Raw genomic sequence first — 55,605 nt, 5'->3', positions numbered from 1 at the left:
CCGGTGACGGGGCCAGGGTAGCGGGTGGCCGCTGTGCCATCCCGGGGACGACCCCGGGGCCCCCGGCGGAAAAGCAGGGGGCGGGCGTCAGGACAAAGCGGGCCCTCGGTGATACTGGGACACATGGCTTACGACGATCTTCGTTCCCTGCTCAGGGCACTGGAACGCGAAGGCGACCTCAAGCGCGTCAAGGCCGAGGTCGATCCGTATCTGGAGGTCGGGGAGATCGTCGACCGGGTCCAGAAGTCCGGTGGCCCGGCGCTGCTCTTCGAGAACGTGAAGGGGTCGTCGATGCCCCTCGCGATGAACGTCTTCGGGACCGACCGGCGACTGCTCAAGTCCCTCGGGCTGAAGTCGTACGAGGACATCTCCGACAAGATCGGCGGGCTGCTGCGCCCGGAGCTGCCCCAGGGATTCGTCGGCGTGCGCGAGGCGTTCGGCAAGCTCGGCGCGATGACGCACGTACCGCCGAAGAAGGTGAAGGGCGGGGACGCTCCCGTCCAGGAGGTCGTCCTGTTCGGCGACGACGTCGACCTCGACGCCCTGCCCGCCCTGTTCACCTGGCCGCAGGACGGCGGCTCCTTCTTCAACCTGGGCCTCACCCACACCAAGGACCCGGAGTCGGGGATCCGCAACCTCGGCCTGTACCGCCTCCAGCGCCACGACAAGCGCACGATCGGCATGCACTGGCAGATCCACAAGGACAGCCGCAACCACTACCAGGTCGCCGCGCGCAAGGGCGAGAAGCTCCCCGTCGCGATCGCCTTCGGCTGCCCGCCCGCCGTCACCTACGCCTCCACCGCCCCGCTCCCCGGTGACATCGACGAGTACCTCTTCGCCGGGTTCATCGCGGGCAAGCGGATCGAGATGGTCGACTGCAAGACCGTCCCGCTCCAGGTTCCGGCGCAGGCGGAGGTCGTGATCGAGGGCTGGCTGGAGCCGGGCGAGATGCTCCCGGAGGGCCCCTTCGGCGACCACACCGGCTTCTACACCCCGCAGGAGCCGTTCCCGGCCCTGAAGATCGACTGCGTGACGATGCGGAAGCGGCCGCTGCTCCAGTCGATCGTCGTCGGCCGGCCCCCGACGGAGGACGGACCGCTGGGCCGAGCCACGGAGCGTTTCTTCCTGCCGCTCCTGAAGATCATCGTCCCGGACATCGTGGACTACCACCTGCCCGAGTCCGGCGGCTTCCACAACTGCGCGATCGTCTCGATCGACAAGAAGTACCCCAAGCACGCGCAGAAGGTCATGCACGCGGTCTGGGGCGCTCACATGATGTCGCTGACCAAGCTGATCGTGGTCGTCGACTCCGACTGTGACGTCCACGACCTGCACGAGGTCGCCTGGCGGGCGCTCGGCAACACGGACTACGCCCGCGACCTGTCGATCGTCGAAGGCCCCGTCGATCACCTGGACCACGCCTCCTACCAGCAGTTCTGGGGCGGCAAGGCGGGCATCGACGCCACGAAGAAGTGGCCTGAGGAGGGCTACACCCGCGACGGCGGCTGGCCGGAGATGGTGCTGTCCGACCCGGAGACAGCCGAACGGGTGACGCGACGCTGGAAGGAATACGGACTGTGAGAGTCACGGTGAGGACGGAGCGCGGCAGCGCGGCGGCGGGGCTTCTCCGCCGCCGTGGAGACGATCCGGTCGGCCGCCGCCGTGGAGACGATCCGGTCGGCCGCCGCCGTGGAGACGATCCGGTCGGCCGCCGCCGGACGGACCGGACGGGGTCGGGCCTGTGAGCGCCTCCGCCGCCGCGATTCCCCAGCCCGGCAGGGCCCGTGCCTTTCTGCGCCTGGTGATGATCGAGCACTCGATCTTCGCGCTGCCCTTCGCCTACATCGCCGCGCTGACCGCGATGTTCCAGAAGGACGGCAACATCCACTGGGGCAGGCTGCTGCTGGTCACCGTCTGCATGGTGGGCCTGCGCACCTTCGCCATGGCGGTCAACCGGATCATCGACCGCGAGATCGACGCCCGCAACCCGCGCACGGCCCACCGTGAGCTGGTGACCGGCGCGATGTCGGTCAGGCACGCCTGGACGGGCGCGTTGATCGCCGTCGCCGTGTTCCTCGGCTCGGCGGCCATGCTCAACCCCCTCTGTCTGGCCCTCGCCCCCGTCGCGGTCATCCCGATGGTGGTGTACCCGTACGGCAAGCGGTTCACGAACTTCCCGCAGGCCATCCTGGGCCTCGCCCAGGCCATGGGCCCGATCGGCGGCTGGCTGGCGATCACCGGCGAGTGGTCGTGGGACGCGGTGATCCTCGGCCTGGCGGTCGGCGTCTGGATCGGCGGCTTCGACCTGATCTACGCCTGCCAGGACGTCGAGACCGACCGCGAGATCGGCGTCATGTCGGTTCCGGCCCGCTTCGGCATCCCGGCGGCGGTCTGGGGGGCGCGCGCCTGCCACGCGATCACGACGGCCCTGTTCGTCTGGTACGCCCTCGCCACCGACGCCGGCGCGTTCTTCTGGCTCGGACTGCTGATCGTGGCGGGCGCGTTCGGCTACGAGCACACCATCGTGCGGCCCCACGACCTGTCCCGCTTGAACAGGGCGTTCTTCAGCGTCAACGGTTTCATCGGCATTGCCCTGTTCGTGTGTGCGTTGCTGGATCTCCTGGTTCGGGGTCTGAGCGTCTGAATACGGTGCGGCCTACCATCGGGAGCAGGACCCCAGGGAGGCCGCCGTGACCGTCTCGGACCTTGACCGCCTGCACTCACAGCTCAGCAAGCTGGAGGACATGTTCCCCGGCTATCTGACGGAGATTGTCGAGGGCAGCATCGTGATGAATCCGGTCAGGCCGGCACACGGGAAGACCATCCAGCGGGTCTGGACGATCGTGGAGGGCCAGTTGCCGCCCGGGTGGGCGCTGGTGAGCGACGTGGCCTTCCCCTTCGACGACGACAACGAGTTCTGTCCGGACCTGGCGGTCATTCCGGCCGAGGCCGAGGCCGAGAACCGCAGCGAGTACTCGCCCGACCTGATCGAGTTCGTCGCCGAAGTGGTGTCCCCCAGCAGCATCCGCCGGGACTACGAGGTCAAGCCCCGCTGGTACGCCTCCCGGGGGATCGCCAACTACCTGGTCCTGGACCCGCTCGAAGGCCACGTCGTCACGATGTGGAACCCCGGTCCCGACGGCTACCTGGGGCGTGACACCCTCCCGTACGGACGCGAACTGACCGTTGACTCCTCCCTGGGCAAGCTGATGATCCCCACCAAGGCGCTGCCCGTCGCTCCGAACACGGTCGGCCGGTCCTGAAGACCTTTCCGCCCACCGGTACGCTCAAGGTGTGAACGCAGGAGAAACGCAGCGCGTGCCTTGGATCGTGGGGGTGTCCGGGGCGTCCGGTACGCCCTATGCCGCCGCCGTGCTGCGTGCGCTGCTCGCCGCGGGGGAGAGCGTGGACCTGGTGGTCAGCCGGGCCTCGCGGCTCACGCTGCTCGACGAGACCGGGATCTCCTTCCGGGACGCGCACTGGCGGGACGACCTGCGGGAATGGCTGACGCGGGGGGCCGACGGCAAGCCGGGCACGTTCGAGGTCGACGTCGAGGCCGGCGTCGAGACCGGCGTCGAGGCCGTGCGGTACTGGAGTGCGGGGGACCTCGCGGCGGGGCCTTCGTCGGGGTCGTATCCCGCGAAGGGGATGCTGATCGTGCCCGCCTCCACCGCCTGCGTCGCCGGTGTCGCCCTCGGCCTGTCGAAGGATCTCCTCCAGCGCGCGGCGAGCGTCACGCTCAAGGAGCGCCGGGCGCTCGTCGTCGCCGTGCGGGAGACCCCGTTGAACGGGCAGACGCTGCGGCATCTGGTCGCTCTCGACGACGCCGGCGCGAGCGTCGTGCCGGCCTCGCCCGCCTTCTACGCGGGCGCCACCCACATCCAGGACCTGGTCGACTTCGTCGCCGGGCGGGTCCTCGACGCGGCGGGGGTCGCGCACGGGCTGTACCGCCGGTGGGACGGCGAGCTGGGCGCGGTCCGGGACACCTGAGCACGCCGTACGTCGTGGCACCTCTCATCTCTTCAGGAACTTTGACCGGAAGGCTTCGATTCGCATGGACGCGGTGGACAGGCAGCTCATCCAGGCCCTGAGGGAGAACGGCCGGGCCTCTTACGCGGAGTTGGGGCGCCTCGTCGGACTGTCGGGACCCAGTGTCACCGACCGCATCAACCGGCTGGAGGCGGCCGGCGTCATCACCGGCTACCGCGCCACGGTGAACGCCGCGCAGCTCGGTCTCGGCGTCACCGCCCTCATCGGCATCTCCCTTTCCGACGCCGCCGACCACGAGGACGTGGCGAACCGGATGAAGGACCTCGGCGAGATCGAGGACTGCTGGTTCATCGCCGGCGACGACTCGTTCATGCTCAAGGTGCGGGCGAACGACGTGGACGGCCTGGAGAAGATCATCCGACGGCTGTCGGGAACGAAGGGCGTCTCCCGGACCCGTACGACCATCGTGCTCTCCACGAAGTGGGAGAACCGGGTCGGAGAGCTGCCGGAAGAGGTCTGAGGCAGCGGTCGAAGTCCGAAGGCGTACGGTTTAACAGGTCTGTCTGCGGATCTGTCTGCGGATCTGTCAAGGAGAGGGTTGATCATGGACGTCGGGCTCAAGCGCGAGCTGGAGGAGAAGGTCAGGGCCGGTGAGCGGCTGACCCGTGAGGACGGCATCGCGCTGTACGAGTCGGACGACCTGGCCTGGCTGGGCGGTCTCGCGCACGAGGTGCGGACGCGGAAGAACGGCGACGTCGTCCACTTCAACGTCAACCGGCACCTCAACATGACCAACGTGTGCACGGCGTCCTGCGCCTACTGCTCGTTCCAGCGCAAGCCGGGCGAGAAGGACGCGTACACGATGCGCATCGAGGAGGCGGTGAAGCTCGCCAAGGCGATGGAGGGCGAGAACCTCACCGAGCTGCACATCGTCAACGGCCTGCACCCGAACCTGCCGTGGCGCTACTACCCGCGCTCGCTGCGGGAGTTGAAGGCGGCCCTCCCGAACGTCTCGCTGAAGGCCTTCACGGCGACGGAGATCCACCACTTCGAGACGATCTCCGGTCTGTCGGCGTCCGAGATCCTCGACGAGCTCATCGACGCGGGCCTTGAGTCCCTCACCGGCGGCGGCGCGGAGATCTTCGACTGGGAGGTCCGTCAGCGCATCGTGGACCACCGCACGCACTGGGAGGACTGGTCGCGGATCCACCGCCTGGCGCACGAGAAGGGTCTGAAGACCCCGTGCACCATGCTGTACGGCCACATCGAGGAGCCGCGGCACCGGGTCGACCACGTCCTGCGCCTGCGTGAGCTGCAGGACGAGACGAACGGCTTCCAGGTCTTCATCCCGCTCCGCTACCAGCACGACTTCGTGGACATGAAGGACGGGAAGGTCCGCAACCGCCTTCAGTCGCGGACGCAGATGGCCACGGGCGCGGAGGCGCTCAAGACCTTCGCGGTCTCCCGGCTGCTGTTCGACAACGTCCCGCACGTCAAGGTCTTCTGGGTCATGCACGGCGTGCAGACCGCGCAGCTCGCGCTCCAGCACGGCGCCGACGACATGGACGGCTCGGTCGTCGAGTACAAGATCACGCACGACGCCGACAACTACGGCACCCCGAACAAGCTCACCCGCGAGGACCTCCTCGACCTCATCCGCGACGCGGGCTTCCGCCCGGTGGAGCGGAACACGCGCTACGAGATCATCCGCGAGTACGACGGCCCGGACCCGCTGCGGCGGGAGTCTCCTCAGCCGATGCGGGTGTGAGGTCGCCTGACGTTGCTGTGGGCGTGACGAGCCCCCACCGACCCGCAGACGACATGGGTCCGAGGCCATACGGCGGGTACTCGGGCCCCATGGCGACCACCCGAGCTCCTGAGGACGCCTACACCGCAGAACCCTTCCTCCCGGACGGGCCCCGCGGCCTTCCCGCCCTGCGCCGGGCCGCCGCGCAATGCCGGGGCTGTCCCCTGCACAGGGACGCCACCCAGACGGTCTTCGGCGCGGGCAACGTGCACGCGCGCGTGATGCTCGTGGGTGAGCAACCCGGCGACCAGGAGGACCGCCAGGGCAAGCCCTTCGTGGGCCCCGCGGGGAAGCTGCTCGACCGAGCCCTCGAAGAAGCCGGTATCGACCCGGCGGACGCGTACGTCACCAACGCGGTCAAGCACTTCAAGTTCACGCAGGCCGAACCCCGTAAACGCCGTATCCACAAGGCGCCGAACCTCCGGGAGACGACGGCGTGCGCGCCCTGGCTCGCCGCCGAGCTCGCCGCCGTCGAGCCCGAGCTGATCGTGGTGCTGGGCGCGACGGCCGGGAAGGCGCTGCTGGGGTCGTCGTTCCGGGTGGGGCAGGTGCGCGGGACGGTCCTGGAGGAGGAGATCCACGGCCGCCGCGAGCGGCTGGTGCCCACGGTCCACCCCTCGTCCGTGCTGCGCGCCGACGACCGCGAGGCGGCCTTCCAGGGTCTGGTCCAGGATCTGAGAGCGGCGGCCCGCATCTTGTCGTAAGGGCTACGATCCCAGGGTGTCGCTTACCTTCACCCTCGACCCCGCCCTCACCCCTGCCCTGCGCGACGGCGTCCTCGACCTGTGGACGGACGTCTCCAACGCGGGCGGAGCCGTCGGCTTCGTGCCGCCGGTCGAGCGCGAGACGGTGCGGCCGGAGCTGGTCCGGCACCTCGTGTCCATGGTCGAGGGGCGGATGCGGCTGCTCGTCGGGCGCGACGAGGCCGGCGAGGTGGCCGCGACCGCGTTCTTCTCCTTCAACTCGCACCGGCTGAAGACCCACTGGGTCTGGCTGTACACGGTGATGGTCCACCCCAGGCACCAGGGCAAGGGCTACGGACGTGACCTCCTGGAGGCCGCCGAGGACGCCGCCCGCGGCTTCGAGGGCGTCGAGGCGATCCAGCTCACCTGCCGCGGCGGGCTGGGCCTGGAGCGCTTCTACGGCTCCTGCGGCTACAAGGAGGTCGGCCGGGTGCCCGGCGCCATCAGGGTCGCGCCGGGGGACGACCGGGACGACGTCACCATGCTGCTGCCGCTGACGTGAGGCCGCGCCTCTGACGCCGCGGGGGCGGCTGCAAGATCCGGAGTCCGGCGTGCTTCACTGGACGCTGGCCCCTTTTGGAAACGGAAGAGTGGATTGACATGCTCCGCTACACACTGATGCGCCTCGGTGTCTTCGCCGGCTGCCTCGTGGTCGTCTGGGGTCTCGTCTACTCGGGCGTCATCCCGCGCGGCCTCGGCGACTCCAACATCATGTGGGTCGTCCTGCTCTCGCTGGTGATCTCCGCGCCGATCAGCTTCGTGGTGCTGCGCAAGGAGCGCGACCGCGCCTCGGTGACGGTCGTGGAGCGCGTCGACCGCATGAAGGCCAACCTGGAGGCCAACCGGTCCCAGGAGGACGCCACGGTCGACGAGGCCACTCGCCCCCAGGGCCAGACGCAGGGACAGACGCAGGGCCAGACGCAGGGCCAGGCGCAGACCTCCTAGCGGCTTGACTGCCGGCCGCTCGTCCGGGGTCGGGTCCGGCCTGGCCCAACTACTCTGTGCTCATGGGTGCCGTGAAGACCAAGCGGATGCCGCGTGCGGTCCGTGAGCAGCAGATGCTGGACGCCGCCGTGGAGACCTTCGGCCGCCGGGGGTACATGGCCGCGTCGATGGACGAGATCGCCGAACTCGCGGGCGTGTCCAAGCCGTTGGTGTACCTGTACCTCAACTCCAAGGAAGACCTCTTCACCGCGTGCATCCGCCGCGAGGCCAAGGCGCTCGTCGAGGCGGTCCGCACCGGCGTCCGCACCGACGTGCCCGCCGATCGCCAACTCTGGGACGGACTGCGGGCGTTCTTCGCGCACACCGCGCAGCACCCGCACGCCTGGTCCGTGCTGCACCTCCAGGCCCGCACGCACGGCGAGCCGTTCGCGGGCGAGGTCGCGGCGATGCGCGAGGAGATCGTCGCGTTCGTGACGCAGCTGATCCTGGTCGCGGCCCGGGACGCCCACCGCGACCCCGACCTGCCGGAACGCGAGGTCGCCGGCCTGGCCGAGGCCCTGGTCGGCGCCGCGGAGTCCCTCGCCGCCTGGGCCAACACCACCGACGGCACCTCGGCCCGCCAGGCAGCGGCGACGCTGATGAACTTCGCGTGGGCGGGCCTGGGCAACCTGATGGAAGGCCGCTCGTGGACGCCGCCGGAGGCCGCGGTCGGCGCATGACATCTGTCATGCTCACCGCTGGACGCGAGGCACTGGGACGCCCCTGCCCGCCACCCCTAGCGTCTTCCCCATGACGAAGCCCGGCAAGGACCAGACGCAGAAGACCGACATCCAGATCAGCCTCATCGGCGGTCACCGGCTGGACGGCGCCACCCTCCACGAGCGGACCCTCACCGTCTCCCTCGTCGGCGGCGCCGACGTCGACCTGACCGACGTGGAGATCCCGGACGGCGCCGAGCTGCGGATCACCAAGCTGAGCCTGATCGGCGGCGTCAGCCTGAAGGTCCGCCCCGACGTCCAGGTAGACGTCCGAGGCATACGCCTCGGCGGCGTCAAGGACCCGGGCCCCACCGAGCCCGACGGCCCCACAGTCCGCATCGACGCCTGGGGCCTCCTGGGGGGCGTCACGGTCGTCCGGGGTTAGGACCTGTCGCACCGGACGTCCGGCGTCACAGGACGAGCGAGGCCGTCTCGGCGACTTCACGGCCGTCGTACCTGGTGAGCAGGGACCGGAGGTTCGCGAGCGCCCGCGCCTGCCGGGCGGCGTCCACGCCGCACTGCCGGACAGCCTCCGCCCATTCCTCGTCGGAGCCCGTCGCGGCAGCGAGACGCTGGAGGCCGGAACATCCGGCGGTGCGGCGGTGAAGAGCGGAGTGCAGCGCCGGCCAGCGGGTGACGATCTCGGCCAGTATCACCAGCCGACATCCGTGTTCGATACGGTCGGCTTCCACCGACGCGGCATGCACGTTCATGGTCATGCGCACGTACAGCTGCCAGACGTTGATCAGTCGCTTGGCATCGCGTATCGAGCGGTCCGGCTGCTCGGCGAGACGCTGCCTCAGGAACGCACGGATCCTCGGGTGCTGCTCGAAAGTGCGCCACGCGATGACGTCGACCGGAGAAGGCGCCGCGCCTCGGCGCGTGCGGGCAGCCGTCGGCTGTGCGGATCCGGGTGCAGGCGGCGCCCCAGGCGCGACGGGTCCAGGAGACCGGCCGGGGGACAACGCGGTAGAGGGGGCTACGAGTGCGGGAGCCGGCGCTGCGGGCACGGCGGCCGCCCCGGTGACTACGTCGATGAACCGCTCCAGCCCCTGGTCACCGATATACGGGAGCGGCACGGGAAGCTGGCTCAGCTTGCGGAGAAAGGCCCAGCCGATGCTGGGGTCGTCCGCCAGCGAGCCCGCACTCGGGTTTTCCGGGTCTCCGTACAGTTGGTCCAGATGCGTCGCTATGACGTTGGGATCCATGCCGACGACGAAGCGAACCTGTACACGACTGCCGGCCAGTCCGGAGAGGAAGAGGTTGACCGCCTCGATCACCTCTGCCGTCGTCGCTGCCTGGCAACGGTCCAAGTCGTCGATGAAGACCACGAATTCGTATCCGGATTCGGCGATGTCCGAGAGGACCCGCATCACGTCGTGTTGCCACAGATAGAGCGATCCCTTGTCGGCCTGGCTCAGAGGGTCTGCGGACGCCTCCGCCGAGCCCGACACACTGCGGTCGGGCTCGTATCGGCTCATCGCCTGGATCGGTCCCCGGAATATCGCTTCGGGCATGAAGGTCACGGCCCAGCCGCGCCAGTAACGCACCCAGGTGTGCACGATGCCCGCCACCAGGAAGGCCAGGGGCAGCGTGAGGGCCAGGACCGAACTGTTGATCTTCTGACCCAGGAGCGAGACAGAGCCGTTGAACTGCAGCAACGCGATGGCCAGGGGAAGGGCGACTGCCAGAAGGGAGGCGCCCAGAAGGGGTGAGGCTGTCGACTTACGGACGGCGCGCAGGACCCTGTAGTTGTCCATGCGCTTCAGATTGAGCTTCAGCCAGTAACGCTCGCGGTGTGCGTCCGTAGGATAGAGAACGGGAGCAGCCGCTTCGATGACGGTCTGAGCGAGGCCGGCCCATACCTGTTCACCGGATTGGTGCGCCCACGGGTTGAACCAGGCGGTCGCGTACCTTCGTTGACCAGTGCCGGGTTCCCGTGTGATGCGGCCCTCATCGGTGTCCGATTCGGGATTGCGCCGCAGCATGCGCACGACTTCGCGAACCGTGAGCCGTTGGGGTGTTCGTCCCGTACGGTCGTTCCGTCCGTCGGTCTGTGTCTCCAGGGAGTTGCGGACCAGATGCATCATCGTGCTTTTCCCGGACCCCCACGGGCCCTCCAGGGTGATGACTGCCGGACCGGCGAGCCCCCCGTCCGCAGACTGCCCTTGAGAAGAAGCCGCGTGGTCGGCGGACTTGATCTGACCGACGATCGCCGACGCCAGGGCTGCTCGGTCCAGCAGGTCGGTGCCGGCTGGTGCATCAGACACACCCCAGATGGAGATGGCGCCTACTTCGACCGTCCGCAGGGAGATCCCTTGCTCCGGATCCCAAAGGCGGATGGTGCCGTCATCGCCTCCGGAGGCCAGGCGTATCGAGCCGTCCGCTCTATGCCACGCGACCATGGTCCGGATCCCCGAGGTGTGGCCCGACAGCGGACGCCCGACAGCCCGCCGCGACAGCGCGTCCCATACATGGATGCCGCCGGCGCCGCCGGAGGCGATCCGGATCCGACCGTCACTGTTCGTCCAGCAGGCCAGGCCGCGTATCGCGGAGTCCTCTGCCTGGAACGGCTCCCCGACGCGGGTACCTCCTACTGGATCCCACACCGTGACCAGGCCGTCGAAGCTGCCGGCGGCCACTCTGGGCCCGTGTTCCGCGTCGACCCAGCTGCACAGGGACCAGATTCCCTGTGTGGCCGTCTCGATGGCGCCGACCAGTTCCCCGGTCTCACCGTCCCAGATCCGAATGACGTGGTCGGTGCCGGCGGAGGCGACTCGCCGTTTTCCCTCGGGATCGACCCAATGGGTGATGGCGAGCAGTCCGCCGTTGTGAACGACGCGCCTTACACCGACTTCGTCTCCAGGCGTGCTCAGCAGCCGAAATGCCGAGTCGTCGCCCACTGAGGCCACGCGTAGCCGACCGTCCGCTCCGGACCAGCACGTCATGGCGGAGACCGAGGCCGTGTGCGCCTGCAGGGCCTCCGAGAGCGGAGTGCAGTCCGCCGGGTTCCAGACCTTGATCGTCCCGTCCAGGCTGCCGGAGAGCAAACGGTAGCCACCCTCGGCACGTCCGGCGGTCAGGGCCCAGACTCCTGGGCCATGCCGGGTGTCGGACGCGGAGACGAGTGTCCCTGAGTCCGGATTCCACACCCGGACCAGACCGTCGAGACCCGCCGACGCGAGGCGGGTTTCCTCATCGGATTCCTGCCAGCTGGCCAACGCCCAGATAGCGGCGACATGCCCCGAGTTGATTTCTCTGACCAGCGAACCGTCTGAACGGTTCCAGATCCTGATGAACCCGTCCGTGCTTGCCGAGGCGATTCGTGAGATGTCGCTGCCTGGGACCTGCCATTGTTGCAGATCCGAGATCGGACTCAGGCCCGAGGGAATCACTTGCCGTCGTGTGCGGGTCGCTACATCCCAAATCTGTATTTCGCCGTTCGTGTTCCCGGAAGCTACTTGCCTTTCCCCGTTTATCTCCGAGAGGCGGCACAGAGACCAGATGGGCGAGTCGGTGATTCCGGGATTCCAGTCGAGTGTTTGAAACTCGGGAGGGTCCCATTGCTTGATCCTGCCGTCCTCGCCGCCCGACAGGAGGGCGAGGTCGTCGTCGTTCGCGATCCAGAGCAGGCATTCGGTCGGTGCGGAATGGCCCTGGAACGCGCGTGTCACCGGGGACATGGTCCCGACGTCCCACACCCCCACGGTCCCTGCGTCCGTCCCCGCCGCCAGATACCTCTTTCCATCCGCCTGGCGGGCGGACGCCAGGGATATGACCGACGGACCGGAGTCCGGCCAGGGAGCCCAGAGCACGACCTTTCGGACTGGGTCCCAGACGTGGACGCTTCCGTCGTAACTTCCCGTGGCCAGTCGCAGAGCCCCGGACTCACTCCAGAGAGTCATCGACATGACCCCGCCCGCGTGCTGGGACGGGAAGGAGTCGACCTGCTCCCCCGACTTCGGATCCCACACGCACACGAGTCCGTCGCTGCCGGAGGAGAAGATGAGCGTTCCGTTGTCGTCCGTCCAGCTGGCCAGTTTCCGAACCGCCGCGCTGTGACCTATCAGCGGCTCGCACAAAGGCGCACCGCTTTCTGCGTCCCAAATCCTGACGTCACCGTCCGACCCGCCCGAGGCGAGAAATGTCTGTCCCTCGCTGTCCTGCCAGGAAGTCAGTGCATAGATTCCGCCGGTCTGCGTCGGAAGCCATGAATCCGAGTCGGGTGTTCCATTACTGGTCATGCCCCCGCCTGTGCCAGAAATGTGGATAGCGCCGAGATGCGTGAGACTGCTCTACCCTCGGTATGAGATCTCTAATCAGCGGGCAGTTTGCAGGGGAGCCGGCAGCGAGTTCACGGGCGGGTCACTAGGTGAGCGGGTCGACCCTGCCGCTCACATGCACCCGGGCCGCCTCCCCCGCCCCGTCTCCCGTGCCGCGGAGTTCGAAGCGGGCGCCGTCTGCCATGAAGGTGACCGTGCTGGGGAGTGGTACCGGGGCCCGGAACTGTGCGCGTACGTGTACCGCCTGGGGGGTGCCGTGGGCGGCGAGGCAGCGGGCGACGGTCCACATGCCGTGGGCTATGGCGCGGCGGAAGCCGAAGAGGCGGGCGGTGAGGGCGTGCAGGTGGATGGGGTTGCGGTCACCGGAGGCGGCGCCGTAGCGCCGGCCGACGTCGGCGGCGAGCCGCCACTCGTCGAGCACGGGGAGCGAGCCGGGTTCCGGCTCCCTCGCAGCGGGCGCGGCCTCGGTTTCCCGCGGGGCGGGCGCGGCCTCGGTTTCCCGCGGGGCGGGCGCGGCCTCGGTGCGGTGCCGGGCCAGATAGGTGCTCGTGGACTCCCACACGACCCGGCCGGCGTTCCGCAGCTCGGTGACGACGACCGCCTCCGTGCCCCGTCGGTGCGGGGCCAACCGGTCGACGTACACGGTGAGTTCGTACGTCCCCGTGGCCGGCAGGGCCGTGTGGCGGGTGATGCCGATCGAGGTGTGGACGAGGCCGAGCAGCGGGAGGGGGAAGTCCCGGCGGCTCATGAGGCTCATGGCCAGGGGGAAGCCCAGGACGTGGGGATAGGTGAGCGGCAGCGAGTCCTCGCCGGTCGGGAAGGCGCAGACCCGTTCGTACGCGGCGAGGCGGGACAGGTCGACGCGCAGGCCCGGCAGGACCAGGCGGTCGCCGAGGCCCGGGAACGCAACGCCCGGCCGGGGCCGCTTGAAGGGCGAGCGCAGGGCGCCGAGGGCGAGCAGCGGGCCCAGGGAGGGCGCGCCGGACAGGACGGTGGTCACCGTGGCCACTACGCCCCCAGGAGGCTCTGGCCGCACACCCGCACGACCTGCCCGTTCACCGCGCCGGAGGCGGGCTGCGCGAGCCACGCCGTCGTCTCGGCGACGTCGACGGGCAGCCCGCCTTGCGCGAGGGAGTTCATCCGGCGGCCCGCCTCGCGGATGAACAGCGGCACCGCGGCCGTCATCTTCGTCTCGATGAACCCCGGCGCCACCGCGTTCACCGTGACCCCGTGCCCGGCGAGCGCGCGCGGTGCGAGGGCCCGGACCAGACCGGCGACGCCCGCCTTGCTCGCGCCGTAGTTCGTCTGCCCCGCGTTGCCCGCGAGTCCGGCGATGGAGGCGGTCGCCACGATCCGCCCGCCCGGCCGCAGGGCGCCCTTGGCGAGCAGCGCGTCCGTCGTGCGCAGCACGCTCGCCAGATTGACGTCCAGGACGGAACTCCACCGCTCCGCAGGCATGTTGACCAGCCGCCGGTCCCGGGTGATCCCCGCGTTGTGGACCAACACGTCCAGCCCGTCGGGGAGTTCGGCGGCGATCCGCTCGCCCGCGTCGGCGGCCGTGATGTCGAGCGCGAGGGCGGTGCCGCCCAGCCGCGCGGCGACCCGACGGGCGTCCTCCTCGGCCTGCGGCACGTCCAGGACGACGACATGGGCGCCGTCCCGGGCGAGGGTCTCGGCGACCGCCTCGCCGATGCCGCGGGCGGCGCCGGTGACGAGCGCGGTACGGCCGGCGAGGGGGCGCGACCAGTCGTCGGACCCCTCGGACCCGTCGGACCTCTCGGACCTCTCGGGCCCCTCGGAGGTCACCGCGATCACCTGGCCGCTGACGTACGCGGACTTGGGGGAGAGGAGGAAGCGCAGGGTGGACTCGGCGGCGGCCGCGTCGCCGCCCAGCCGGACGAGGTTCACGGTCCGCCCGCGCCCGATCTCCTTGCCGAGCGACCGCACGAACCCCTCCAGGGCCTGCTGTACGGCCGCCTGATGGTGGTCCTCGGGGTCGAGAGGCGCGCCGAGCACCACCACCCGCCCGCTCGCCGCGACCGACCGCACCACCGGGTGCAGGGCCGCGTGCACCTCGGCGAGCGAGTCGACGTCCCGGACGCCGGTCGCGTCGAGCACGACGGCGGCGGGGTCGGCGGCGGGGTCGGCGGCGGCGAGCGGCAGACCGGTGCGGGAAAGGACGGCCGCAAGATCGCCGACGATGGTCTTGCCCGCCGTAAGGTGAGCCAAGCCGCCGGTGAGAGAGGGACGTTCGGGCGAGAAGCGGCTGAGCGCCGCCGGCTGCGGGAGCCCGAGTCGCCGGGTGAGGAAGCGGCCGGGTGCGGTGGCGGTGAAGCTCAGATAGCGGTCGGCCATGTGCGTCTCGTCTCCCACGGGCTCGGCACGGCGGAAATATGCTTACTCCGGAGTAAGGTTACCGGGGGTAAGTCTAGGTCAAGGGTGAGGAGCAGGTCGAGAATGAGTCCCCTGGAGCTGGTGCGCGAAGACGCCCCGAAGCCCCCGGTCGAGCCCCCGCGCGCCCGTCGCGTCGCGATCGTCGGCGGCGCCCGCATCCCCTTCGCCCGCTCCGACGGCCCCTACGCCACCGCCTCCAACCAGGAGATGCTGACGGCGGCCGTGAACGGGCTGGCGAACCGGTACGCGCTCGACGTCCCGGGCGTGGTGGGCGAGTTGGTCGCCGGCGCCGTCCTCAAGCACAGCCGTGACTTCAACCTGGCCCGTGAGACAGTCCTCGGCTCGAAGCTCGACGCCCGCACCCCCGCCTACGACATCCAGCAGGCCTGCGGCACCGGACTCCAGGCCGTGATCGCCGCCGCCAACAAGATCGCCCTCGGTCAGACCGAGTCCGCGATCGCGGGCGGCGCCGACACCGCCAGCGACGCCCCCCTCGGCGTCAACGACCGCCTGCGCCGCATCCTGCTGGAGGCGCGCCGGGCGAAGTCGACGGGGGCCCGCCTCAAGGCGCTCGCGCAGATCCGCCCCTCCCATCTGATCCCCGACATCCCGCGCAACGCCGAACCGCGCACCGGCCTGTCCATGGGCGAGCACGCGGCGGTCACCGCCCGCGCCTGGGGCATCGAGCGCGAGGCCCAGGACGAACTGGCGGCCACCAGTCACCAGCGGCTCGCCGCCGCGTACGAGCGGGGCTTCTTCGGCGACCTGGTCGTCCCGTTCCGCGACCTGGCCCGCGACCAGAACCTGCGCCCGGACTCGACGGCCGAGCAACTCGCCCGCCTGAAGCCGGTGTTCGGCACGGACGGTCCCGATCCGACCATGACGGCGGGCAATTCGACCCCGCTGACGGACGGCGCGGCCGTGGTCCTCCTCGCCTCCGAGGAGTGGGCCGAGGCGCGGGGCCTGGAGCCGCTCGCCTATCTGACCGCGTACGAGACGGCGGCCGTCGACTTCGTGCACGGCGACGTCGCCGACGGTCAGGACCGGACAGGCGGGAACGGATCCGGCGGGAACGGATCCGGCGGGAACGGATCCGGCGGGAACGGATCCGGCGGGGACGGGTTGCTGATGGCCCCCGCGTACGCCGTCCCCCGCATGCTGCAGCGAACCGGGCTGGGCATCGAGGACTTCGACCTCTTCGAGGTCCACGAGGCCTTCGCCTCCCAGGTGTTGGCGACCCTCGCGGCCTGGGAGAAGCAGGGTCTCGCACCCGTCGACCGCGACCGGCTGAACGTCGTCGGCTCCTCCCTCGCGACCGGCCACCCCTTCGCGGCGACCGGGGCCCGTATCGTCGCGACGCTGGCCAAGCTGCTCGCCGAACGGGACGGCCCGGCACGGGGATTGATCTCGATCTGCGCGGCGGGCGGACAGGGAGTGACCGCGATCCTGGAACGAACGTGAAGATTCCTCATATAACCGCCGAGATTGCACATCCCTAGCCCTGGAACATCCCGGAACACGCACAAGCCCCACACGTGCACGCCGTACGATCCCCTACCTAACCGGTGGTAACCCCTGCCTTAAACGGCCTTAGGAGCTCTTAGGGCCTCTTAAAGTCCGTTAGGGGGCATGCCGGTTGAACGCCTCGGTGCGCGAAGCACGTACGTCATGCAGCAAGCAGTTTTTGTCGCTGCACGCTCAGGGAGCCGCCCGTGTCCACCCCGTACTCAGCCGCCGGCTCGGCATACGTCTCCGCCGAATTCGACGCTCCCCCCGCCCTCGTGGAACCCGAGACGCGACGACTGGACGGCGCCGTACGGGAAGCCTCCGTGCCCGCGTTCGCCCGCCCGGTGACCTACGGCTCGCTCGCCGACCTGCCCTACGACAACGCGGCCGCCGCTCCCCGCACGGTGGTCGTCAGCCGCAAGGACAAGGACGGAGAGTGGACGGACATCACGGCCGAGCGCTTCGCCGCCCAGGTCCACGCGGTGGCCAAGGGGCTGATAGCGGAGGGGCTGGTGCCCGGCGACCGGCTCGCCATCATGGCCCGCACGACGTACGAGTGGACGCTGCTCGACTTCGCGGCCTGGGCGGCGGGCCTGGTCACCGTGCCCATCTACCCGACGTCCTCCGTCTTCCAGACCCGCTGGATCCTTCAGGACTCCGGCGCGGCCGCCCTCGTCACCGAGACCGTCGGCCAGGCGGCCGCCCTGGGCCCCGAACTCGACCGGCTGCCCGACCTCCATCACCTCTGGGTCATGGAGAAGGGGCACGTGGACCGGCTGATCGAGGCGGGCGAGCACGTCCCGGACGCCGAGGTCGAGATCCGCCGGGGGATGCTCGTCCCCGACACCCTCTGCACCCTCATCTACACCTCCGGCACCACCGGCCGCCCCAAAGGCTGCGCGCTCACCCACGGCAACTTCTTCGCCGAGGTCGACAACGCGATCGAACTCCTCTACCCGGTCTTCAAATCGAAGGGCGACGACGTCTCCGTCCTTCTTTTCCTCCCCATGTCCCACGTCTTCGGCCGGATGGTCGCCATCGCCTGCATCCGCGCCCGCGTCCGCCTCGGCCACGCGCCCAGCCTGAAGTCCGACGATCTCCTGCCGGACCTGGCGGCCTTCAGACCCACCTGTCTCCTCGCCATCCCGTACATGCTGGAGAAGGTCTTCAACACCGCCCGCGCGAAGGCGGAGGCCGGCGGCCGGGTCTCCTCCTTCGACCGGGCGGTCGGCGTGGCCCGCCGCTACGGCGAGGCGGTCGAGGCGCAGAAGACCGGCTCCGGCTCCGGCCCGGCGGCCACCCTCCGCGCGGCCCGCACCTTCTACGACCCGCTCGTCTACCGTCGCATCCGCAACGCCATGGGCGGCCGGGTCCGGCACGCCATCTGCGGCGGCTCCCCGCTCGGCCGCCGCCTCTCCTCGTTCTACCTCGGCGCGGGCATCGAGATCTACGAGGGCTACGGCCTGACGGAGACGACGGCCGCGACGACGGTGACCCCGCCCCTGAAACCCCGCCTGGGAACGGTGGGTTGGCCCCTCCCGGGGACGAAGATCCGCATAGCGGCGGACGGCGAGATCCTCGTCGCGGGCGAGCACGTCCTGCGCGGCTACTGGGACCCGGCGGCCGGGGGAGTGGTCCCCGCCGCGCCCGACGGCTGGCTCGCGACCGGCGACATCGGCGAGCTCGACGACGAGGGCTATCTGACGATCACCGGCCGCAAGAAGGAGATGATCATCACGGCGGGCGGCAAGAGCGTCGCCCCCGCGCCCCTGGAGAACTGGCTGCGCTCCCACCCGCTGATCTCCCAGGCCATGGTTCTCGGCGACGACCGCCCCTACGTCTCCGCCCTCCTCACCCTCGACCCCGACGGCCTCACCCACTGGCGTCACATGAACGGCAAGCACCCCGTCCCGGCGGAGCTGCTGATCGACGACGAGGAGTTGAACGCCGTCCTTCAGCGCGCGGTCGACGAGGCCAACAAGCTGGTGTCCCGCCCGGAGTCGATCCGCCGCTTCGTCATCCTCCCCTCGGACTTCTCCGAGACGGCCGGCCACCTCACCCCCTCGATGAAACTCCGCCGCGAGACGATCATGCGGGACTTCGCGGACCAGGTGGAGGGCCTGTACGCGCGTCACTAAAGGGTTCGCGGACGGCCCCCGGACCAGGGAGTATGCCGCTCGTGAACGGCATGAGCGGCCTGAGCGGCATGAGCGGCATCGAGTTCTTCCACTATCCCTGGGACGACCACCCGACCGCCCTCGTCTGGGGCGTCCGGGTCGACGGCACGGACCTGCGCGCGCTGGCGGCCCGGGCGACCCGCGAACTGTGGCGGCCGGAACTGGAGGACCAGTTCGAGGAGGAGGAACAGGAGCGGGAGTCGGCCGAGCTGATCTGGCGTCAGCACGACGGTCTGGGCGTCCTCGACTTCACCGGGAACCACTTCCTGGACGCGGCCGACCGGACTCCCCTCCTCGGCTGCCCCTGCGGCATCTGGCAGTGCTGGGCGCTGCTGGCCCGTATCGGGACGACCTCCACGACGGTCACCTGGTCCGCCTTCCACCAGCCCGAACGCGAGGAGTGGGGCGAGCTGCCGATCGGCCCGTTCGCCTTCGAGCGGACGGCGTACGAGACGGCGCTGAGGAACCCTCCGGTACTGCGGGAGGACCCGTTGGGACCGCCTTCATTCTGAGGTTCTAGGCGGTAGCGGTGAGCGCTTAAAGATCAAGAATTGTTACTTCCGGTTAGCCGTTGACGGAATCATGACAGGTACTTTAATGTTCATGCTCAACCCCCCATAAGGAGGCGGCCTGACCGTTCGCCTCCTTTTTTGTGCAAGGAGTTCCGCAATGAGCGACCTTGTTACGTTCGACATTCCCGAGCATGTGACCGGCTTAGCCGAGGACATAGAACTCGGGCGGCGAATGGTGAAATCCTGGCAACGGGACGGCATCTACCAGGTGGCCATGAAACCCGCCCAGGAAACCGTCGTGGCCAACGCCTACGCGGCAAGCAGGAAGTTCTTCACTCTTCCGCTCGCCGAGAAATCCGGATTCGTCAGCGATCTCTCCTACAGTGGCTATGTCGCCTCCGGCGAGGAGGTGACCGACGGCGTCCAGGACGGCTCGGAGATCTTCACGGTCACCAAGGACGTCCCCCTCGACGATCCCCGGGTCGCCGAGAACTGGCCCTGCCACGGACCGGTGCCCTGGCCGAGCCAGCACTACCGGCACGCCGTCAACGCCTACATGGACCAGTCCGGCAGCCTCGGCCACCGGATCCTCCAGCTCACGGCCCTTGGTCTGGGCCAGGACATCGACGCGCTGACCCGTCTCACCGACGACGGCTGGCACCACATGCGGGTGCTCCGCTTCCCGTCCGCGTCCGACACGAGCGACCGGGGCATCGGCGCGCACACCGACTACGGACTCCTCGTCATCGCCACGCAGGACGAGGTCGGCCAGGCCCTGTACATCCGGCCCCCGATCGAGGGTGAGAGCCGCAACCGCAACTGGCTGCCCGAGGAGAGCGCGGCCGGCGTCTTCCAGGACGACGACCGCTGGACCTACGTGAAACCGGTGCCGAGCACATTCACCGTGTTCCCGGGCGACCTGCTCCAGTTCATCACCGGAGGGGAACTCCTCTCCACTCCGCATAAGGTGAAACTCGCCGACAAGGAACGGTACGCGTTCGCGTACTTCCACGAGCCGAGTTTCCAGGCGGTGGCGCGTCCGCTGGGTTCAGCGGATGCGGGGGACGAGGAATCCCTCCACTACGGCAGCCACTTCACCAACATGTTCCTGCGGTGTTATCCGGACCGGGTCACGACCCGGCGAATTCACGCAGAGGACAGGCTGTCGGTGCTTTCGAAACTCCGTGAGAAGGCGACCGCGTAGGAAAGGAATTCCCCCCACGGGGAAGCGGACGAGAAGGTGAGGTGAGGGCCGGTGGGTGTCTTGGAGTCGCGGACGTGGACGGTGTCCGGGCAGACAGCGACTTCGAGGCAGTCGCCGCCCTCGCCGCCGCTGTACGTCGACTTGCGCCAGGTGTAGGCGGCTTCGAGGCATTCGCCGCCGCCGCCGCTGCTGTAGCTGGACTTGAACCAGTCGAGGTCGGGGCTGTTCACAACTCCTCCAGCTTTTTCTCGATCAACGCCCGGGTTTCCAGGGGCGTGAGCGCCATCGCTCGGATCATCCCATAGCGGTCAACGATCTTCCGGACTTCTTCGGCGTCGGTGATCAGACGAGGAAACTCCTGGATCTCCGTGTACGCGACCTGCGGATGCCTCGGAGGGGTCAGGAGGTTGAACGCGCCGTCCATGTTGGGGTGGAAGTCGACGTTCGTCGGCATCACCTGGATCTCCACGTTCCGCAGGACGCTTAAGCGCAACAGCTGCTTCATCTGGGCCTCATGGACGGCGCGGCCTCCGATCGCCCTGTCCACGACGACTTCTTCCAGTACGAAGCTGCACATTGGAGGGGGCCACCTGTCGAAGACCTGCTGACGGGAGAGCCGGTCGGCGATGCGCTTCTCGATGGTCTCCTCGCTGAGCAGCGGCCGTCGCTGGGAGAACACCACCCGCGTGTGCTCCTCGTGCTGGAGGAGGCCTGGCACTCCCTGGTTGGCGTAGAAGTGCAGCTCCCGCGCCTCCGCCTCCAACGCGGCGTAACTCCGGTACCACTCCGGATGCCGCGTCCGAACCTTGCTCATCGCCTCGCGGACCTCGGGGATCGCGTCCTTGAGCAGGCCTCCCGCGTCGAGTAGGTCGTCCGCCTGCTCCAGGACCTGGGGGCGGATGGTCCGGACCCCGCGCTCCATCGAGGAGATGGCATCGGGGCCGTACCCCACCATCTGCCCGAACTCCTTCTGTGTCAGCCCCCTCCGTTCCCGCAGCCGCTTCATCATCTTGCCGAGGGCGGTGAACAGCCCCGTCGTCCCGTCGGCCTCCGCCGGTGTCTCCGGCCTGCGCTCATCCGTCACTCACGCCACCGCCTTCACGTCTCCCTGGTCAGGACCGACGACCCGTACGCTCGCCCCACCGCAGCCGTACGGCTACGCAGAGTCGCCAAGTCGCCCCTGGCCAGGGTAGATACAACCGGCCACGCTGAGTCAGGTGAACTCCGAAATCTCCACCCAGATCTCCACCCGGAACGCTCCTCCCGGTGAACTGACCCTGCGCTTCAGCTCCACCCCGCGCGGCGCCCGACTGGCCCGTCGGCTCGCCGCGCAGCAGCTCACGGACTGGGGATACCCGCACGACGGCGACGCCAACTACACGGCGCAGCAAGTCGTCGCGGAGCTCGCCGCCAACGCCGTCACGCACGGACGGGTGCCCGGCCGGGACTTCGAGCTGAGGCTGCTGCTGCTCGCGGACGACACGCTGCGTGTCGAGGTGAGCGACACCCGCGGGGACCGGCAACTGCGGATCGTCACGAACCCGGAGGAGGAAGGCGGCCGGGGTCTGATCCTCGTCTGGGTGCTGGCCCGTACGTGGGGGGTTGCGGAGCGGCCCGTCGGCAAGACGGTGTGGGCCGAACTGCCGCTCAGAGGTGCTCGCTGACCTGCTCGGCCGGATTCACGTCACCCAGAGTGCTCGCACGTGCATAATCTGTGACAATGCACGGTGCGTGAAAGGGCGTTGGGGCGGATGGACGGTCGTGGCGCGGTGCGCAAGGGCTCGGCGGAGGACGCGGACGAACGGCGCCGCCTGTCCACCCTGGACCTGGTGGGCCTCGCGGCCGGGGGAGTCGTGGGCTCCGGCTGGTTGATGGCTGTCAGTCAGACCAAGACAGCGGCGCAGCAGGGGTACGCCATGCAGGCGTGGGTGATCGGCGGGGCGTTGATGCTGCTGATCGCCGCCGTGATGGTCGAGCTGGGGATCGCCCTCCCCAAGACGGGCGGGCTGATCTTCCTCCCCTTGCAGGCCGCCGGGCCGTTGCTGGCCACGGTGGTGGCCGCTGGGCTGTGGATCGCGTACGCGGCGAATCCGGCGAGCGAGGCGTGGGCGATGGTGCAGGGGCTGGCCTACGAGTTCCCCTCGCTGCTGAGCTGCCCCAAGGGGGCCGAGGATCCCCAGCTCTCCGGCAGGGGGTGGCTCTGCGCCGTCGCGTTCCTGACGCTGATCGTGGGGCTCAACTTCCTGCCGCCACGACGGCTGATCAGACTGAACCTCATCATCACCGCGGTCAAGGTCCTGATCGTGGTGCTGATCGTCGTCTGCCTGGGCTTCGCAGGGTTCAGGTTCGGGACCGGCGGCGCGTACCCGCTTGCGAACACCGACTTCCTACAGGCCTGCGTGAAGGCCCAGCCGCAGGAATGGTGGCCGGAGCAGGGATCGTGGTCGAAGCAGGGATCGGGGTTGACGATGCTGCTGGGCAGCTCCGTCATTTACGCGTACATCGGTTTCCAGGCTCCGCTCGACTGCGCCGGCAACGTCAAACGGCGTGGCATGGGGGAGGCGGCGCGGTTGCGCTGGGCGGTGTACGGCAGCCTTGTCGGGGCCTTCCTGCTCTACACGGCCCTGCAGTGGGTGTTCAACGGTCTCGGCCACCAATGGACCGTTGACCGCTTCCCGTCGCCGTACTACCGGTTCGCCGCAGACCAGGGGATGGCCTGGATGGTCTGGCTGATCGGCCTGAACGCGGTGCTGTCCCCGATGGGCTCCGGCCTCGTGTTCACCTACGCCCTGACGCGTGAGGTCGCCGCCCTCAGCCGCCATCACCTCACGCATCGGGGACTGCAGACGGCGCGCCGGGCCTCGTTCCGTTTCCGGGGCGCCGAGATCGACGTGTGCTGGATGATCCTGCTGGTCAACTTCACCGTCAGCCTGACGATGCTCGCCATGGTGGGGAGCGACTGGCACCGACTGAGCGCCCTCAACAGCGGGTTGACGCTGTTGGTATACGCCATCGCGGGGGTCGTCCTGGTGGCGCTGCCGCTGGAGACGTTCGGAAGAACGCGCCGGGGGGCGCATATGGTGCTCTCCTATGCGGCGTTCATCGCGATCGCCCTGGTGATCCACTCGACCGAACCGGACAAGGTGTGGCCCGGCATGGTCGCCTTGGGAGTCGGCTCGGCACTGCTGCTCCTGCTGCCCTTCCTGGCACGACGCGACCTGCCCCTCGTGGGGCGCCTGTTGGGACGTTACGACGCAAAGGACCACCTCTTCCGCTTCGCCGACCCCAAAGACGCCGCGGTACGACCACTGCTGCTGTTCGTCGCGTACCTGGTGGTGCTGCTGGTGTGCACGCTGCTGAGGGAGGGTCGGTTCTGGGTGACGGCGTCGATCGTCGTCCTGTCCGCAGCGGTCGTCTTCCCTCTCCTGGTACGGGCCTCAAGCCGCTACCTGGATCAGGTGCCGTTCCCCCTTCCCTCTCCCCGCGCCGAGCCTCAAGCGAAGTCGCCCGTCACCGAAGGGACTTGAGCACCCAGCCCGCCGCGTCGCCCAACCCGGCGCTCCGCAGCTCGTGCTCCGCCTTGTCACGGCGCCCCACGTCCGACCAGCGGCCCACCGTGGCCCGCAGCAGCAGCTGCGCGTCCCGCGCAGACAGGCTCGGCACCCCGCGTACGATCTCGACGACATCGGCCGGAGCCACCAACTGTTCGTTCTCCAGGAACCGTTCGAGCAGGTCCCAGGCCACATTGCGCAGCTTTACACCGTGCAGACGTTCCGCGACGTCGGCGACCAGCGCGGAGTCGACTTTCCGCTCCCGCGATGGATCGGAGAGTTCACGGCACGCGGCGCGGACGGCGGTCGAGTACTTGGCGTCGTGCAGCGCGCGCAAGCAGTCCACGAACCGGTCCGGGTCCGCGCCCGGCCGCCTCACGGCCATGGCCAGCCTGCGTCCCGCCTCGTGCGCGGCCCGGGTCCGCTCGCGGCCGCCTTCGACGTGGCGCAGCAGGTCCACGAGTTCGGCGCCGGAGCGTCCCTCGACCTCTTCGACGGCGACGAGGCGGAGCAACCGGGTGCACTCGGGGTCGGCCTTCGCCCGCAGCCAGCCGGCCATCTGGTTCAGCTGGCCCAGCGGGCGCGGGGACCGGCCGGGGGCGTCGGGCCTCGCCACGACATCGGCCAGCAGGTTCCGTGTCGTACGGGTCAGCGCCGGCTCCTCGTACCAGCACGACACGAGGTCGGCCAGCTCCTGCCCGTCCTTGTACCCGGCCGCCTGACGCCGTACCAGGGTGCATTTTCCCGGGGACGCCTCCTTCTTCGCCAGCAGTGCGCAGAGCTGCACCACGTTCCAGGGCTTCGCGATGCGGCCGATGTGCCCGGCGAGGGCGTCGTACTCGGAGCCGCGCACGGCGATCAGCCGCGCCACCAGGTGCTGGGCCTTTTCCACCTCGGTCGCGTCAGGGTCCCGAAGTCTGGCCTCCACCCAGTCTTCCAGGATCTGCCGGGTCGGGCTGAGGTGCCGGAACGCGCCCGCCAGATCGCCGATCTCCTCGCCCTCCCCGCCGATCACACCAGTGTCCGGCGGACAGTCGGCGTTCGCCAGAAGGGTCAGTTCGAGCAGCCGATCGGCCTCAACGGCGCAGCCCTCGTCGCGGAGCGCGATGTGCAGCAGCGCCTTGTCGAGGTTGGTGCGGCCGGAGCCGGGGCTCGCGAACAGGTCGACGGTGCGTTCGGCGAGCGCCGGCTGCCGCCGGTCCTTGAGGACGCGCACGAACACCGCCACGTCGAACGCGGTGCGCTGGCAGGCCACGTCGTGCACGATGGTCGCGGTGATCGGGGCGCGCTTGCCCTGGGACTCGGCTTTCTGCTGCAGGTCGGCCATCTGGGCCGCCTCCTCGACCGGCCGTGACAGGGCCGCCGTCGCCATCAGCATGACCGCGTCCCGCCGGTCGAAGTAGTGGGCGAGTTCGACCAGTTCGCCGACCGGTCGGCGCACCGCGAAGGCGTGCAGAGCGCGCACGGCCCGCGCCTCGCTGGGGTTCTCCCGCAGTTTCCGCAGGTCGCGCACGACCTGCACGAAGTCCGGGACCGGCATCTGCGTCACCCAGTCGTAGCCCGGGTCACTCTGCTCGCTGGTCATCCGTCACCGCCCGCCGTTTCACGGGTTCGGCCTCGACCCAGTATTTGACGAAGTCCCCCGGCCCGGACAGCTTCCCGACGGCCTGCCGGTCGACCTGCCCGGCCAGGTCGCGGCTCAGCTCGTCCCCGCGCCGCAACTCAGCCACCACGCGCCCCGCGATGTCAGGGCGGCTCATCAGGCGGGACAGATCGCGCACACCGTTGAGCAGCAGGTCGCGGACCCACTCGTCCGCCGTTCCCGGGTCAGACGCCCCGGTCTGTTCGCCCTTCATCCGGTTGGTGAACAGCGGCGCCACCTCCGAGGCGTCGTTCAGCAGCATGCGGGGAGTCCGGTGGACTCCGGCGCCGCACCTGCGCATGCCCTCGACGATGCCGGCGCGCAGCGCGCCGAGGGTGAGGTCGTCGGGGTGGTCGGGCATGCCGTACTCCAGCACGTTCAGCAGATGCCCGCTGAACGGCGTACACGCGTTGAGGGGTGGGGGAAGGTTGTCGCAGGAACTGGCCCACGCGTCGGTGACCTCGCCGCCGACCGCGGTGAGCACACAGGTGCCCCGGAAGGGGGTGCCGAGGGCGCCCGGCAGGGCCGAGTCGGGGCCCAGGCTGGGCAGCACGTTGGAGTAACAGCAGTCCGCGATGAGCACCTTGAGGCCGGCCTTGCTCTGTCTGATCGCCCGGTACACGTACCAGGCGGACAGCCATGTCCAGGGCTTGTTGCTCCGGGAGGAGCCGACCGCGAGGTGGACCTGGCCGCCCGGCACGTCCGTCCAGAACGCGCCATGCCCCACGTAGACCACGAGCAGGGTGTCCTCCGGCCCCTCGCCCGCCGCGGCCGCCTCCTCCAGAGCCCGCATCACACCGTCCGCGGTCCGCACCTCGTGCGGCTCCAGCACCGAGGACCGGGCCGCCGCACCCCAGCGGGGATCCTGGGCCAGGGCGGCCCCGTACGCGTGGGCGCTCGCCTCGATCGTCGGATACCCGATGATGTCGGCGTCGTCGTCGTACTCTCCGACGCCGATCACCAACGCCCGGGACGTCATGCCGGTCAGCCCTCTTCGAGAGCGGTGGAACCGTCGGGGTCGCCGTCCTCCGGGGGCCGGACGACGATCACGGTGACGGTCGGCGGATCGAGCCGCCGCCCCCGCCAGCGGTCGACCGCCCGTTCCACGGCGACCTGCGCTGCGGCCTGCGCCACGGCGCCGACAGCGGCTCCGAGCACGGTCTGCAGGAGCGCGAGAGCGGCGCCCCCGCTCAGGGTGTCCTTCCGCGGCCCCGGCTCCAACTGCCAGAGCAGCCCCGTCTCCCGCCCCAACTCCTGGCGGAGCTCCTCGGGCTCGTCCAGCCCGAACGGCCCCTCGACCTTCACAGAGATCATCGCTGTCATGCCTTCGTGCATCCCCCACCGCAATGCGCCATACACGTCATACGCGCCATACGCGCTGTACACGCCATACACGTCATATACACGTCATACGCATCAGATGCGTCCCCCTTCACGGCGTTCGGTGAACTGCCCCTCGCTCAGGGCGCGTCGTCCCGCAGCACGCTGTAGGACACGCCGTCGCGCCAGCGCCCGTCCCGGAACGCGATGCTGCGCAGGACGCCCTCGCGGGTGAAACCGGCTTTCTCCAGGGCCCGTTGCTCGGCGATGTTCTCCACCTCGGTGTCGGCCTCGATCCTCATGACGGGAGTGTGCGCGAACAGGTAGCGCACCAGGAGGCGTTGGGCCTGGGTGCCGACGCCGCGCCCCTGCGCCTGCGGAAGCAGTTGGATGCCCATGTTCCAGCAGTACGAGCCGGGCGTGGTGACGACCTTGCGCCAGGCCACGAAGCCGTGCGCCTGCGTGCCGGACGTCACCATCAACAGGCCGCCGTCGTCGGAGAGCATGCCGTTCTCCGCCCAGCGCCGCCTGAAGCGCCCCGGGTCCGCCCACCCGAACCACGAGAACGGCCCAGCGGCCTCGGGGTCGACCAGAAACACGTCCAGCATCGACAGATCGTCCTCACGGACAGGCCGCAACCGCACAGCGTCATCGCTCATCCCGCCACGCTAGCGGCTCGTCGCGCGTCGCTGACCGAGTGATCCCCCGACCGGTCAGGTCACCAGGGCACGACCCCGTTGTCGTCGAACAGCCGGCCGGTCGGGCCGTCGTCCGGCAGGGTCGCCAGTCGGATGGCGATCGCCGCGCCCTGCTCGAGGGTCCGGGTCCCGCTGAATCCGTTCAGGTCGGTGGCCACGTAACCGGGGCAGGCGTTGTTGATCAGGATGTCGGTGCCGCTCAGCTCCTTGGCGTACTGGACGGTGACGGCGTTGAGGTAGGCCTTCGTCGGCGCGTAGGCCCCGCTGATCCCCCCGAGGTCGACGCCGGGCGTGGTCTGCAGTGTCAGGGAGCCGACGTGGCTGGACTGGTTGACGATCCGCGGGTGCGCCGAACGGCGCAGCAACGGCAGCATTGCGTTGGTGACCCTGATGACGCCGATGACGTTGGTCTCCACCAGTCGCCGCACGGTCTCGAGGTCGATCGTCGTGGGTTCCTCCGGCCAGCCGCCGGCAATGCCGGCGTTGTTGACGAGTACGTCGAGGCGTCCTGCCCGCTTCTCGATCAGTCGGGCTGCGGTGGTCACGCTCGCGCCGTCGGTCACGTCCAGGGGTACGCCGAACGCGTCGGCGCCAGCGGCACGCAACTTGGCCACGGCGTCCTGGCGGCGCTGCTCGTCCCGGGCGCCGACACCGACACTCCAGCCTCGTGCGCCCAGCCCGGCCGCGATCTCATACCCGATTCCCTTGTTCGCGCCAGTGACCAGCACGATCGTCTTCTCGCTCACGACAGCGAGCATGCCTGCGCCGCAGCCGGGCACCAACACCATCTCGGCAGTGCAGCGATACCCGAGCGATATCGATGAGCCGTCTGCCCGTAATTAGCCTGTGCTCATGGAAATACGCGAGCTGCGGTACTTCGTCGCCGTCGCCGAGGAGCTGCACTTCGGCAAGGCTGCCCAGCGCCTCGGGATAGCCCAGCCGCCGCTGTCCCGCACGATCATCCAGCTCGAACGGCGGCTCGGAATCGCACTGCTGGAACGCAACAGCCGCAAGGTCACGCTCACCGAGGCCGGAGCCGTGCTGCTGGCCGAGGGACGCGCGATCCTCAGCGCAGTGACCGCGGCTGAGCGGCGTACCCAACGGGCCGCGACAGCGCACCCCAGCCTCGTCCTGGCCGTCAAATCCGGCACCGCCGGCGAACTGCTGACGAAACTGCTCGACGCCTACGCCGCGGAACCCGGCGCGGCCACCGTCGATCTGCTGCTCTGCGAGGCACACCAGCACCAGCAGCTGCTGCTGGACGGACAGGCGGACGTGGCTCTGCTGCACCTGCCCTTCGACTCAGCGGCCGGGCTCGACACCGAAGCCCTGTACACCGAGGGGCAGGTCGCGATCCTGCCGGCCGCACACCCGCTCGCCGGCCGCTCCCAGGTCCGGATGGCCGACGTCACCGCACTGCCGGAGCTCCCGATGGCCCGCTGGCCCGGTCCGGGCGGCCACTACCCGGAAGGACCGGGCGCAGAGGTACGGAACCTGACACAGCTCTTCCAGCTGATCGCGCTCGGCCGCACCACCGCGGTCCTTCCCGAGTCAGCCGGCGCCGACCTGCGCCAGGACCTCGCCGCCGTGCCGGTCCTGGACGCTCCGCCCGTCACAACGGTGATCGCCTGGCCGCCGCACAGCCACCTCCGTACAGTCGCCGACCTGGTCCGCGTGGCAACACTTCTTTGAACGGGTGCGCCGCCGGGGCACCGTCCGGTCCGGGTTGTCCGTCAGCCTGCTCCGACGGCAGAAAACCGATTTTCAGACCCCCGCGTCCGCTTCTGCGGGCCTGCGGGCGATCAGGAATGCGTGTGGGGTCGACTCGCCCAGGTCGGACTCCGGCTCGCGTACGGTGCTCGATCGCATCGTGAAGCCGGCCGACGTCAGCAGGCCGGCCATCTGCTCGGGGCGGCGGCGTTCGAAGTCGAGGGCGACGGGGTGCCCCCAGGGGCGGTCGTGGCGGCGGGGCTCGTCGCCGACCTGGAAGGCGAGGAGGAGGTGGCCGCCGGGCGTGAGAACGCGGTGGAACTCGGCGAAGAGCGCGGGGAGTTCGTCCACAGGGGTGTGGATGGAGGAGTAGAAGGAGACGACCCCGTCGAGGGAGCCGTCCGCGTGCCCGTCCAGCTTCAGCATCGAGCCCTGCTCGAACCGGATCCCGGGGTTCTCGCGCCGCGCGATCGCGAGCATCGACTCCGACAGGTCGAGCCCGGACACGTCGAGCCCGAGGGAGGCGAGGCGCCCCGTCGTCCGGCCGGGGCCGCACCCCAGGTCGGCCACTCGGCCGCCGGCGCCGACGAGTTCGGCGTACGCCGCGAGCACGGCCCGCTCCAGCGGCCTCGCGACGAGTTCGGCACGGAAGCGCTCGGCGTAGTCCTCGGCGATGGCGTCGTAGAACGTGCGGGTGGCGGTCAGAAAACCGGGGGCGGGGGTAGTCGTGCTCCGACTGGGGGCCGTGGTGGGAGTCGTGGCGGGGGCTGTCGTGTCGGTCATGGGGCGGGACCCTAGTGGGCGCCACCGACAACCGGGTGCGTTCTGAGCCACGTCCTAAGCCACGCCCAGCGCCCGCAGGGCCCCCGCCGTCGCCGCCGCCCCCAGCACCACCACCGCGAACGGCGCCCTCCGCCACGCCAGCACCCCGCCGGCCAGCACCCCGGCCGGGCGCGCCCAGCCGGCGAAGCCGCCGCCCTCGGTGAGCGCGCCCGTCGCCAGCAGCGCGACCAGCAGGACCACCGCCCCGGCGGACAGCAACTCCTGCACCCGGGCGGGCAGTTCCACCCGCCCGTGCAGCGCGGGGCCGACCAGTCGGAGGGCGTACGTCCCCACCGCCAGCGCCAGGATGAGGGCCAGCGTGCCCGTCGTGCTCATGCCGCCGCCCTCCCCTTGCCATGGCCGCGGCCGTACAGCGCCAGCCCTGCCAGCGCGAGCAGTACGGGCGCCCCGGCGGGGACGACGGGCGTCGCCGCCAGGGCGAGGGCCGCGCCGAGTGCGGCGGGGCGGCGTAGGCGTGCGTCCTTGCGCAGGGTCGGCAGGACCAGCGCCACGAGGACGGCGGGGAAGGCCGCGTCCAGTCCGTAGGCCGCCGTGTCGCCGAGGGCGCTCCCGGCGACGGCGCCCGCGAGCACGCCGGTGTTCCATACGGCGAACAGTCCGATCCCGGAGATCCAGAACGCGGCGCGGCGGCGGGCGGGGTCCGGCTGGGCGAGGGCGAAGGCGACCGTCTCGTCGGTCACCAGGTGCGCGCCGAGGAGGCGGCTCGCGCGGCCGGGGCCGAGGAGGTCGGCGACCGCGAGGCTGAACGCGGCGTTGCGCGTGTTGAGGAGGAGCCCGGTCGCGGCGGCGGCGAGCGGACCGCCCCCGGCCAGCACCACGCCGACCGCGCTGAACTGGGCGGAGCCCGCGTACACCACCAGCGACATCACCACCGGTGCCCACACCGGCAGTCCACCCGCGACGGCGATCGCCCCGAAGGAGACGCCCACCACCCCGCCGGCCAGCGAGACGAGTGAACTGTCACGGACGAGGGGGCGGAGTGCGGTGCTTTCGGAGGGCGCGGGTGTTCGTTGTGGCGAACGCATGTTCTCTACGATGGACAGAGCGGCCACTGTTCGTCAAGCCGAACGACCGTACCGATGGAGCGAACGACATGTCCGACCCGGCGTCCCCGCCCCCCTCCCGCCTGCCCCTGGACTGGATCGCCGCCGCCCTGCGCCGCGAGCGCACCCGCGCCGGTCTCTCCCTCTCCGAGCTGGCCAAACGCGCAGGCATCGCGAAGTCCACGCTCTCGCAGCTGGAGGCGGCGAGCGGGAATCCGAGCGTGGAGACGCTCTGGGCGCTGGGCGTGGCGCTGGGCGTGCCGTTCTCCGCGCTCGTCGAGCCGCCCGTCTCGGCCGTCCGGGTGATTCGCGCGGGGGAGGGGCCGACGGTCGCCTCGGAGCGGGCGCCGTACGTGGCCACGCTGCTGTCGGCCAGCCCGCCGGGCGCGCGGCGGGACATCTACCACCTGCGGGCCGAGCCGGGCCCCGCACGGGAATCGGATCCGCACATTCCGGGCACGGTCGAGCATCTGATCGTGAGCACGGGACGGGTGAAGGCGGGCCCGGCCGGGGAGCTGGTGGAGCTGGAGCCGGGGGACTATCTGACCTACCGCGGGGACGTGCCGCACTCGTACGAGGCGCTGGCGCCGGGCACGACGTTCGTGTTGGTCATGCAGCACGTGTGACGCCGCACGGCGTGGGGTCCGTGTCGTGCGGACCGGGCCGGGCACAGGCAGGAGCCCCGTGCCGTACGGCACAGGGCTCCTTGGGTACTGCTCTCAGAGACTTGCGATCTCAGGGTGTGAAGATCAGACGGGAGTGACGTTCTCCGCCTGAGGACCCTTCGGGCCCTGCGTCACGTCGAAGGAGACCTGCTGGTTCTCCTCGAGCGAGCGGAAGCCCTGCGCGTTGATCGCGGAGTAGTGGACGAAGACGTCGGGGCCGCCGCCTTCCTGGGCGATGAAGCCAAAGCCCTTTTCGGCGTTGAACCACTTCACGGTTCCGGTAGCCATAAGCCCTCCTTGGGCCCAAAGGGTTGCCCTGCTCCAGAACCCTGCAAGCGTGAAAGCAAGTGCCGCACAACTGCATACGTCTGAAAACGACGAGAGCCCGCGGTTACATGCTCCGCAGGCTCTGTACTGCAAGGGAAACCAAACTGCAACTTGCGGCGAGCCTAGCATGCAGGCAGCCGAAAGCAATAGAGGTCAAGATCACGTCACCCGGATGTTTGAAGATCGCGAAAACGGGGTTGACGCGGAGGGGTTCGGGGGTCGGAGTCCGGAGCGTACCCGAAGGGGTCTAGCCTCGCGATGTGGACAATTCTCGCACCCGGCCGCGCGTCGGCCACATCCAGTTCCTCAACTGCCTGCCCCTGTACTGGGGGCTCGCGAGAACCGGCACCCTCCTCGACTTCGAGCTGACCAAGGACACCCCGGAGAAGCTCAGCGAGCGACTGGTGCAGGGCGACCTCGACATCGGGCCCATCACCCTCGTCGAGTTCCTGAAGAACGCCGACGACCTGGTCGCCTTCCCCGACATCGCCGTCGGCTGCGACGGCCCGGTGATGTCCTGCGTGATCGTCTCGAAGGTCCCGCTGGAGGAGCTGGACGGCGCCCGTGTCGCCCTCGGCTCGACCTCGCGCACCTCCGTCCGCCTCGCCCAGCTCCTGCTGACGGACCGTTTCGGCGTCCAGCCGGACTACTACACCTGCCCGCCCGACCTCAGCCTGATGATGCAGGAGGCCGAGGCCGCCGTGCTCATCGGCGACGCCGCTCTGCGGGCCAACCTGCTGGACGGACCGCGCTTCGGCCTGGAGGTGCACGACCTCGGCACGCTCTGGAAGGAGTGGACCGGCCTGCCCTTCGTCTTCGCGGTGTGGGCGGCCCGCCGGGACTACCTGGAGCGCGAGCCGGTCATCACCCGCGAGGTCCACCAGGCCTTCCTCGACTCCTGCAGCCTCTCCCTGGAGGAGGTCGGCAAGGTCGCCGAGCAGGCGGCCCGCTGGGAGGAGTTCGACGAAGAGGTCCTGGAGCGGTACTTCACCACCCTCGACTTCCGCTTCGGCGCACCCCAGCTGGCGGCCGTGACCGAGTTCGCCCGCCGCGTCGGCCCGACGACGGGCTTCCCGGCGGACGTGAACGTGGAACTGCTCCAGCCCCGTTCTGCGTAACCTGCTGCAGAGACTTACGGGGTCCTTATGGGTCCTACGGGGTCCTGGCGGAGTTTTTACGGGGGAGGGGTGGACGTCCATGCAGCCGCTCGGTGCCGACGAACCCACGGCAGTGGGGCCCTACCGGCTGCTCGGCCGGCTCGGGTCCGGCGGGATGGGCCGCGTCTACCTGGGCCGCAGCGCCGGGGGTCGCACGGTCGCCGTGAAGATCGTGCACCCGCACCTCGCCCTCGACGAGGAGTTCCGCGCCCGCTTCCGGCGCGAGGTCGAGGCCGCCCGGCGGGTCGGCGGAGCCTGGACCGCACCGGTCCTGGACGCCGACCCGGAGGCCACGATTCCGTGGGTCGCCACCGGCTACGCGGCCGGCCCCTCCCTGGCCGCCGCGGTCACCTCCGGCGGCGGACCGCTGCCCGAGAATTCCGTACGGGTCCTGGGCGCGGGCCTGGCGGAGGCGCTCACGACCGTGCACGAGCTGGGCCTGGTGCACCGGGACGTGAAGCCGTCCAACGTCCTGCTGACCGTCGACGGCCCCCTGCTGATCGACTTCGGCATCGCCCGCGCGACCGACGGCACCGCCTCCCTCACCTCGACCGGCGTCTCGGTCGGCTCGCCCGGCTACATGGCCCCCGAGCAGATCCTCGGCAAGGGCGCGTCCGGCGCGTCCGACGTCTTCTCCCTCGGCGCGGTGCTGGCCTACGCGGCGACCGGACGGCCCCCGTTCCCGGGCGACTCCTCGGCCGCCCTCCTCTACCAGGTCGTCCACGAGCTGCCCCAACTGGGCGAGCCGGACGGCGGACTCCGCGGTGAGCTGCGGTCGGTGGTCGAGGCCTGCCTGTCCAAGGACCCGACCGCACGGCCGTCCCCGTCCGAGGTGGCGCACCGCCTCGCTCCCGAGGGCGCGGCCCGGCTGGTGGCGCGCGGGTGGCTGCCGGGGCCGCTGGTGGAGCAGGTGGGGCGGAGCGCCGTACACCTGCTGAACCTGGAGGCGACGGGCCCGGGGGCAGGCGCTGAGGCCGGTGCCGGGGCCGGTGCTGGGGTGGGTGCGGTGGTCGTCGCGTCCGGGCCGGTGGGGTTCAGCAGTCCGGCGGTGGCGTCGCAGCAACCGGCGCTGGTGGGCGAGTTCGGGCCGCCGCCCGTGATGGACGGGAGCGCCGCCGCCACTCCGGTGGACGCGCCGCCTTCGGTGCCCGCGCCCCGGGACGCCGAGCCGGTCGCCGCCGGGGGCGGACGTCCCGGCAAGGTCTCCGTCACCGTGGCGGCCGGCGTGACACCCGGCGAGGGCGGGCGCGGACGGCGGCTGAGCTGCTCGGTCGCGCTGGCGGTGGCGGGCGCGATGGCGGCGGTCACGGTCGGCTCGGTGTTCCTGTTCCACCTGCTGCCAGGCGGCGACCGTGACGCCGGGAGCGCCGGCGCCTACTCGCCCGCGCCGACGGCCGGTTCGAGCTTCAGCGCCGAGGACGGTGGCCACGACGGCGACGCGCCCACCGCACTCCCGGCCCGCTACGTCGGCACCTGGGAGGGCCAGGGCACCGGCCTCGACGGGGCCCTCCCGATGGGCGCCTTCCGGGTGACGGTCCACCAGGCCGACGTGGGCCAGAAGTTGGGGGAGCTGCGGCAGACGGATGTGCTCGGCGGCGTCTGTGTCGACGTCCTGACGCTGAAGCAGGTGACGAAGAAGGACGTCGTAGCCACCTCCGTGGGGGCGAAGAGCAACCACGCGGGCTGCAATCCGACGGCTCACACGATCCGCCTCACCCCGACCGGCGACGACCTCACCTACGCCTCGGACAGCGCGGCCGAGGGCAACCCCGTGGCGCGGATGTCGAAGGTCCGATAAGGGATGACCACACCTCCCGGTGACCTGACTCTGGCCGCCGTCGCCGCACTCTGGGGGGCTGTGGCGGGCGCGCTGCTGCCACGCGCCGCCCACCGCTTCGCCGTGCCCTGGGAGGAGACCGAGGACGGTTCGGAGGAAGACCCCGGCTGGCGGTCGACCTGCCCGGGCGGCCACCCGATCCGGGGGTGGCTCGGCCGGGCGAGATGCGGCCGGTGCAGCTCCTCCTACGCCCCCGGCGCCCTCCTCCTGCCCGCCGTCAACGCGCTCCTGTGCGCGGCGGTCGCCGTCGCCACCGGGGTGCGGCCCGAACTGGTCGTATGGCTGGTGCTCGTGCCGGTCGGGGTGCTGCTGGCGGTCGTCGACCTGCGGGCGCGCCGGCTGCCCGATCCGCTCACCCTCCCGCTCGCGGTCGCCGCCCTCGCCCTGCTGGGCCCGGCCGCGCTGCTGCCCGAGCACGCCGGCCACTGGACGACGGCCCTGCTGGGCGCGCTCGCCCTCGGCGCCGGCTACCTCGTGCTGCACCTCGTCAACCCCGCCGGCCTGGCCTTCGGCGACGTGAAGCTGGCGCTGGGCATGGGCGCCGTCCTCGGCTGGTACGGCTGGGCCACGGTCATGCTGGGCACGTTCGCGGCGTTCGGGTTCGGGGCGCTGTACGGGGCCGTGCTGGCCGTCGTGCGACGGGGAGGGCGCAAGGCGACGATCGCCTTCGGGCCGTTCATGCTCGCCGGGACGTTCACGGGGCTGCTGATCGGCGCGTACGCGGCCTGAAAGACAGGGCTTTCGGCCTGCGGCGGGGGGCTGCTGATCGGCGCGTACGCGGCCTGAAAGACAGGGCTTTCGGCCTGCGGCGGGGGGCTGCTGACCGGCGCGTACGCGGCCTGAGGTCCGGGCGGCGAAACGGCTGGCGTAGGCTGGTTCGGTCCGTCCACAACCCTTGACGAAAGGGACGCTCCGGTGCCCGAGAAGGCCGACCTCCAGTCCGTGCTCGACCGTGCCGCGGACGGCGGGCGGATCACCCCGGAAGAGGCCCTCGACCTCTACCGCGACGCCCCGCTGCACGCGCTCGGCGCCGCCGCCGACGCCGTACGCCGCCGTCTGTACGCGGGAACCGAGCACATCGCGACGTACATCATCGAGCGGAACATCAACTACACGAACGTGTGCGTCACGGCGTGCAAGTTCTGCGCCTTCTACGCGGCCCCGAAGGACACGGCCAAGGGCTGGTCCCGCGACCTGGACGACATCCTGCGCCGCTGCGCCGAGACCGTCGAGCTCGGCGGCACGCAGATCATGTTCCAGGGCGGCCACCACCCGGACTACGGCGTCGAGTACTACGAGAAGCACTTCGCCGCCATCAAGGAGGCGTACCCGCAGCTGGTGATCCACTCGCTGGGCGCGTCCGAGGTCGAGCACATGGCGCGGATCTCCAAGGTGAGCGTGGAGGAGGCCGTCACGCGGATCCACGCGGCCGGTCTCGACTCCTTCGCCGGCGCCGGCGCGGAGCTGCTCCCCGAGCGCCCCCGCAAGGCCATCGCGCCGCTGAAGGAGTCCGGCGAGCGCTGGCTGGAGATCATGGAGACCGCGCACAACCTGGGCGTGGAATCGACGTCCACCATGCTGATGGGCACCGGCGAGACCAACGCCGAGCGCATCGAGCACCTGCGGATGATCCGTGACGTACAGGACCGGACGGGCGGCTTCCGCGCCTTCATCCCGTACACCTACCAGCCCGAGAACAACCACCTGAAGGGCCGCACGCAGGCCACGCTCTTCGAGTACCTGCGGATGATCGCCATCGCCCGGCTGTTCATGGACAACATCCGGCACATCCAGGGCTCCTGGCTGACCACGGGGAAGGAGGTCGGCCAACTCTCCCTGCACTACGGCGCGGACGACCTCGGCTCGATCATGCTGGAGGAGAACGTCGTCTCCTCGGCCGGCGCCAAGCACCGCTCCAACCGGATGGAGATCATCGACCTCATCCGCAAGGCGGGCCGCGTCCCGGCGCAGCGCGCGACGACGTACGAGCACCTCGTCGTGCACGACGACCCGGCGAACGACCCCGTCGACGAGCGGGTCATGTCCCACATCTCGTCCACGGCGATCGAGGGCGGCACGGCCCACCCCGAACTGAAGCTCCTGACCTCCAACTAGCCCGCGCATGCTGACGATTCACGCGGACTCCAGGGGCCGGGCGCTCGCCGTCAAGGGCGCATGGATCGACGACGCCGGGCCGCTGGAGGAGCTCGTCGCCGCCCATCCGCGCGCGCGGGTCCGTACCTGGCCCGGCATCCTCACGCCCGGGCTGATCAACCTGCACGGCAACGAGCTGCTGGAGGAGGCGTACCACCCGGATCCGCGCGAGGCCGACCTGCTGGGCACCGCACCGCTGACCGGGGACGCGCTGGCGGCGCTCACCATGGACGACGCCCGCTGGGGCGCGAGCGTCCGGCGCGGGGTGCAGCGCATGCTGGCGCACGGCACGGTCCGGGCGGCCTGCGAGGAGCTGCGCAACCGCGCGGTGCGGGACGCCGTGCACCGCTCCGGCCTGGCGGTCATGGGCCGCGTCGGACGCCCCGGCGGAACCCCCGCGCTCGACCCGTACGCCGCCGGACTCCCGGTGGAGTTCGCGCAGCCGCGGGAGCGCCACTCCGCAGCCCGGTTCGCCGTGTTCGACGTACGCGACGAGACCGAGTTGGCGGAGCGTGGCGCAGCCACGTGCGTGGCGACGGTGGCGGAGGGCCGCATCGTCTACCGGCGGCGGTAGGCGGCGGTAGACGGCGGTAGGCGGCAACGAGGTTTTCTTTACTTCGAAAACGCCTTCGCAAATGCTCCCGAACTCTGCTCGACCCCGCTGCAGTTGGTCAGAGCGTCATCCTTGGCCGAGTCCTCGTCCGAACACTGCTGATCCCGGAACGTCGACCACATGGAAACCCAGGAAATCCCCTTCTCCTCGGCGAACGCCCGCACCTGAGCCGCATCCGCCAGCGAAAACGTCTCGTTGGCGACGTCGTTGGTGCCGATCATCGAGGTCAGCGCCATCCCCCTCCATGCGACGGAGTCCTCCGTCCCGAACACCGACTTCAACTGCGCCTGCGCCGCCGTCGCCGACGTGATCGCGTACCCGCCCATGTCGCCGGCGTACGACTCGCCGTAGTTCATCGTCATGAGGTTGACGGTCGAGACCTGCACGTCGTACTTGTTCGCGGACGCCAGCAGCGCCAGGCTGTCGGAGTCCAGCCCGGACGGCATCACCGGGAGCGTGAAGGAGACCTCCAGGTCGGGCCGCTCCTTCTGCAGCGCCGCGATCGCCTGGGAGCGCAGGGCGACCGACGCGGAGTCGGTGAGTTCGTCGCCCTCGATGTCGAAGTCGGCCTGCGTGGAGCCGGCCGCGTCGAGCGACTCGCCGTACGCCTCGGCGAGTTCCGACGCGCTGTCACAGGTGGCCGCCAACTCCTTGCCGGAGGCCCCGCCGAAGGACACCCGCACCGTGGCGCCCGACTTCGTCAGCGCCGAGACACGGGACTTCACCGCCGAGTCTCCGATGGCGTTCGTCCCGTTCCACCTCGGCGTACAGCTGCTGCCGTCGGCGATCACGAACGCCAGGTTGTACGTCGTCGGCGCGCCCGCGGAGTCGTTGGCGGAGGCCTCCACCGCGCTCACGTAGGGCGCGTAGGAGGTGCCGGCACTGGATGATGTGGCGCTCGGCGACGGGGTGGGACTGCTCGCCTGATCGGCAGCCTGGTCCGTGGCTTTGGGCGCCGCGTCCGACGTGTCGTCGGAGCCCGCGGAGCATCCTGCCAGGGCCAGGGCGAACAGGCAGGTGACCCCGGCCGTCGGCATCAGGAAACTCCTCATTGCGTATGCACCCGCTTTCGTGTTTTCTGCCTCAGCACGGAAACAAAGGGCGTTTCCGAAATGGAAATGTCTCACATGTGGGCGGATCACGCGGGAACAGTGGAAACACAGACAGTTCATGGACGCAAGCGCGCAAAAGGTGATAACCACCCGCCCAAAAGGGACAATCAACCCTCCCATGATGAGCAGGCGTCGCGCAGGAGTTTCATGGATCTCTCAGGGATTGGACAGGTTCACTCGTTTCTCATGGGTCTCTCACATGAGGCTCAGAGTTTATGCCACATAAAGGCTCTCTAATATCCGGGGAATGCAATCCGAGCCTGCCATCGAAAGCCGTGCCGCCGCCCGCGGCAGCCGTCGCAGCCGCAAACGTGACGACGCCTCCGCAGAGGGGCCCGTGTTCGTTGACAACTCCGGACGCAGGTCGAAGCTGCTGCGCCGGATCGGTCTCCTCCTGGGAGTCGGCTGCCTCGCGTACGCCGTCGTCCTCGGCGCCGCCTTCATGGGCTGGGGCACGTCGCTGACCCCGTCCTCGCTGCTGCCGTTCGGCGGCGGAGGCCCGAGAGGCGCCCAGAACTCCGGCCCCGGCGGCATCCAGCCGCAGGGCGGTGTCGGCACCCCGCCCTCGAAGCCCACCGGCGCCCCGCCGTCGGGCGTCGTCACCGGTGAGCCGCCCAGCTCCGCCCCGACCGCGACCGCCTCCGCGGCCGCCAACTGACCGGAGCGCAGCCACTTCCATGACGACCACTTCCTCCCGCGGCCGCCGCCGCGCCCCGACCCGCATGGAGCGGGCGGCGGGCAAGGCCGCGGCGCTGCAGAAACCGCGTGTCATCCTCGCCCTGCTGCTTCTGCTCGCGCTGACCAGCGTGATGCTCCTCGACGGCTATCTGCGCGCCGAGGTCGGCGGCGACCAGCGTGTGCGCACCGGCGCCAGCGCCGGCAAGGTGCCCGAGAAGATCCTCGACGGCGGTCCCATCCTGACCTTCCGGGGCGGCCAGGCCACCACCGTCTCGGTGCCCGACAAGACGATCGCGCTGACCTTCGACGACGGCCCGAACCCGACCTGGACCCCCCAGGTCCTGGCGATCCTGAAGGAGTACGACGTGCCCGGCACGTTCTTCCTGGTCGGCTCGATGGTCTCGCGCTACCCGGGCATCGTGAAGGACATGGTGGCGGAGGGCAACGAGGTGGGCATCCACACCTTCACCCACGTCGACCTCTCCTACCAGTCCGACGCCCGCGTCAACCGGGAGATGGAGCAGACCCAGCTCGCGCTCGCGGGCGCGGCCGGCATCACGACGACGCTCTTCCGCGCCCCGTACTCCTCCGAGACGGACGCCATCGACAACTACAGCTGGCCCGTCTACGAGAAGCTCGGCGAGGACGGTTACACCAGCGTCTTCGTCGACACCGACAGCGACGACTGGAAGAAGCCGGGCGTCTCGAAGATCGTCAAGTGGGCCACGCCGGAGGACGGCAAGGGCGCGTCGGTGCTCTTCCACGACGCCGGCGGCGAGCGTTCGCAGACGATCAAGGCGCTGCCGCAGTACATCAAGAAGATGAAGGCCGCGGGCTACACCTTCACCACCATCAGCGGCGTCATCGAGCAGCAGAACGCCGCGAGCCGGCAGAACTCCGGCCAGCAGAACTCCGGCCAGCAGCAGGCCGTGGGGGCGGCGGGCGCGGCAGGGGCGGCGGGTGCGACGGGTGCCTCGGGTGGGACGGGTGCGGCGGGTGGGACGGGTGCGGCGGGACTGAACGGCGAGCAGCCCGGCAGCATCCCCAACGGCGAGGGGAGCAACGGCGCGGGTGGGACCGTCAACCGTCTCCAGGCCGCCCACCGCGAGGCCACCGGCGTGACCCTCTACGAGGGCAAGGCCCTCATCGCCGCGGTCACCCTCGCCGAGTGGACCGTCCCGACACTGTCGGTGGGACTGATGGTCGTCGGCGTGGCCGTCATGGGCCGCTTCGGGATGATGCTGATCCTGGCCCGCCGCCACTACAGACAGCGCAACAAGCGCCGCTTCAGCTGGGGACCGACCGTCACCCGGCCGGTCAGCGTGATCGTCCCGGCGTACAACGAGAAGGAGTGCATAGCCAACACCCTCAAGTCGCTGGCGAAGAGCACCCACCCGATCGAGATCATCGTCGTGGACGACGGTTCGACCGACGGCACCTCCGAGATCTCGCGTGAGGCGGCGAGGGCCCTCGGCATGACGAACGTCCGCGTCATCCGCCAGGAGAACGCGGGCAAGCCGGCCGCCCTCAACAACGGTGTACGCAGCGCCAGTCACGACATCGTCGTGATGATGGACGGCGACACGGTCTTCGAGCCGGAGGCCGTGCACCACCTCGTGCAGCCCTTCGCCGACCCGAACGTCGGCGCGGTCGCCGGCAACGCCAAGGTCGGCAACCGCGACACGATCATCGGCGCCTGGCAGCACATCGAGTACGTGATGGGCTTCAACCTCGACCGCCGCATGTACGACGTGCTGCGCTGCATGCCGACCATCCCCGGCGCGATCGGCGCGTTCCGCCGCGACGCCGTGCTGGAGGTCGGCGGCATGAGCGAGGACACCCTCGCCGAGGACACCGACATCACCATCGCCATGCACCGCGCGGGCTGGCAGGTCGTCTACCAGGAGCACGCCAAGGCCTGGACCGAGGCGCCGGGCTCCCTCAAGCAACTGTGGTCCCAGCGCTACCGCTGGTCCTACGGCACCATGCAGGCGCTGTGGAAGCATCGCAAGTCCCTGACGGACAAGGGACCTTCGGGTCGCTTCGGCCGCGTCGGCATGCCGCTCGTGGTCCTCTTCCAGATCATCACGCCGGTCTTCGCCCCGCTCATCGACGTCTTCACCGTCTACTCGATGATCTTCATCGACTTCCAGGCGGCCCTGCTGGCCTGGCTTGCGGTCCTCGGCGTCCAACTGGGCTGCGCGGCCTACGCGTTCCGCCTGGACCGCGAGAAGTACCGCTACCTCCTGATGATGCCGCTCCAGCAACTGGCCTACCGCCAGATGATGTACCTCGTCCTCATCCACTCCTGCATCACCGCCCTCACCGGCGGTCGCCTGCGCTGGCAGAAACTGAAGCGGACCGGCGAGGTCGGCACCCCGGCCGGGGTGAGCTGATGAGCTGGGACGAGCAGCAGGGCTACGGCTACGGCTACGGCTACGAGTACGGGCAGCAGCAGCAACCGCAGCAGCAACCGCAGTACCCGTACGGTTACGACGGGTACGGCCAACCTCAGCAGTACGGCCAACCCCAGCAGTACGGCCAACCCCAGCAGTACGGGCAACAGCCGTATCCGCAGGAGCATCCGTATCCGCAGGCGCAGGAGCAGGCGCAGGCGGAGTTCATGGAGTACGGGCAGACCGTCTCCGTAGCCGTCGAGGAGACGGCGCCCCTGCCCACGGTGGAGCCGGAACCCGAACCGGAGCCCCCGCCCCCGGCCAAGCCCGCCGCCCCCCAGCGGGACCGCTACTTCGACACCCTCCGCGCCCTCGCCCTGATAAGGGTCGTCGCCTACCACACCTTCGGCTGGGCCTGGGCCGGCATGGTCTTCCCCTCCATGGGGGTCATGTTCGGCCTGGCCGGCACCCTGATGGCGAAGTCTCTGGAGCGTCCGGCGCCGAAGGTGGTGAAGAGCCGGCTCCGCCGCCTCCTGCCCCCCTTCTGGTTCTGGGGCGTCTTCGTCGTCCTGGCGATGCTGGTCCACGACTGGATGCCGAACTGGGAGATCGTCTACTGGGTCGTGCCGCTGGGCGACCCGCCGGGCAACGCCTGGGGCGAGCAGGCCTGGGAGATCCTCTGGTATCTGCGGACCTACCTGTGGTTCGTCCTGCTCTCCCCGCTCCTGCTCCGGCTGTTCCGGCTCGCCCCGGTCCCCGTGCTGGCGCTCTCCCTCGCGCCCGTCCTGGTCCTGAGCTTCGTCTGGGCCGGCCCGGACAACCGTGTCGGCAGCGCACTGTGGGACCTGTCGACGTACCTCTTCTGCTGGATGCTCGGCTTCGCGCACCGCGACGGCGTCCTGCAGCGCATGAAGCCGGCCCTGGTGACCGTGGTGTCGCTGGCGGCGATCGGCTTCGGCGGCTGGTCCGCCCTCACGCACCAGGCGGACGCCGGCACCTACGACCTGGACGAGATCCCGCTCGCGCAGGCCTTCTGGTCGGCCGGCTTCGTCATGCTGCTGATGTGGGCGAAGGCCTACTTCGGCATCGACTTCGCCTGGCTCACCCGGTTCCGGCGCATGAACCGCATCGTCACCGTCTTCAACGCGCGCGCGGTGACGATCTACCTCTGGCACGAGATCGCCCTGATCCTCGCCGTGCCGCTGATCGACCGGTTCTGGGACATCCCCGCGTTCGAGACGTACCTGCCGCTGGACAGCCAGTGGTTCACGTTCGGCGTGGGCTGGCTGCTGATCGGCGTCTTCGTGCTGCTGTGCGGGTGGGTCGAGGACATGGCGGCACGGAAGAAGCCGAGGCTCCTGCCGTGAGCCGGTGAGGGAGGGGCTGCCACAATGGACGGGTGACCCGCGCTTCCCTGAACAAGCAGCCCAACGAAGTCGCCTCGATGTTCGACCGCGTGGCGGAACGGTACGACCTGACCAACGACGTGCTGTCGCTGGGCCAGGACCGGAGGTGGCGCAAGGAGGTCGCGAAGGCGGTCGACGCCCGCCCCGCCCAGAAGGTCCTGGACCTCGCCGCGGGCACGGCCACCTCGTCCCTCCCCTTCGCGCAGACCGGCGCCTACGTCGTCCCCTGCGACTTCTCCCTCGGCATGCTCCAGGTCGGCAAGAGGAACCACGCCTGGCTGCCCTTCACGGCCGGGGACGCGACGCGGCTGCCCTTCAAGGACGACACCTTCGACGCCGTCACCATCTCCTTCGGCCTGCGCAACGTGCAGGACTTCGACGCCGCCCTGCGCGAGATGTACCGGGTGACCCGGCCCGGCGGACGCGTCGTGATCTGCGAGTTCTCGCACCCGACCTGGGCGCCCTTCCGGACCGTCTACACCGAGTACCTGATGCGCGCCCTGCCCCCCGTCGCCCGCGCGGTCTCCTCCAACCCCGACGCCTACGTCTACCTCGCCGAGTCCATCCGCGCCTGGCCCGACCAGCCCGCCCTCGCCGAGCACCTGCGCAAGGCCGGCTGGTCGAAGGTCGCCTGGCGCAACCTGACCGGCGGCGTCGTCACCCTCCACCGGGGCTTCAAGGACGCCTGAGGCCCGGGAGGCACCAGCCAGGGCGGCACGGGAGCACGGCAGGGCAAGGCGGCGGGGAAGACGACAGGGGAGGGCGGCGGGGGCGCACGGCGGGGAGGGCGGCGGGGGCGCACGGCGGGGAGGCCGGCAGGGGCGCACGGCGGGGAGGCCGGCAGGGGCGCACGGCGGGGAGGCCGGCAGGGGCGCACGGCGGGGAGGCCGGTTTCGGCGCTCCTGGGCGGCCCGTTCCTACGCGACCCGCGTTCCTACGCCCCTACCTGCTGATCGCCTCGAAGGGATCCCCGGGCTGGTCCAGCTCGCGCTGCAGCCCGCCCCCGCCCGGTCGCGGCACGCGCGGCTCGCGCACGCCCGAGCCTCCGCCGCCCTCCCCCTCGCCGAAGTCGAACCACACGGTGACGACGGCGCCACGCGACACCTCGACACCTGGCGGCGGGTACTGCCGTACGACGTAGTCGACGACCGCGCGATGGAAGTCGGGCCGGTCCGGCGCGGCCAGCAGCACGCCTTGCGCCGCGGCCGCCTCACGCGCGTCCACGGCCATCAGACCCACGAACCTCGGCACGCGCACTTCGGGTGTTTTGGGCGGTATGAGCACAGATGTCACCCCCAGCGGTACTGGCAGGGTAACCGCCCGAGGGTGCCGTCCGGAAGCGCTGAGTGTCTTTCTGTAGCTGATACCGCGCTTGCCGCTACAGAGAGTCACCAATTGAGGCGGTAGCAGTGCCCTTCCCGCTCCAGCTCGGGCGTCAGAAAAACCTCCGAGAGCCGCATCCCCAGCCGTTGCGTGACGGCGATCGAGCGCTCGTTGCGCGCGTCGACCATGGCCACCACCCCCGGCGCCCCGGCCGCCCGCACCCGCTCCAGCGTCATCTGCGCAGCCGTCGTCGCATACCCCCGCCCCCAGTGCTCCCGCCCCAGCCGCCACCCGATCTCGATCTCGCCCTTGGGCCCCCAATCCCGCGGCCACGGCTGGGCGCCCGTGAACCCGACGACCCGGTCCTCGCGGTCCAGCATCGTCCACAGACAGAAACCGTGCTCGGCGTCGTGCCGCCGCTGGCGGGCGGTGAGCTCCTCGTAGACGGACAGCTCCGCGGACCTGCCGCCGTGGAACTCCATCACCTCCGGGTGGTTGAACACCCGGTGCCACGCGACCGCGTCCTCGTCCGTGGGAACACGCAGCCGTACTTCGGGGAGAGCTCGGTTCACTGGGCAGCCCTTCAGCCGGGTGATCAATTCTGCTGAATAGACTGCCCATGTCCAGTGCCGGTCGGCACGCAGATTCCGAACTTGGGGAGATCCCGCCGTGACCGCCGTGAACGAGCCCCACGCCGAGCACTTCTCCGAGAACACCGCCGACGTGATCGTCGTCGGCGCGGGGCCGGCCGGCTCCACGACCGCCTACTACCTCGCCAAGGCCGGACTCGACGTACTCCTCCTCGAGAAGACCGAGTTCCCGCGCGAGAAGGTCTGCGGCGACGGCCTCACCCCGCGCGCCACCAAGCAACTCGTGGCCATGGGCATCGACATCTCCGAGGAGGCCGGCTGGCTGCGCAACAAGGGCCTCAGGATCATCGGCGGCGGGGTGCGCCTGCAGCTCGACTGGCCTGATCTCGCCTCCTTCCCCGACTACGGCCTCGTCCGCAAGCGCGACGACTTCGACGAACAGCTCGCCCGCCAGGCCCAGAAGGCGGGCGCCCGCCTGTACGAGCGCTGCAACGTCGGCGCCCCGATCGTCGACGACCGCACCGGCCGCATCACCGGTGTGCGCGCCAAGCTCGGCGAGGAGAAGCGCGAAGTCACCTTCCACGCCCCGCTGGTGGTGGCCGCCGACGGCAACTCCACCCGGCTGTCGCTCGCGATGGGCCTGCACCGCCGCGAGGACCGCCCGATGGGCGTCGCCGTCCGCACCTACTTCACCTCCCCGCGCCACGAGGACGACTACCTGGAGTCCTGGCTGGAGCTGTGGGACCGCCGAGGCCCGGGCGAGGACCGGCTGCTGCCGGGCTACGGCTGGATCTTCGGCATGGGGGACGGGACGTCGAACGTCGGTCTGGGCGTGCTCAACACCTCCGACTCCTTCAAGGAACTCGACTGGCGCGAGGTCCTCAAGGCCTGGTGCGCTTCCATGCCGGAGGACTGGGGCTACACCCCCGAGAACATGACCGGCCCGATCCGCGGCGCCGCCCTCCCCATGGCCTTCAACCGCAAGCCCCACTACACCAAGGGGCTGCTGCTGGTCGGCGACGCCGGCGGCCTGGTGAACCCCTTCAACGGCGAGGGCATCGCCTACGCCATGGAGTCCGGCCAGATCGCCGCCGACGTCATCGTCCAGGCCCACGCCCGCGCCACCCCCGGCCAGCGTGAACTCGCCCTGCAGCGCTACCCGCAGATCCTCGCGGACACCTACGGCGGCTACTACACGCTGGGCCGCGCCTTCGTGAAGCTCATCGGCAACCCGAAGGTCATGAAGATCGCGGCCCAGCGCGGCCTGACCCACCCCTTGCTGATGAAGTTCACCCTCAAGATGCTCGCCAACCTGACGGACCCCACAGGCGGCGACGCAATGGACCGCATCATCAACGGCCTGAGCAAGGTAGCCCCCAAGGCCTAACCCCCAACCACCCCACCCCTGGAGCACCGCCCACTCCCACCCCTGGAGCACCGCCCACTCCCACCCCTGGAGCACCGCCCACTCCCGCCCCAGGGGCGGCGACCGCTCCCGCCCCAGGGGCGGCGGCCATTCCCGTCCCTGGGGTGGCGGCCACTTCGCCTCAGGGTTTCGGCCACTTCCGTCCTTGGGGTGGCGGCCACTTCCGCCTCAGGGGTTTCGGCCACTTCCGTCCCTGGGGGTGGTAGCCACTTCGGCCTCAGGGTTTCGGCCACTCCCGCCCCTGGGGCGCCAGCCACTCCCGCCCCTGGGGCGCCAGCCACTTCCGCCCATGGGGCGGCGGCCGCCCCGACTCAGAGAGCAGCGGCCGGTTCGGCCCGGGGCGTGGCCGGGCCGGGCGGGGGGCGTTGGCCGGGGCTGGCTCAGGGGCGTGGCCGGATCCGGCTCAGTGCTGCGGCTGGCCCTGGACCTGGGTCTGGGCCTCTGGGGTCTGAGCCTGGACCTGGGGCTGGGCCTCCTGGGCCTCCTGGGTCTGGGCCTGAGTCTGGGCTTGGCTCAGGGCCGTGGCCTTGGCGGCCCGGCGTGCGAAGACCTCTTCCCGCCGGTCCGCCACCTGCCGCAGCGCGTCCTTCCGACCCCTCCTCGAAAGCCGGTCCAGATAGACCTGTCCGTCGAGATGGTCGCTCTCGTGCTCCAGGCACCGCGCGAAGTACCCGCGCCCCTCGACGACCAGCGGACGGCCCTCCCTGTCGTACCCCCGCACCACGGCCCGGTCCGGCCGCGGTACGTCCATGACGGCGCCCGGCACTGACAGGCACCCCTCGCCCTCGTCGAGCAGCCGTCGCCCGGCCGGGTCAAGCCGGTCCAGTACTGGATTGACGATGTGTCCGACATGTCGGACACCTTCGTCGTCCCGGCAGTCGTAGACGAACAGCCGCAGACCGACACCGACCTGGTTCGCCGCAAGGCCGGCCCCGTCGGCGACGTACATGGTGAGGAACATGTCGTCGATGAGCGCGGCCAGATCCGGCCCGAACTCGGTGACCTCTCGGCAGGACTTGTGCAGGACCTCTTCACCGACCTCGGTGATCCGCCGCACCGACCCGCTCCGGGCCTCGGGCGCGAACGGGGGATACGAGGCAACCGGCTGCCCCTGCACGAACACACGTGGCATGACGTTCTCTCCTCCAACTCATGGACAGGCCATGGAGTTCCACAACCCGCCCACCGAGCATCCCAGGAGAACGACAGCCGCGTCCGCGCGCTGAGGGGGCGCGGCAGTCACGTCCGCATGTGTGGGAGGGGAGCGACAGTCGCGTCCGCTCGTCGGTAGGGGAGCGGCACACGCGTCCGGATGCCGGGACAGGAACCGGCTTGGGCGGCCGAGCGTGCGAGGAAACAAGCCGAAGTCCCTGCGGCCGAGGAGCAGGCCGGGGGAGCGGCACGCGGGGCCCGTGCGGCGAGGGAGGGGCCGATGCGGGGCCGAGCGCTCCGAAGGAGCGGTGGGTGCCCGCCCGAGCACACCGAGGGCGGTCGGCGGGGCGAGCACGGCGTGAGAGGGGCCGACGCGGTCGGACCACCACGCCGAGAGGCGACTGGCACTCCCGCGAACGCACCGGGAGGCGGCTGAACGCCCGCGAACGCACCGAGAGCGCGGCCGGCGAGGCTACGGCGGTGTGGGGGGCCGATGCGGTCGACTGCGCCAGGCAGTGGCCGACGCGCGCCAGACCGCGACGCTGAATCACCGATGTGCGCCCGCACGCGGCGCAGTGCATGCGGCGCAGTAGTGGCCCGCGTGGCCGATTGCGTAAGCGGCGAGCGGCGAGCGCCGAAGCCGAACTGCGAGGGCGCGTGGGCTCAGCCGCCCGGCGGGCAGGTGGAGCCCGAAGGGCCGCTGCCCCCGAGCGGCTGCGGCCCTTCCGTGCGTGAGGCGCCCTCAGGGGCGCCGAAGGGGCGTCAGAGCACCCGCACCGCTCCGGTCGGCGGGTCGTACGACAGCGGCTTCTCGGCCACGCCGGTGGACGGGTTCTGCGCGCCGACGAACATGCCGTCGCCGACGTACACCGCCACGTGGTACGCGCTGCCCGCGCTGCCCCAGTAGAGGATGTCGCCCGGCTGCAGGTTGTCCAGCGACACCTGGGTGCCGGCGGTGGACTGGTCCTGCGAGACGCGCGGCAGGTCGATGCCGACCTGCTTGAAAGCGGTCTGCACCAGACCCGAGCAGTCCCACGAGTTGGGGCCCGTGCCGCCGGAGACGTAGGCGTCGCCGATCTGCGCCTTCACGAACGCGATGACAGCGGCGGCCGAACCGGTCGCCGTGGACGAACTGGTCGAGCTGCTGCTGCTCGACGCGGACGTCGAGGCCAGCGTGGTCCGCTCGGCGTTGCGCGTGGCACGCTCGGCGGCGGCCTTGCGGGCGGCCTCGGCCTTCTTCGTCGCCTCGGCCTTGGCGTCGGCGAGGTCCTTCTTGGCCTCCTTGGCGGCTGCTGCGGCGGCCGCGTCACGCTCGGCCTGCAGCTGGTAGTTCGCTGCGGCCTGCTGCGTGGCCTGAGCGGACTGCGCGACCTGGGCGGCCAGGTCGCCCGTGAGTACGGGCAGTTCGAGCGTCTGCGTCACCGGCTCGGCGGCGTTCGCCGAACCGGCCGCCGTGGCGACGGCCAGCGTGCCGAGGACACCACTGGCGACTCCGGCCCGCATCGCGATCGTCGACGCGCTGCGGCGGGGTTTCCGGTGGCTGCGTATGTGAGCGGTGTGGGACATGAGTCCAACCGGTATCAGGGGCTCCTCCATACCTTCAAGAAACGTGTGCTGCGCCACAGTTGTTCAATCGGCGTCCCAATTCCCCTGGCTCGCGTTCTTTATTGACGCCGTAACGGACATTACGGACGTAGGTGATCAAGCCTGTGATCATGGGCTTTCGTCGTTACGCCCGGATTGCCCGGCACCTACCACCGGTCGAGACCGTTGGCCAAGCCCGCTTCTTAGACGCCTCTCATGAATGTGGCGGAGGTCACGGAACGGTTACCGTGGCGGCCGCGTCTCGCGCATGCGGCGGGATCGCCTCCGCTCGTGAATGTGTGCACGCGTCCACACCCCGTCCCGATCTCCCTCTGATGTGTGAACGCGGCCCACTATCAGGACGCTGCGTCCATCACGAATTTGCATGCAAGGGAAGCTTCTTGATATGGAGACGACGCTCGCGGCCTGCAGCGACGAGCGCAAATGTCACTTCTTGTGATCACTCTGACGCTTCGCGTACGAAGATCACCGCTGATATGACTTCATGATCCTTCGTCAGGTGGTGGAGATCACAAAGCTTGTGTAATACCCCGTGTCGCAGATCACAGAGCGGCGGGCATAGGATGCGAGGCAGTTGGGCTTGTGACCTGCTTCACATGTTCGCGATCTTCGCCGGGACGGGCGGGGTTCGTGGGGCCGGTGGGGCTGACGTGAGTCCGATGCCATCGCCAGCAGTCAGTGCCGACTGAGAGGAGCGAGGAGCGGTGAACGCGTATGCGCCCATCCTCGTACTGGGAGCCCTCGGGGCAGGCTTTGCGATCTTCTCCGTGGTCATGGCCACGCTGATCGGGCCAAAGCGGTACAACCGCGCCAAGCTCGAGGCCTACGAGTGCGGTATCGAGCCGACCCCCACGCCGGCCGGCGGCGGGCGCTTCCCCATCAAGTACTACCTGACGGCGATGCTCTTCATCGTCTTCGACATCGAGATCGTCTTCCTCTACCCCTGGGCCGTCACCTTCGACGCCCTGGGTGTCTTCGGGCTCGTGGAGATGCTGCTCTTCGTGCTCACTGTCTTCGTCGCGTACGCGTACGTATGGCGGCGCGGCGGCCTGGAATGGGACTGAGGGGCCTTTAGCCATGGGACTCGAAGAAAAGCTGCCGAGCGGTTTCCTGCTGACCACCGTCGAGCAGGCCGCGGGCTGGGTGCGCAAGGCGTCCGTCTTCCCCGCCACGTTCGGCCTCGCCTGCTGCGCCATCGAGATGATGACCACCGGCGCAGGCCGCTACGACCTGGCGCGCTTCGGTATGGAGGTCTTCCGAGGCTCGCCCCGCCAGGCGGACCTGATGATCGTCGCGGGCCGGGTCAGCCAGAAGATGGCGCCGGTGCTCCGGCAGGTCTACGACCAGATGCCGAACCCGAAGTGGGTCATCTCCATGGGGGTGTGCGCCTCCTCGGGCGGCATGTTCAACAACTATGCGATCGTCCAGGGCGTCGACCACATCGTCCCCGTCGACATCTACCTCCCGGGCTGCCCGCCGCGCCCCGAGATGCTGATGGACGCGATCCTCAAGCTCCACCACAAGATCCAGAACTCCAAGCTGGGCGTGAACGCCGAGGAGGCGGCCCGCGAGGCGGAGGAAGCGGCGCTCAAGGCCCTGCCCACGATCGAGATGAAGGGGCTGCTGCGGTGAGCGACGCGAACGGCACCCATGGCGCGAACGGCTCCTCGAACGGGGTGAACGGGTCCAACGGCGTGAACGGGTCCAACGGGGTCAACCCCGAGAAGGATCTTTCCGCCTCCAACCTCCCCGGCCAGCGCGGCCGGGGCGGCGAGGAGGTCCGCGTTCAGCGCGGCATGTTCGGAGCCGACAACGGCGGCGACACATCCGGCTACGGCGGCCTGGTCCGCTCGGTCCGGCTCCCGGGAGCGGCGAGCCGGCCCTACGGCGGCTGGTTCGACGAGGTCGCCGACGAACTCGAGGGCGCACTGGAGGAGCAGGGCCTCCTCCCCGAGAACGCGATCGAGAAGACGATCGTCGACCGCGACGAGCTCACCTTCCACATCGAGCGCGAGCACCTGCTGCGTGTCGCCCGCACCCTGCGCGACGACCCCGCCCTGCGCTTCGAGCTCTGCACCGGCGTCAGCGCCGTGCACTATCCGAACGACAAGGGCCGCGAACTGCACGCCGTCTACCACCTGCGCTCGATCACCCACAACCGGCTGATCCGCCTGGAAGTCAGCGCGCCGGACGCCGACCCGCACATCCCGTCCCTGGTCTCCGTGTATCCGACCAACGACTGGCACGAGCGCGAGACCTATGACTTCTTCGGGATCGTCTTCGACGGTCACCCGGCCCTGACGCGGATCATGATGCCGGACGACTGGCAGGGCCATCCGCAACGCAAGGACTACCCCCTCGGCGGCATCCCCGTCGAGTACAAGGGCGCCCAGATCCCGGCTCCGGACCAGCGGAGGTCGTACTCGTGAGCACGCAGTCAGCATCCGCGGCCTCTGCCGCTTCGGCGCGCGAGACCACCGAGGGCACCGTGTACACGGTCACCGGTGGCGACTGGGACGAGGTCGTCCAGTCCGCGGCCCGCGCCGACGACGAGCGCATCGTCGTCAACATGGGGCCCCAGCACCCGTCCACCCACGGGGTGCTCCGCCTCATCCTGGAGATCGAGGGCGAGACGGTCACCGAGGCCCGCTGCGGCATCGGCTACCTCCACACCGGCATCGAGAAGAACCTCGAGTACCGCACGTGGACGCAGGGCACCACGTTCGTGACGCGCATGGATTACCTGACGTCCTTCTTCAACGAGACCGCCTACTGTCTCGCGGTCGAGAAGCTCCTCGGCATCGAGGACCAGATCACCGAACGAGCCAAGATCATCCGGGTGCTCCTGATGGAGCTGAACCGGATGTCCTCCCATCTGGTGTGTATCGCCACCGGCGGCATGGAACTCGGCGCCACCACGATCATGATCTACGGATTCCGTGATCGTGAAATGATTCTCGACATCTACGAGCTCATCACGGGCCTCAGGATGAACCACGCGTACATCCGCCCCGGCGGACTCGCCCAGGACCTGCCCCCCGGCGCGGTGGACCAGATCCGCGAGTTCGTGAAGAAGATGAAGAAGAACCTCCCCGAGTACGACAAGCTCGCCACCGGGAACCCCATCTTCAAGGCCCGCATGCAGGACGTCGGCTATCTCGATCTGGCCGGCTGCATGGCCCTCGGCGCCACCGGCCCGATCCTGCGCTCCACGGGCCTCCCGCACGACCTGCGCAAGGCGCAGCCGTACTGCGACTACGAGACGTACGACTTCGACGTCCCGACCGCCGACTCCTGCGACTCCTACGGCCGCTTCCTCATCCGCCTGGAGGAGATGCGCCAGTCGCTCAGGATCGTCGAGCAGTGCCTGGACCGGCTGCAGCCCGGCCCGGTCATGGTCGCCGACCGGAAGATCGCCTGGCCCGCCCAGCTCGCCCTGGGCCCCGACGGTCTCGGCAACTCCCTCGACCACATCAAGAAGATCATGGGCACCTCGATGGAGGCCCTGATCCACCACTTCAAGTTGGTCACCGAGGGTTTCCGCGTCCCGCCGGGACAGGCGTACGCGGCGGTCGAGTCGCCCAAGGGCGAGCTCGGGGTGCACGCCGTCTCCGACGGAGGCACCCGCCCCTACCGGGTCCACTTCCGGGACCCGTCCTTCACCAACCTGCAGGCCATGGCAGCGATGTGCGAAGGCGGCCAGGTCGCCGACGTCATCGTCGCCGTCGCGTCCATCGACCCCGTGATGGGAGGCGTCGACCGGTGACCACCTCTTCTTCCGAGCAGGGCGTCAGCCTGGGCATGCCCGAGCTGCCCGCGCCCGCCTACCCGGACGACGTCCGAGCCCGGCTGGAGGCGGACGCGCGCGAGATCATCGCCCGCTACCCCGACTCCCGGTCCGCGCTCCTGCCGTTGCTGCACCTCGTGCAGGCGGAGGAGGGTCACGTCACACGCACCGGGATGCGGTTCTGCGCGGACGTGCTGGGCCTGACCACGGCCGAGGTCACCGCGGTCGCCACCTTCTACACCATGTACCGGCGCCGCCCCAGCGGTGACTACCAGGTGGGCGTCTGCACCAACACGCTGTGCGCGGTGATGGGCGGCGACGCGATCTTCGAGGAGCTCCAGGAGTACCTGGGTGTCGGCAACGGTGAGACCACCGACGACGGAAAGATCACTCTGGAGCACATCGAGTGCAACGCGGCCTGCGACTTCGCGCCGGTCGTGATGGTCAACTGGGAGTTCTTCGACAACCAGACCGTGCAGAGCGCCAAGCGCCTGGTGGACGACCTGCGGACCGGACGCACGGTCTCGCCGACGCGCGGTGCGCCGCTGTGCACCTTCAAGGAGACCGCCCGGATCCTGGCGGGCTTCCCCGACGAGCGGGACGGGGCTGTCGAGGCGAGCGGCAGTGCGGGACCGGCGTCGCTGGTGGGTCTTCGCCTGGCAAGGGGAGAGACCGCACCCGCGCGCGTGGTCCATCCGCGGGACGGCGGGCCGCACGACGAGCCGCAGGACCGGGCGGTGCACGAACCGTCGCCCACCGAGCACCTGAGTTCGCACGATGCGCCGCAGGACACGTCGGCCTCCGACCCAGCCCACCCGGCAGGGCCTACCGCCGAGGAGGGGGAGTGATGACATTGGCACCCGAACTGAAAGGCAGCAGCCCCGAGAAGCTGCTCGCACCCGTGCTGTCGGCCTTCTGGGACGAGGACAGGTCCTGGAGTCTGGACGTCTACCGAAGGCACGAGGGATACGAGGGCCTGCGCAAGGCGCTCGCCATGTCGCCGGACGACCTGATCGCGTACGTCAAGGACTCCGGTCTGCGGGGGCGAGGCGGCGCGGGATTCCCGACTGGAATGAAATGGCAGTTCATTCCTCAAGGGGATGGAAAGCCGCACTATCTAGTTGTCAACGCCGACGAATCGGAGCCCGGGACCTGCAAGGACATCCCGCTCCTCTTCGCGAACCCGCATAGCCTCATCGAGGGCATTGTGATCGCGTGTTATGCCATCAGGTCGTCTCATGCCTTCATCTATCTGCGTGGTGAAGTCGTCCCTGTGCTGCGGCGGTTGCACGAGGCCGTGCGCGAGGCCTACGCGGCGGGCTACCTCGGCGAGAACATCCTGGGCAGCGGACTCGACCTCGAACTCACCGTCCACGCCGGTGCGGGCGCGTACATCTGCGGTGAGGAGACCGCGCTGCTCGACTCGCTCGAAGGCCGCCGTGGTCAACCGCGGCTCCGTCCCCCCTTTCCTGCGGTCGCGGGCCTCTACGCGTGCCCGACTGTGGTGAATAACGTCGAGTCGATCGCGTCAGTTCCCGCCATCCTGCAAAAAGGCAAGGAATGGTTCAGGTCGATGGGAAGCGAGAAGTCCCCGGGCTTCACGCTCTACTCGCTCAGCGGCCATGTCGCCAGCCCCGGCCAGTACGAGGCCCCGCTCGGCATCACCCTGCGCCAACTCCTCGAGATGAGCGGCGGCATGCGACCCGGGCACCGGCTCAAGTTCTGGACGCCGGGCGGCTCCTCGACGCCGATGTTCACCGACGAGCACCTCGACGTCCCTCTTGACTACGAAGGGGTCGGCGCCGCGGGTTCCATGCTCGGCACAAAAGCCCTGCAGTGCTTCGACGAGACGACCTGCGTCGTGCGCGCCGTGACCCGCTGGACCGAGTTCTACGCCCACGAGTCCTGCGGAAAGTGCACGCCGTGCCGCGAAGGCACGTACTGGCTCGTGCAGTTGCTGCGGGACATCGAGGCCGGCAAGGGCGCGCTGTCCGATCTCGACAAGCTCAACGACATCGCCGACAACATCAACGGCAAGTCCTTCTGCGCCCTCGGCGACGGCGCCGCCTCGCCGATCTTCTCCTCGCTCAAGTACTTCCGCGAGGAGTACGAGCAGCACATCACGGGCCGCGGCTGCCCGTTCGACCCCGCCAGGTCGACGGTCTGGGCGGACAAGCACACGGAGGTGAACGCATGACGGTGACCACCAGCGCTCCCTCCGGAGGCGGCGAGGCGGCGGTGCCGCCGGAAG

At 69.8% G+C, this 55,605-nt stretch carries 55 protein-coding genes and 1 pseudogene (1 of these 56 cut by a window edge); 36 read left to right on the top strand and 20 right to left on the bottom strand.

What is annotated here, in order from left to right:
• Positions 1 to 123 precede the first annotated feature (123 nt).
• From ACIBAF_RS33910 to ACIBAF_RS33860, 11 genes are all read left to right on the top strand, one after another.
• Positions 124 to 1,581 (top strand): menaquinone biosynthesis decarboxylase, encoded by a 1,458-nt coding sequence (locus ACIBAF_RS33910; RefSeq protein WP_399468032.1) that lies wholly within the window; start codon positions 124 to 126, stop codon positions 1,579 to 1,581.
• A 160-nt stretch (positions 1,582 to 1,741) separates the two neighbouring features.
• Complete coding sequence (mqnP, locus tag ACIBAF_RS33905; protein ID WP_399468031.1) at positions 1,742 to 2,644, top strand: menaquinone biosynthesis prenyltransferase MqnP; 903 nt, start codon at positions 1,742 to 1,744, stop codon at positions 2,642 to 2,644.
• A 46-nt stretch (positions 2,645 to 2,690) separates the two neighbouring features.
• Complete coding sequence (locus ACIBAF_RS33900; RefSeq protein ID WP_319334419.1) at positions 2,691 to 3,263, top strand: Uma2 family endonuclease; 573 nt, start codon at positions 2,691 to 2,693, stop codon at positions 3,261 to 3,263.
• A 55-nt stretch (positions 3,264 to 3,318) separates the two neighbouring features.
• Positions 3,319 to 3,990: a UbiX family flavin prenyltransferase gene (locus ACIBAF_RS33895; RefSeq protein ID WP_399468044.1), complete on the top strand. Its 672-nt coding sequence runs from the start codon at positions 3,319 to 3,321 to the stop codon at positions 3,988 to 3,990.
• Between the two features lie 64 nt (positions 3,991 to 4,054).
• A complete protein-coding gene (locus tag ACIBAF_RS33890) occupies positions 4,055 to 4,510 on the top strand; it encodes an Lrp/AsnC family transcriptional regulator (RefSeq protein ID WP_079660537.1) in 456 nt (151 codons plus the stop codon).
• A gap of 84 nt (positions 4,511 to 4,594) precedes the next feature.
• Positions 4,595 to 5,758, top strand: coding sequence for an aminofutalosine synthase MqnE (gene mqnE / locus ACIBAF_RS33885; RefSeq protein ID WP_399468030.1), 1,164 nt, complete (start codon positions 4,595 to 4,597; stop codon positions 5,756 to 5,758).
• Between the two features lie 89 nt (positions 5,759 to 5,847).
• The gene (locus ACIBAF_RS33880; RefSeq protein WP_399468029.1) at positions 5,848 to 6,501 is read left to right on the top strand and encodes a UdgX family uracil-DNA binding protein; all 654 of its coding nucleotides are present in this window, start codon (positions 5,848 to 5,850) and stop codon (positions 6,499 to 6,501) included.
• Between the two features lie 16 nt (positions 6,502 to 6,517).
• Entirely contained in the window at positions 6,518 to 7,042 is a 525-nt protein-coding gene (locus ACIBAF_RS33875; RefSeq protein ID WP_399468028.1) for a GNAT family N-acetyltransferase, read from the top strand.
• A 98-nt stretch (positions 7,043 to 7,140) separates the two neighbouring features.
• A complete protein-coding gene (locus tag ACIBAF_RS33870; RefSeq protein ID WP_399468027.1) occupies positions 7,141 to 7,485 on the top strand; it encodes a DUF4229 domain-containing protein in 345 nt (114 codons plus the stop codon).
• A 62-nt stretch (positions 7,486 to 7,547) separates the two neighbouring features.
• A complete protein-coding gene (locus ACIBAF_RS33865) occupies positions 7,548 to 8,204 on the top strand; it encodes a TetR/AcrR family transcriptional regulator (protein ID WP_399468026.1) in 657 nt (218 codons plus the stop codon).
• A gap of 70 nt (positions 8,205 to 8,274) precedes the next feature.
• On the top strand, positions 8,275 to 8,628 hold the full coding sequence (locus ACIBAF_RS33860) for a hypothetical protein (protein WP_399468025.1): 354 nt from the start codon (positions 8,275 to 8,277) through the stop codon (positions 8,626 to 8,628).
• Between the two features lie 25 nt (positions 8,629 to 8,653).
• On the opposite strand, the gene ACIBAF_RS33855 is transcribed toward ACIBAF_RS33860, so the two are convergent.
• The 4 genes and pseudogenes from ACIBAF_RS33855 to ACIBAF_RS33840 all read right to left on the bottom strand — a co-directional run bounded on the left by ACIBAF_RS33855 (position 8,654) and on the right by ACIBAF_RS33840 (position 14,881).
• Positions 8,654 to 11,917, bottom strand: a complete 3,264-nt coding sequence (locus ACIBAF_RS33855) for a P-loop NTPase fold protein (protein ID WP_399468043.1) — start codon at positions 11,915 to 11,917, stop codon at positions 8,654 to 8,656.
• A gap of 201 nt (positions 11,918 to 12,118) precedes the next feature.
• Positions 12,119 to 12,487 (bottom strand): annotated as a pseudogene (locus ACIBAF_RS33850) (hypothetical protein); the annotation flags it as partial.
• Positions 12,488 to 12,611: 124 nt separating this feature from the next.
• Positions 12,612 to 13,526: a MaoC family dehydratase gene (locus tag ACIBAF_RS33845; RefSeq protein WP_399468024.1), complete on the bottom strand. Its 915-nt coding sequence runs from the start codon at positions 13,524 to 13,526 to the stop codon at positions 12,612 to 12,614.
• Between the two features lie 8 nt (positions 13,527 to 13,534).
• Entirely contained in the window at positions 13,535 to 14,881 is a 1,347-nt protein-coding gene (locus tag ACIBAF_RS33840) for a 3-oxoacyl-ACP reductase (RefSeq protein ID WP_399468023.1), read from the bottom strand.
• A gap of 102 nt (positions 14,882 to 14,983) precedes the next feature.
• Between ACIBAF_RS33840 and ACIBAF_RS33835 the strand changes: the two genes are divergently transcribed.
• The 4 genes from ACIBAF_RS33835 to ACIBAF_RS33820 all read left to right on the top strand — a co-directional run bounded on the left by ACIBAF_RS33835 (position 14,984) and on the right by ACIBAF_RS33820 (position 20,319).
• A complete protein-coding gene (locus ACIBAF_RS33835; RefSeq protein ID WP_399468022.1) occupies positions 14,984 to 16,381 on the top strand; it encodes an acetyl-CoA C-acyltransferase in 1,398 nt (465 codons plus the stop codon).
• Positions 16,382 to 16,632: 251 nt separating this feature from the next.
• Positions 16,633 to 18,564, top strand: coding sequence for an AMP-dependent synthetase/ligase (locus tag ACIBAF_RS33830; protein WP_399468021.1), 1,932 nt, complete (start codon positions 16,633 to 16,635; stop codon positions 18,562 to 18,564).
• 41 nt (positions 18,565 to 18,605) lie between these two features.
• Positions 18,606 to 19,115 carry a hypothetical protein gene (locus tag ACIBAF_RS33825; RefSeq protein WP_399468020.1) on the top strand — a complete coding sequence of 170 codons (510 nt, stop codon included), beginning with the start codon at positions 18,606 to 18,608 and terminating at the stop codon, positions 19,113 to 19,115.
• 157 nt (positions 19,116 to 19,272) lie between these two features.
• Positions 19,273 to 20,319, top strand: a complete 1,047-nt coding sequence (locus ACIBAF_RS33820) for a 2-oxoglutarate and iron-dependent oxygenase domain-containing protein (RefSeq protein ID WP_399468019.1) — start codon at positions 19,273 to 19,275, stop codon at positions 20,317 to 20,319.
• Here ACIBAF_RS33820 and ACIBAF_RS33815 read toward each other — a convergent pair.
• Together ACIBAF_RS33815 and ACIBAF_RS33810 are read right to left on the bottom strand one after the other, a co-directional pair.
• On the bottom strand, positions 20,262 to 20,549 hold the full coding sequence (locus tag ACIBAF_RS33815) for a DUF397 domain-containing protein (RefSeq protein WP_399468018.1): 288 nt from the start codon (positions 20,547 to 20,549) through the stop codon (positions 20,262 to 20,264). The two genes, ACIBAF_RS33820 and ACIBAF_RS33815, sit on opposite strands and share 58 nt — an antisense overlap.
• Positions 20,546 to 21,403 carry a helix-turn-helix domain-containing protein gene (locus tag ACIBAF_RS33810; protein WP_399468016.1) on the bottom strand — a complete coding sequence of 286 codons (858 nt, stop codon included), beginning with the start codon at positions 21,401 to 21,403 and terminating at the stop codon, positions 20,546 to 20,548. The genes ACIBAF_RS33815 and ACIBAF_RS33810 overlap by 4 nt, the downstream gene beginning before the upstream one ends.
• 133 nt (positions 21,404 to 21,536) lie before the next feature.
• Here ACIBAF_RS33810 and ACIBAF_RS33805 point away from each other — a divergent pair, with 133 nt between their 5' ends.
• Together ACIBAF_RS33805 and ACIBAF_RS33800 are read left to right on the top strand one after the other, a co-directional pair.
• Complete coding sequence (locus ACIBAF_RS33805) at positions 21,537 to 21,983, top strand: ATP-binding protein (RefSeq protein ID WP_399468015.1); 447 nt, start codon at positions 21,537 to 21,539, stop codon at positions 21,981 to 21,983.
• An 87-nt stretch (positions 21,984 to 22,070) separates the two neighbouring features.
• On the top strand, positions 22,071 to 23,846 hold the full coding sequence (locus tag ACIBAF_RS33800; protein WP_399468014.1) for an APC family permease: 1,776 nt from the start codon (positions 22,071 to 22,073) through the stop codon (positions 23,844 to 23,846).
• On the opposite strand, the gene ACIBAF_RS33795 is transcribed toward ACIBAF_RS33800, so the two are convergent.
• The 5 genes from ACIBAF_RS33795 to ACIBAF_RS33775 form a co-directional block, all read right to left on the bottom strand.
• A complete protein-coding gene (locus ACIBAF_RS33795) occupies positions 23,830 to 25,455 on the bottom strand; it encodes a hypothetical protein (RefSeq protein ID WP_399468013.1) in 1,626 nt (541 codons plus the stop codon). The two genes, ACIBAF_RS33800 and ACIBAF_RS33795, sit on opposite strands and share 17 nt — an antisense overlap.
• On the bottom strand, positions 25,436 to 26,491 hold the full coding sequence (locus tag ACIBAF_RS33790; protein ID WP_399468012.1) for a hypothetical protein: 1,056 nt from the start codon (positions 26,489 to 26,491) through the stop codon (positions 25,436 to 25,438). The genes ACIBAF_RS33795 and ACIBAF_RS33790 overlap by 20 nt, the downstream gene beginning before the upstream one ends.
• Positions 26,492 to 26,496: 5 nt before the next feature.
• Positions 26,497 to 26,826: a hypothetical protein gene (locus ACIBAF_RS33785; protein ID WP_399468011.1), complete on the bottom strand. Its 330-nt coding sequence runs from the start codon at positions 26,824 to 26,826 to the stop codon at positions 26,497 to 26,499.
• A gap of 146 nt (positions 26,827 to 26,972) precedes the next feature.
• Positions 26,973 to 27,491, bottom strand: coding sequence for a GNAT family N-acetyltransferase (locus ACIBAF_RS33780; protein ID WP_399468010.1), 519 nt, complete (start codon positions 27,489 to 27,491; stop codon positions 26,973 to 26,975).
• Between the two features lie 59 nt (positions 27,492 to 27,550).
• Positions 27,551 to 28,288 (bottom strand): SDR family oxidoreductase, encoded by a 738-nt coding sequence (locus ACIBAF_RS33775; protein WP_399468042.1) that lies wholly within the window; start codon positions 28,286 to 28,288, stop codon positions 27,551 to 27,553.
• 94 nt (positions 28,289 to 28,382) lie between these two features.
• Between ACIBAF_RS33775 and ACIBAF_RS33770 the strand changes: the two genes are divergently transcribed.
• Positions 28,383 to 29,222: a LysR family transcriptional regulator gene (locus tag ACIBAF_RS33770; RefSeq protein WP_399468009.1), complete on the top strand. Its 840-nt coding sequence runs from the start codon at positions 28,383 to 28,385 to the stop codon at positions 29,220 to 29,222.
• 72 nt (positions 29,223 to 29,294) lie between these two features.
• Here ACIBAF_RS33770 and ACIBAF_RS33765 read toward each other — a convergent pair whose 3' ends face one another.
• Genes ACIBAF_RS33765 through ACIBAF_RS33755 form a run of 3 tightly spaced genes read right to left on the bottom strand, consistent with a single transcriptional unit; the run spans position 29,295 to position 31,108 of the window.
• Positions 29,295 to 30,023, bottom strand: a complete 729-nt coding sequence (locus ACIBAF_RS33765; RefSeq protein ID WP_399468008.1) for a class I SAM-dependent methyltransferase — start codon at positions 30,021 to 30,023, stop codon at positions 29,295 to 29,297.
• A 54-nt stretch (positions 30,024 to 30,077) separates the two neighbouring features.
• Positions 30,078 to 30,398: an AzlD domain-containing protein gene (locus ACIBAF_RS33760; RefSeq protein WP_399468007.1), complete on the bottom strand. Its 321-nt coding sequence runs from the start codon at positions 30,396 to 30,398 to the stop codon at positions 30,078 to 30,080.
• Complete coding sequence (locus ACIBAF_RS33755) at positions 30,395 to 31,108, bottom strand: AzlC family ABC transporter permease (protein WP_399468006.1); 714 nt, start codon at positions 31,106 to 31,108, stop codon at positions 30,395 to 30,397. The genes ACIBAF_RS33760 and ACIBAF_RS33755 overlap by 4 nt, the downstream gene beginning before the upstream one ends.
• A gap of 68 nt (positions 31,109 to 31,176) precedes the next feature.
• On the opposite strand from ACIBAF_RS33755, the gene ACIBAF_RS33750 reads away from it, so the two are divergent.
• Positions 31,177 to 31,752 carry a helix-turn-helix domain-containing protein gene (locus ACIBAF_RS33750; protein WP_399468005.1) on the top strand — a complete coding sequence of 192 codons (576 nt, stop codon included), beginning with the start codon at positions 31,177 to 31,179 and terminating at the stop codon, positions 31,750 to 31,752.
• Between the two features lie 123 nt (positions 31,753 to 31,875).
• On the opposite strand, the gene ACIBAF_RS33745 is transcribed toward ACIBAF_RS33750, so the two are convergent.
• The gene (locus tag ACIBAF_RS33745; protein ID WP_003974443.1) at positions 31,876 to 32,079 is read right to left on the bottom strand and encodes a cold-shock protein; all 204 of its coding nucleotides are present in this window, start codon (positions 32,077 to 32,079) and stop codon (positions 31,876 to 31,878) included.
• Positions 32,080 to 32,378: 299 nt separating this feature from the next.
• Between ACIBAF_RS33745 and ACIBAF_RS33740 the strand changes: the two genes are divergently transcribed.
• The 5 genes from ACIBAF_RS33740 to ACIBAF_RS33720 all read left to right on the top strand — a co-directional run bounded on the left by ACIBAF_RS33740 (position 32,379) and on the right by ACIBAF_RS33720 (position 37,840).
• Positions 32,379 to 33,236: a menaquinone biosynthetic enzyme MqnA/MqnD family protein gene (locus ACIBAF_RS33740; RefSeq protein WP_399468004.1), complete on the top strand. Its 858-nt coding sequence runs from the start codon at positions 32,379 to 32,381 to the stop codon at positions 33,234 to 33,236.
• A 79-nt stretch (positions 33,237 to 33,315) separates the two neighbouring features.
• Positions 33,316 to 35,073 carry a serine/threonine-protein kinase gene (locus ACIBAF_RS33735; protein WP_399468003.1) on the top strand — a complete coding sequence of 586 codons (1,758 nt, stop codon included), beginning with the start codon at positions 33,316 to 33,318 and terminating at the stop codon, positions 35,071 to 35,073.
• A gap of 3 nt (positions 35,074 to 35,076) precedes the next feature.
• Positions 35,077 to 35,841 carry a prepilin peptidase gene (locus tag ACIBAF_RS33730; protein WP_399468002.1) on the top strand — a complete coding sequence of 255 codons (765 nt, stop codon included), beginning with the start codon at positions 35,077 to 35,079 and terminating at the stop codon, positions 35,839 to 35,841.
• Between the two features lie 186 nt (positions 35,842 to 36,027).
• Entirely contained in the window at positions 36,028 to 37,227 is a 1,200-nt protein-coding gene (gene mqnC, locus ACIBAF_RS33725) for a cyclic dehypoxanthinyl futalosine synthase (RefSeq protein WP_399468001.1), read from the top strand.
• A 7-nt stretch (positions 37,228 to 37,234) separates the two neighbouring features.
• The gene (locus tag ACIBAF_RS33720; RefSeq protein WP_399468000.1) at positions 37,235 to 37,840 is read left to right on the top strand and encodes a hypothetical protein; all 606 of its coding nucleotides are present in this window, start codon (positions 37,235 to 37,237) and stop codon (positions 37,838 to 37,840) included.
• Positions 37,841 to 37,878: 38 nt separating this feature from the next.
• Here the strand turns inward: ACIBAF_RS33720 and ACIBAF_RS33715 are convergent, their stop codons facing one another.
• Positions 37,879 to 38,931, bottom strand: a complete 1,053-nt coding sequence (locus ACIBAF_RS33715; RefSeq protein WP_399467999.1) for a chitinase — start codon at positions 38,929 to 38,931, stop codon at positions 37,879 to 37,881.
• Positions 38,932 to 39,238: 307 nt separating this feature from the next.
• On the opposite strand from ACIBAF_RS33715, the gene ACIBAF_RS33710 reads away from it, so the two are divergent.
• Genes ACIBAF_RS33710 through ACIBAF_RS33695 form a run of 4 tightly spaced genes read left to right on the top strand, consistent with a single transcriptional unit; the run spans position 39,239 to position 44,160 of the window.
• On the top strand, positions 39,239 to 39,649 hold the full coding sequence (locus ACIBAF_RS33710) for a hypothetical protein (protein WP_399467998.1): 411 nt from the start codon (positions 39,239 to 39,241) through the stop codon (positions 39,647 to 39,649).
• Positions 39,650 to 39,668: 19 nt separating this feature from the next.
• Complete coding sequence (locus ACIBAF_RS33705) at positions 39,669 to 42,065, top strand: bifunctional polysaccharide deacetylase/glycosyltransferase family 2 protein (RefSeq protein ID WP_399467997.1); 2,397 nt, start codon at positions 39,669 to 39,671, stop codon at positions 42,063 to 42,065.
• Positions 42,065 to 43,432, top strand: coding sequence for an acyltransferase (locus tag ACIBAF_RS33700; RefSeq protein ID WP_399467996.1), 1,368 nt, complete (start codon positions 42,065 to 42,067; stop codon positions 43,430 to 43,432). Before ACIBAF_RS33705 ends, ACIBAF_RS33700 begins: the two co-directional genes overlap by 1 nt.
• A 32-nt stretch (positions 43,433 to 43,464) precedes the next feature.
• A complete protein-coding gene (locus tag ACIBAF_RS33695; RefSeq protein ID WP_399467995.1) occupies positions 43,465 to 44,160 on the top strand; it encodes a demethylmenaquinone methyltransferase in 696 nt (231 codons plus the stop codon).
• A 253-nt stretch (positions 44,161 to 44,413) separates the two neighbouring features.
• On the opposite strand, the gene ACIBAF_RS33690 is transcribed toward ACIBAF_RS33695, so the two are convergent.
• The gene (locus tag ACIBAF_RS33690; protein ID WP_399467994.1) at positions 44,414 to 44,728 is read right to left on the bottom strand and encodes a PASTA domain-containing protein; all 315 of its coding nucleotides are present in this window, start codon (positions 44,726 to 44,728) and stop codon (positions 44,414 to 44,416) included.
• A 131-nt stretch (positions 44,729 to 44,859) separates the two neighbouring features.
• Positions 44,860 to 45,366 carry a GNAT family N-acetyltransferase gene (locus ACIBAF_RS33685; RefSeq protein WP_399467993.1) on the bottom strand — a complete coding sequence of 169 codons (507 nt, stop codon included), beginning with the start codon at positions 45,364 to 45,366 and terminating at the stop codon, positions 44,860 to 44,862.
• A gap of 97 nt (positions 45,367 to 45,463) precedes the next feature.
• Between ACIBAF_RS33685 and ACIBAF_RS33680 the strand changes: the two genes are divergently transcribed.
• Entirely contained in the window at positions 45,464 to 46,771 is a 1,308-nt protein-coding gene (locus tag ACIBAF_RS33680) for a geranylgeranyl reductase family protein (RefSeq protein ID WP_399467992.1), read from the top strand.
• 442 nt (positions 46,772 to 47,213) lie between these two features.
• Here the strand turns inward: ACIBAF_RS33680 and def are convergent, their stop codons facing one another.
• On the bottom strand, positions 47,214 to 47,942 hold the full coding sequence (gene def / locus ACIBAF_RS33675) for a peptide deformylase (protein WP_399467991.1): 729 nt from the start codon (positions 47,940 to 47,942) through the stop codon (positions 47,214 to 47,216).
• A gap of 782 nt (positions 47,943 to 48,724) precedes the next feature.
• Positions 48,725 to 49,528 carry a C40 family peptidase gene (locus ACIBAF_RS33670; RefSeq protein ID WP_399467990.1) on the bottom strand — a complete coding sequence of 268 codons (804 nt, stop codon included), beginning with the start codon at positions 49,526 to 49,528 and terminating at the stop codon, positions 48,725 to 48,727.
• A 743-nt stretch (positions 49,529 to 50,271) separates the two neighbouring features.
• On the opposite strand from ACIBAF_RS33670, the gene ACIBAF_RS33665 reads away from it, so the two are divergent.
• The 7 genes in view from ACIBAF_RS33665 to ACIBAF_RS33635 are tightly spaced (at most 44 nt apart) and all read left to right on the top strand, a layout consistent with a single transcriptional unit that may run on beyond the window.
• Complete coding sequence (locus ACIBAF_RS33665) at positions 50,272 to 50,631, top strand: NADH-quinone oxidoreductase subunit A (RefSeq protein ID WP_007383963.1); 360 nt, start codon at positions 50,272 to 50,274, stop codon at positions 50,629 to 50,631.
• A 13-nt stretch (positions 50,632 to 50,644) separates the two neighbouring features.
• Complete coding sequence (locus ACIBAF_RS33660; protein WP_055635348.1) at positions 50,645 to 51,199, top strand: NADH-quinone oxidoreductase subunit B family protein; 555 nt, start codon at positions 50,645 to 50,647, stop codon at positions 51,197 to 51,199.
• A gap of 44 nt (positions 51,200 to 51,243) precedes the next feature.
• The gene (locus tag ACIBAF_RS33655) at positions 51,244 to 51,996 is read left to right on the top strand and encodes an NADH-quinone oxidoreductase subunit C (RefSeq protein ID WP_399468041.1); all 753 of its coding nucleotides are present in this window, start codon (positions 51,244 to 51,246) and stop codon (positions 51,994 to 51,996) included.
• The gene (locus tag ACIBAF_RS33650; protein WP_319334333.1) at positions 51,993 to 53,333 is read left to right on the top strand and encodes an NADH-quinone oxidoreductase subunit D; all 1,341 of its coding nucleotides are present in this window, start codon (positions 51,993 to 51,995) and stop codon (positions 53,331 to 53,333) included. Before ACIBAF_RS33655 ends, ACIBAF_RS33650 begins: the two co-directional genes overlap by 4 nt.
• Positions 53,330 to 54,202 carry an NADH-quinone oxidoreductase subunit NuoE gene (nuoE, locus tag ACIBAF_RS33645; protein ID WP_399467989.1) on the top strand — a complete coding sequence of 291 codons (873 nt, stop codon included), beginning with the start codon at positions 53,330 to 53,332 and terminating at the stop codon, positions 54,200 to 54,202. The genes ACIBAF_RS33650 and nuoE overlap by 4 nt, the downstream gene beginning before the upstream one ends.
• Positions 54,199 to 55,551, top strand: coding sequence for an NADH-quinone oxidoreductase subunit NuoF (gene nuoF / locus ACIBAF_RS33640; protein ID WP_399467988.1), 1,353 nt, complete (start codon positions 54,199 to 54,201; stop codon positions 55,549 to 55,551). Before nuoE ends, nuoF begins: the two co-directional genes overlap by 4 nt.
• A protein-coding gene (locus tag ACIBAF_RS33635) for an NADH-quinone oxidoreductase subunit G (protein WP_399467987.1) crosses the window boundary here: on the top strand, positions 55,548 to 55,605 show its 5' end (the start). 2,447 nt of this gene lie beyond the right edge of the window; the window shows 58 of its 2,505 coding nt (coding positions 1–58); its start codon is at positions 55,548 to 55,550; its stop codon lies off the right edge, out of view. The genes nuoF and ACIBAF_RS33635 overlap by 4 nt, the downstream gene beginning before the upstream one ends.

It is taken from the genome of Streptomyces sp. NPDC051677 (genome assembly GCF_044453465.1).
Classification (GTDB): Bacteria; Actinomycetota; Actinomycetes; order Streptomycetales; family Streptomycetaceae; genus Streptomyces.
Note: the sequence above shows the minus strand (reverse complement) of the source record. Positions and strands in the feature narration are given on the sequence as shown.

Bases quoted from the DNA above. Each gene is read 5' to 3' on its own strand.
- ACIBAF_RS33755 (WP_399468006.1), bottom strand. From the start codon at position 31,108: ATGCGTTCGCCACAACGAACACCCGCGCCCTCCGAAAGCACCGCACTC.
- ACIBAF_RS33745 (WP_003974443.1), bottom strand. From the start codon at position 32,079: ATGGCTACCGGAACCGTGAAGTGGTTCAACGCCGAAAAGGGCTTTGGC.
- ACIBAF_RS33800 (WP_399468014.1), top strand. From the start codon at position 22,071: ATGGACGGTCGTGGCGCGGTGCGCAAGGGCTCGGCGGAGGACGCGGAC.
- ACIBAF_RS33775 (WP_399468042.1), bottom strand. From the start codon at position 28,288: ATGCTCGCTGTCGTGAGCGAGAAGACGATCGTGCTGGTCACTGGCGCG.
- ACIBAF_RS33705 (WP_399467997.1), top strand. From the start codon at position 39,669: ATGACGACCACTTCCTCCCGCGGCCGCCGCCGCGCCCCGACCCGCATG.
- ACIBAF_RS33700 (WP_399467996.1), top strand. From the start codon at position 42,065: ATGAGCTGGGACGAGCAGCAGGGCTACGGCTACGGCTACGGCTACGAG.
- ACIBAF_RS33870 (WP_399468027.1), top strand. From the start codon at position 7,141: ATGCTCCGCTACACACTGATGCGCCTCGGTGTCTTCGCCGGCTGCCTC.
- ACIBAF_RS33715 (WP_399467999.1), bottom strand. From the start codon at position 38,931: ATGAGGAGTTTCCTGATGCCGACGGCCGGGGTCACCTGCCTGTTCGCC.
- ACIBAF_RS33785 (WP_399468011.1), bottom strand. From the start codon at position 26,826: ATGATCTCTGTGAAGGTCGAGGGGCCGTTCGGGCTGGACGAGCCCGAG.
- ACIBAF_RS33890 (WP_079660537.1), top strand. From the start codon at position 4,055: ATGGACGCGGTGGACAGGCAGCTCATCCAGGCCCTGAGGGAGAACGGC.
- ACIBAF_RS33720 (WP_399468000.1), top strand. From the start codon at position 37,235: ATGCTGACGATTCACGCGGACTCCAGGGGCCGGGCGCTCGCCGTCAAG.
- ACIBAF_RS33835 (WP_399468022.1), top strand. From the start codon at position 14,984: ATGAGTCCCCTGGAGCTGGTGCGCGAAGACGCCCCGAAGCCCCCGGTC.
- mqnE (WP_399468030.1), top strand. From the start codon at position 4,595: ATGGACGTCGGGCTCAAGCGCGAGCTGGAGGAGAAGGTCAGGGCCGGT.
- ACIBAF_RS33670 (WP_399467990.1), bottom strand. From the start codon at position 49,528: ATGTCCCACACCGCTCACATACGCAGCCACCGGAAACCCCGCCGCAGC.
- ACIBAF_RS33660 (WP_055635348.1), top strand. From the start codon at position 50,645: ATGGGACTCGAAGAAAAGCTGCCGAGCGGTTTCCTGCTGACCACCGTC.
- ACIBAF_RS33795 (WP_399468013.1), bottom strand. From the start codon at position 25,455: ATGACCAGCGAGCAGAGTGACCCGGGCTACGACTGGGTGACGCAGATG.
- ACIBAF_RS33730 (WP_399468002.1), top strand. From the start codon at position 35,077: ATGACCACACCTCCCGGTGACCTGACTCTGGCCGCCGTCGCCGCACTC.
- ACIBAF_RS33765 (WP_399468008.1), bottom strand. From the start codon at position 30,023: ATGACCGACACGACAGCCCCCGCCACGACTCCCACCACGGCCCCCAGT.
- ACIBAF_RS33790 (WP_399468012.1), bottom strand. From the start codon at position 26,491: ATGACGTCCCGGGCGTTGGTGATCGGCGTCGGAGAGTACGACGACGAC.
- ACIBAF_RS33770 (WP_399468009.1), top strand. From the start codon at position 28,383: ATGGAAATACGCGAGCTGCGGTACTTCGTCGCCGTCGCCGAGGAGCTG.
- ACIBAF_RS33820 (WP_399468019.1), top strand. From the start codon at position 19,273: ATGAGCGACCTTGTTACGTTCGACATTCCCGAGCATGTGACCGGCTTA.
- ACIBAF_RS33780 (WP_399468010.1), bottom strand. From the start codon at position 27,491: ATGAGCGATGACGCTGTGCGGTTGCGGCCTGTCCGTGAGGACGATCTG.
- ACIBAF_RS33880 (WP_399468029.1), top strand. From the start codon at position 5,848: ATGGCGACCACCCGAGCTCCTGAGGACGCCTACACCGCAGAACCCTTC.
- ACIBAF_RS33865 (WP_399468026.1), top strand. From the start codon at position 7,548: ATGGGTGCCGTGAAGACCAAGCGGATGCCGCGTGCGGTCCGTGAGCAG.
- ACIBAF_RS33735 (WP_399468003.1), top strand. From the start codon at position 33,316: ATGCAGCCGCTCGGTGCCGACGAACCCACGGCAGTGGGGCCCTACCGG.
- ACIBAF_RS33910 (WP_399468032.1), top strand. From the start codon at position 124: ATGGCTTACGACGATCTTCGTTCCCTGCTCAGGGCACTGGAACGCGAA.
- def (WP_399467991.1), bottom strand. From the start codon at position 47,942: ATGCCACGTGTGTTCGTGCAGGGGCAGCCGGTTGCCTCGTATCCCCCG.
- ACIBAF_RS33750 (WP_399468005.1), top strand. From the start codon at position 31,177: ATGTCCGACCCGGCGTCCCCGCCCCCCTCCCGCCTGCCCCTGGACTGG.
- ACIBAF_RS33710 (WP_399467998.1), top strand. From the start codon at position 39,239: ATGCAATCCGAGCCTGCCATCGAAAGCCGTGCCGCCGCCCGCGGCAGC.
- ACIBAF_RS33860 (WP_399468025.1), top strand. From the start codon at position 8,275: ATGACGAAGCCCGGCAAGGACCAGACGCAGAAGACCGACATCCAGATC.
- ACIBAF_RS33840 (WP_399468023.1), bottom strand. From the start codon at position 14,881: ATGGCCGACCGCTATCTGAGCTTCACCGCCACCGCACCCGGCCGCTTC.
- ACIBAF_RS33760 (WP_399468007.1), bottom strand. From the start codon at position 30,398: ATGAGCACGACGGGCACGCTGGCCCTCATCCTGGCGCTGGCGGTGGGG.